Below are 57,671 nucleotides of genomic sequence, written 5' to 3'. Positions count from 1 at the left end.
TTCTGCATGCGAAGATCCGCTTCGAACTTCTCAAGCCGTGCCGTGTGCAGCATCATGTCGAGACCTTGACGCAGCTTCTCGTTTTCTTCCTGAATGCTCTCCAGTACTGCTCCAACCGGACGTTGGGGTGCTTCCGTCGGCGCGGCGTGCGGCTGCTCGGTCAGCAGTCCGATGACGGACACCGGCGTTTTCATTTGATGCACCCATAACCGAACGAATGTTTGGTGATGATCTTGGGAAATCCGGTGCTTCTCGAGCCGGTCGGTATAAGCACCGTATAATTCCAACAGCAGCTCTACGGTCATACGCTGCTCCCGGGTGACGCCCGTAGGCAGGCTTATAACGCCCTCCATCGCCTCAGGCTTGCGGCCGTTGAGCCCGCTTTGCTTCAGACTCCGAAGTCCTGTGAAATACCCGCGCTGCCGGATATAGTCCAAGATCAAGAAAGCGATAAGCCCCGCTGCCGATAATAAGGCCATGTAGGCGATATTGCTTTCGTCGAGTGATACGTTTTTGCCCAGCAGGTCCAGCTGCACAACTGCCGCGATTAAGATCACATTGATCCAATAGATGACGATAAATCCGATGCGGTCGGCCAAAAAGTCGCGAAAGCTCATCCTTCGCCCTCCCAGGAAGATTGAAGCCGGTAGCCTTGGCCGCGGACCGTTTCGATGGCGCGCATGATGCCGAGCTCCTCCAATTTTTTGCGCACTCTCGTGACATTCACCGTAAGCGTATTGTCATCGACGAAATCGATGTCGTCCCACAGCGCTTCAAGCAGCCGTTCGCGGGAAACGACTTCTCCCGCCTGCTTCAGCAGAAGATCCAGCAGCAGCAGCTCGTTGCGGCTGAGGTCCACCTTGCGTCCCTGCCATTCGGCCGAGCTCCGTGTCCGGTCAACGAACAGGCCGTTCAGCTCCGTCAGCTCGCGTCCGGACTGCACCTGCGCATATTCCCCATAGGCGCGGCGCAGAGCGCTTTTGATCTTCGCCATGACGACTTCCGAATGAAACGGCTTCGTTATGTAATCGTCGCCGCCGTTCTCAATGGCCATGATCTGGTCCATTTCCCCGACCCGCGCGGACATGAACAAGATCGGCACGCTGGAGACGGTGCGAATCTGGCGGCACCAATAGAATCCGTCGTAACTAGGCAAATTGATATCGAGCAGCACAAGCTCGGGCTTATGATGAAGAAACGCATCTTTTATATGTTTATAGTCGGTCGTCCGAACAGCTTCGTACCCGTACTTGTCCAAGTATTCCTGAAGGATACCAGCAATCTTATCGTCATCCTCCACGATCAGAATACGATACATCCTCCCAAGTCCCCTCTCCGTGTCGCTACGGAAATATTATACCCTTTTTTGGCAAGACTCGGTTAGTCGTGCTCGACGCGGCACTATTTACATGAATATCAGAATCATATACGATATATTTGTACCATTAAATGAAATATAGTTTCATTTGCTGAAATAAAGTTTTGAAGGAGGCATCAATCATGGAAGCTCACGAATATGCAGGGATCGACCATATCCAGCTTGCCGCGCCGACGGGATGCGAAGAAGAGGCGCGGGCTTTTTACGGAGAACTGCTGGGAATGCGGGAAATTCCGAAGCCCGAGCCGCTCCAGGCGCGCGGCGGCGTATGGTTCGCCTGTGGCCCCCATGAGGTGCATATCGGCGTACAGACCGATTTCGTTCCTGCGTCAAAAGCGCATCCGGCTTTCCAGGTCAAGGATCTCGGAAAGCTTAAGCAAGCGTTAGCGGAAAAGGGAATCGTCGTCCGGGAGGACGTGCCGCTGGATGGCATGCTCCGCTTTCACTGTTTGGACCCGTTCGGCAACCGGCTTGAGTTCGTTCAGCGCCTGACATGAAATGCGGCCCGGGCGGCCGTTTCCGGAAATAAAACCGTGCGCAGAAAAAAGCCCGGCGGAACCTGGAAGGTCCAGTCCGGGCCGGGCTACAGCGCCTTACATCATATATTTGCTGCTATGGGTCGTGCCATGCTGGGAATGCGACTGCGTTTTATTGCGATATGAGCCGGATGCGGAAGCTTGACCCGACGTTGCCGCTTCGGCTCCCGAGGAGACGCTCCCGAAGCTGGAGCTGCTGCCGGCAGGGTGGACGGAAGACGACGGGGCATAGCTTGTATTGTGCGAGGACGTGGTTCCGGCGTAAGTCTCATGCCCGCTGCTGTATTTGTTATTGTTGAAATCTTGGACCGACCGGGCCGAGAAATAGTCTTGGTTGTCCGTCCCGGTGACAGAGGATTTCACGCCATATTCGTTGTTATGCGCCCCGGCAGAGGAAGAAAGCGAGCTCCCGAAGCTGGAACCGACCGCTTGACTGAGGCCCGGATTATAGGCGCTTGCTCCGCTCGTTTGACCCGCCCCCGTGCCGGTTAAACTCGAACCGGCCGTTGTGCCGGTGCTTGAACCGTAAGAGCTCGAACCGGTTGTCGTATGACTGTAGCCGGAGCCGGTCGTCTGGCCGTAAGTGCCGCTCGGAAATGCAGTGAAGCTGCTGCCGCCGTAAGGCGATGCGGTCGAGGAAGTCGTTGTCGCGCCGCCGGACGGATAGCCCGTCTGATGCACCGGCGCTTGGTAGACCGGCTGGGCTTGCGGGTAAGCCTGCGTCTGATGATGTGCGCTTTGTGCATACAGGTTTCCGCCTGCATAAGCGGTCTGCACCGCCTGTTGAACGACCGAATGGAGCTGTTCGGTCTTGCGCAGCTGCTGCTGAAGCTCCTGCTGCACTTCTTGTTGGGAAGCCATGCTGATCGAGCCGTATCCGCCCGATTGAGACAACACGTTGTACAGCTCGGCCTGATCCTGCAGCGTCTTTTGCGTTAACGATACAAAAGTCTGACGAACCGCCGGATGCGTCGCCTCCAATGCGGCGGTCGTATACTCGCGGGCCGTGCGCTTAAGCTCAGACAAGACGAGGTTCGCGACATCTTGTTCGTTCAAATGAAAGTGAACCGGCTGGGTTTGCGTTGGTTGGAGATTGGAGAAGTTTTGCTGATACATGTTTACCGCACCTCCTTATGGTTGCCCTAGTGGGTGGTTTGCGTTTGCTGCTGCAGCGTACGGAGCAGGTGGTCCGTATTTTGCAGACGATCCTGCGCGATTTGCGCCAGCTTCTGCTTTAGCTGCGGATTCTGGCTTTCGGCTACGCCTTGAGCTGCAATTTTGGCGAGCAGTTCCTCGTTTTTGAGGCAGTCCGTAATATACGCGAGCTCCTTCGTGCTGACCGTTCCTTGCTGTTGACCTGTAATCATCCAAATCCTCCTTCCTTCTTGGCCTTAGATTTCCCGTACGGTGGGAAAATATGTATGACGGTCTAATATATTTTTCAGTTCTCCGCAAAACAAAAAAAGGACGCCATGCCGGGACCGAGTCCCCGACAGACGTCCTATTGCTTTATTTCTGCTCCTTCGGCGCTTCTTGCTTCGGCGCCTCTCCTTGGGGAGTCCCCGGCTTGGCCGGCTCCTTCTTGCTCAAATCGGCCAGCTCCTGAATGCTCGCGGACGGAACGGCGAAGGCCCATTCCCCGCCCTGCTTCGCGATCCAGACGTTATCGCCCTCGACGGCTCCGACGTAGACGGAGGAACTTTCCTTGCCTCCGGCGGTCACATCGGCCTCCTTGATCTCCATGCGAAGCCCCGGCTTATCCAATCCCTTGATCTCGGTCGTCCGCTTGGCCGGCTGATCCGAAGTCAGGAAAGCTGTTTTATCCAAAAACTGGCTCGCATCGACACCCTTAAACTCCTTGTCGCCGAGCTTCCAGGCCGCCTCGTACGATTTCTTGTCCGGCTCCGTTTTGGTGATCGTCCAGGCCTGGCCTTTCCAATCGACCGTCAGCGAGCGGACCTGCTCGTAGTTCAGCTTAACCGGACTTTTTTCCATAAAATCGGTCTGCTGCTTCGCCAGCGCATTCACCGTAGATTCGCTAAGCTGGAACACTTCCGGCGAAGAATTAAACTTCGCGTAATAAAATCCTTGAACGGCGGTCTTGTCCCCTACGGACAGCGTGTTCGCCGTACCGCCGGTAAGGTTCACCGTAAACTCCTGCTTCGGCTTATCGAGCCCGAATTGAGCCAGATCGGTCGGGTTAGCGTCGACGGTTTTTTCTTTCTTGGCCCCGTTGAACGAATCGACCCAAGCTCCGGGAGCGTTGTCGTTCAGCGGAAGCGGGGACGGCTTGGTCATCGCCCATTTGCCGTCCTTTTGCTGCATTTCGATGACGGTATCGCCGTTTTTGATCGTGTAGCTCGCCACATCTTCCTTTTTTACCGTGACAAGCGCCGGTGCTTCCGGCTTCTTCTCCTTGAAGAAATCCTGACTGGACGCGTACCAGAAGCCTCCGATGCAGACAAGAACCAGAACGAGCGTCGGGATTAACCGCTTCATCCTTTTCTCCTCCTCCACCAAATCACGCCGCCCGCGACCAGGAAGAGGAATGGGAAGACCAGCACCGTGCCGTAGAAAATCATATTCCCCTGCCCTGCGGTCAGCATCGCCGTCTGGATGGCGTCGCCTTCGCGCGGACGAATCGTTACTTGATTTTGCTGCTCCTGCAGCCAACCGACCGTATTCAGCGCAAAGTCACGGTTACCCTGCTGCGCGATGACGCGGTCGTCGAACAACGTCGATCCGCCGAGCACGACGGCCTTCGGCTTCTTGTCTTTATCCTCCACGACATAGCCAAGGTTCAGCGGACCTTTCACGTCATTCGCGTCTTTGGTGCTGCGGCTGCTGTTGGCGAGTGTCTTCAGGTCAGTCTCGCCGTAGGCTTGAGCGGTCGTTTTAAGAATCGACGTTACCGGGAAGTCCGCTACAGGCTGATCCGCATTCAGCGAGACGGCCAAAGTCATCATCGTCAGCAGGTTGTACTGCTGCAGTTTGCTCGTAATGTTATGGTTACCGTATTCCGGAATGATTGTGAGCGGATCGTACAGCATGCTCTGCTTCGGCTCGATGGCCACCGCATGCTGATCTTTGATGCCGTAAGCCGCCATGATCGCATCGATATTTTTCCAATTGGTTGCCATATCTTTATTGAAGCCCAGCGCCAGATACAGCTTGCCCTTGCCGTTCAAATACGTCTTGATCAGCTCGGCTTCCTTGTCGCTGACATCGCTCTCCGGTCCGATGATGAACAGCATGCTGGCGTCATCCGGGATTTTGCCCTCGCGCAGCAGGTTGAGGTCCTTCACCTCGTAGTTCTCGCCTTCGAGGCCGCTCTTCCACATGTTCATCGAGCTAAGCGGAATTTCGTTATGCCCGGAGAGGAAGTAAACCTTGCTCTTCTCCTTGCTGTTCAGATTGACCAGCGCTTGCGTCAGCTTCTCTTCACCGCTGAACTTGTATTGGCCCTGCTGCTGGCCAGGCAAAAACATATCGTAATAATAAATCGTTTTCTTCTGCGTGCCGCTCTCGACCACAAGCGTTCCCGAAGGATCGGTCTCGTATTGCTTGGCGATGGCCGGCTGTTTGATCATATCGTATTCGTCGAACGCAATCTTGCCGTTTCGCTTCTTGTACTCCTGTACCAGATCGACGACCTGGCGCTTGATGTACGGATCGGTTTGATCGCTTGTCAGCGATATGATGTGCACGTCTTTATCCAGCGCCTGGAGTGTCTGGGTCGTCTGATCGGACAGCGTAAATTTTTTATTTTGCGTAAGGTCGACCTGCAGGCCCTTGACCGAACTCAGAAAAATGGTCAGCACGATGAAAATGCCGATGACCGCCAGCGACAGCACGGTCGCATTCGTGCCGCGAATCCACTTGTTCACTTTGCCTTTCCCCCTTCTGCTTGGACTTCTTCCGCAGGTATGCGGAATCTCGAACTTGCGCTTATCTCCACCGTTTTCTTTCGAGCACTTGAATACTGAGCACGACGAACACCGCAACGAACGTCACATAGAACAGGACGTCGGCGAAATCGAGCACGCCTTTCTGGAAATTCGCGGCCCGGCCGACAATCGAGAAGGTGCCAAGGTAATCCTTGACTTTGCCGCCGATGGTGTCGCCCAGCCATTCGATCGTCCAAAACACGAACAGAAGCGCAAAGCACGCGATCCCCGAAACCATCTGGTGTGCGGACAGCGAAGAAGCGAACAGGCCGACGGCCATCATCGCCGCTCCAAGCAGGAACATCGCAAGATAAGACATCCACAGCACAGGCTGGTCCAAGGTTCCGTAAGCGCTCAAAATCAGCGGATAGATCAAGCTTCCGACGACCAGCAGCAGTTGAACGACGAGCGCCGCCAAATATTTGCCGATCACGATTTCCGAGATGCTTGCAGGCGACGTTAACAACAGCTCGTCGGTGCCCATCCGCAGCTCGTCGGATACAAGACGCATCGTAAGCAGTGGAATAATAAACAGGAAAATGAACGTAATCGTACCGAAAATCGGCCGCACGTCGACAACATAGGGCGGGTATAGAAAATTCGCGCTGAAGAAGTACCCGGCAATGACGAAAAAGAACGCAAACGCCGCGTAAGCGATCGGCGAGTAGAAATACATCTGCAGCTCTTTCTTGGCTAAAGCCAGCGTTCTACGCATGAGGAACCGCCTCCTCTTCTTCCGGTGTCGGGCTGGCGTCCGCGGCCGCCGAATCCAGCGCCTCGTTCGTCGTCAGCTTCAGGAAGATGTCCTCCAGGCTGAGGCTTTCCTTCTTCATCGACACAATCGGATAGCGCTTATCGGCCATCCGGTAAAACAGCGCTTCGCGAATGTCCGTCTTGTCCGCTGCGGCGACAACGACTTTGACCGTTTCGCCTTCGGCCGGGACGGCTGTAGCCGACTCCGCTGCTTCGCCGTCGGCCGACGCGGTCGGCTCGGCCGCAAGAGCGGGCGCTCCTGTCGGTTCGCCCGCAAGCTCCCGGACGCTGCCGACGCCGGGGGTGCCGCGCAGCTCCGCCAGCACCGCTTCGCGCGGGCCTTTCACTTCAAGCGAGACCTCGAACGTCTCGCCCATCGTGTTCGCCAGCTGATCGGGCTGGCCGTCCAGCACGATGCTGCCCTGGTTGATGATCAGCACCCGGTTGCACAGCGTGTTGATCTCCGGCAAAATGTGCGTGCTCAGCAGCACGGTATGATTCTCGCCCAGCTCGCGAATGAGCTGGCGGATCTCGATAATTTGCTTCGGGTCTAGGCCGGATGTCGGCTCGTCGAGCACGAGCAGATCCGGGTTATGCAGAATCGCTTGGGCAAGACCGATCCGCTGCTTGTAGCCCTTGGACAGGCTGCGGATAATTTGCCGCTCGCGTCCTTCCAGACCAAGCCGCTCGATCACCCCGCCGATGCGCTGCTTCTGCTCCCTCACCGGAATGCCGCGCAGATCCGCAATAAACTGCAAGTACGCCCTAACGCTCATTTCGGGGTACAGCGGCGGCGTCTCGGGCAAATACCCGATCTTCTGCCGCGCTTTCTTCGGATGGTCCGCCATGGACAATCCGTCAATCGTGATCGTGCCGTGCGTCGGATTCAAGTAGCCTGTGATCATCCGCATCGTCGTCGTTTTCCCGGCGCCGTTCGGCCCGAGGAAACCGACGATTTCTCCGCGGCTCATCGAGAAGTCGATGTGCCGGACCCCTCTTTGGTTCTCGTATAATTTACTGACTTGTTTCACCTCAAGCACGTCATACCCTCCCATCTGACAAATGATTTCCTTACTATCATCCATATCCATCTTTCGTGCCGCTTAACCTACCAACAGACCAACAACAATATACAAACGAAACAATAATGAGAGCTTAATCGAAGCTGAAAATTGGATTAAAAATTTGTGTCTAAACTGTGAACTCGCTTTTCTCGCCCCTAAACTTAAACGAAAAGCCCCGCTGCGATCCCGGAATGTTTGGACTTCCGAGATTACGACGAGGCTTATTTTGCGATGATGCTATATCCAATTCATATAAGAAAAGCTTACTTCACGAGCTGACCGCGGGTAACGCCAAGCTGATTGGTCGCTTTCAGCGTCTTCCATACCTGCGTGCCGCCGATCTCCCCGCGCAAGGCGCGGTCATAGAGGCCAAGCACCTCTCGCACCTTCTCCGCCGTCTCCTCGAGAAATTCGACGCGGTAGGAGGATACGCCAAGCTCCATAAAGTTGGCGAGATACTCCGCGCCCGATTGATCGATGGCGTTGTACACCGTGTTGCGGCAGCCTTCGTCGACCCGCACCGGATGCGAGAAGCCGACGCGGTCGCGCAGCGACGCCCGCTGCTCCTCACACGGACGGCCGCAGTTCGTGTAGTTCGTACCCGGACTCATGAACGTGCAGTAAACGCAGTGCTCGGTGTGGAACATCGGCAGATGCTGGTGGATGACAATCTCCAGCTTCGACGTATCGGTCCGGCGCAGCAGATCGATCATCTGCTGAATGTTCAGGTCGTAGGACGGCGTCACGCGCTGAAGTCCCGCTTCCAGGAATAGCGCCGCCGCCTTGTGGTTGGCGATATTCAACGAGAAATCGCCGATCAGTTCGGGGCGTGCTTCTGCCGAATGCTCTGCGAAGTACCGCATGAACCAATAAACGGCGCCCGTATTGCGCACAAGCACGGCATCCGGACCGAGATTCAAGATGTTTTTGAAATAACCGGTTTCGCCAGGCATGTGAATCCGCGGCGTCGCCAGCGCGATGCGTTTCCCTGCGGAGCGGGCGGCTTCCACGGCGGCCGGAAACTGCTTGATGAACTCGAAATCGGCATAGACGAAATCGACGTTCTGCTTACAGGCCTCCTGCACCTGCTCAAGGCTCCGGCACAGCGCGGTCAGCGACGGCCGCGCCTGTGAAGCGGCTGCCGACGCCGCAGGCGTGTCGCCGTAGACATCCGCGCGCCGCTTAATGTAAGCGCGCGGGCGCTCCCGCTCCGCAAGCAGCAGTTCCGCCGCTTGACGGCGCATTTGGTTCAGCTCGCGCATCGGCACGATCAAGTCGCCGCTCAAATGCACGTCAACAGCCTCCAGCGCAAAAATCGTTCCGCCGAGCCGCCCGAACTGCTCCTCGAACAGAGCCGCATCCATCGGACGCTTTTCCGCGGGCACCAGCGGCAGCTCCGATTCGACCGTCACGGTATGCCCGGCCGTCACGTCGGTCCAGACACTCTTCAGCGGCTGACCGGCCGCTCCCGTCACCTTAACCTTTACCGGAAAGACGCGGTACGGCTTGTCCGTCTCGAACGTCTGGCGCAGCCGCTTGTCCAAGTGCGGATCGTTCGTTTTCCAGATCCGGTCGCCGACATGCACCCGGCTCAGATCGACGTCGCTGCGCCCGGGCACGATTTCGATCAGCCCGCCCGGCGCTTCGCCTTCCAGCTTCACGCCTTTGCGGCGCAGATCGTAGACGCGGCCCCCTTCTTCCTTCTTCGTCGGGTCGCCCGCATCGAAGCAAATGCCGTCGCCGCGTTTCAGTGGCGCCTCAAGCTCGCACAACACACCGTCGAGGAGCACCTGCTTCACGCGCCCCACGTACACGCCGCGGCTCTTCGGGTACGTGCCTTCCACAAGCTGCTTGTTGTTCGTGCCCTTCAAGAATCCGTGCGTAAAGCCGCGCGAAAAGCTCTGCTCCAGCTCCCGCAGTTCTTCCTTCGTCGGCTTCGGATTGTCGCCGTCAAAATAACGGTCGATCGCGCGCCGGTACTTCGCCACGACATTCGCCACGTACTCCGGGCTTTTCAGCCGGCCTTCGATCTTGAAGGAGGTGACGCCCGCTTCGATCAGCTCCGGGACAAGCTCCAGCGCCGCCAAATCTTTGGGTGACAGCAGGTAGGCCACATCGCCCATCGGCTTCTGCTCCCCGTCGACCATCAGATCGTACGGCAGCCGGCATGCCTGCGCGCACTCGCCGCGGTTCGCCGAACGGCCGCCCCACATCTCGGAGGTCAGACACTGCCCGGAATACGAAACACACAGCGCCCCGTGCACGAACACCTCCATCGGCAGCTTCGCCTGATCGCCGATTTGCTTGATTTGCTTCAGATTGTTCTCGCGCCCAAGCACGACCCGCTCCATATCGAACGGCTTTGTGAATTCGACGGCTTCGGGCGACGTAATCGTCATCTGTGTCGAACCGTGGATCGGGAAATCCGGCGAAAGCTCGCGGATCATTTTCACCAGACCCAGGTCCTGCACGATCACCGCATCGACGCCCGCATCGATACAGGCCTCGATCAAGGATTTCGCATCCTCCAGCTCTTCTTCAAATACTAAAATATTAAACGTCAAAAATCCCTTCACCCCATAGCGGTGCAGGAACGACATAATATCCGGCAGCTCGTCCGTGTGAAAATTGTTGGCCCGGGCCCGCGCATTGAATTTTTCGACCCCGAAAAAGACCGCGTCCGCCCCGTTCGCCACGGCGGCCCGCAAGCAATCCCAATCCCCCGCAGGCGCCAGCAGCTCGATATCTGATTTGCGAAGTTCACGCATGTTGAATTCATTCCTCCGAAAAAAAACGCTTTTCCTTCTAGTGTACCAGAAACGGAAGCGACAAACCATGGCAAGCCCTTGCCAAACGCCCGTGAAACATCAAAAAATGGAAATGACGAATAAAGAGGAAATTTGTCATATTATGACGAATATTGAAAGTACTTTACTTAGCTCGAAACGATCCGATTCGGAGGACTCGATGTTCAAAGATTTCATAACGAATGCGTCGCTGCTGGTGACCTCGTTTTTTATCATCGGCCAACTGTTCAAGGACTACCGGCTGAGGCCGTCTTCTTCATGGAAAATGAGGGCGGCGGCAGGGGTTTGCTTCGGCCTGCAGGGTATTCTGCTTATGATTTACAGCGTGCGCTTGAACGAGTCCGTCATCGTCGATCTGCGCCATATCCCAATCGTAGTCGCCGCAATGCAGGGCGGGCCGGTATCCGCCATCGTCAGCGCTTTGATCATCGTGGCCGGACGAATCGGTTTGTTCGGCCCGTCTTATTCTTCCATAATCCCCTCTATCCTCATACTTCTAATCGGCATCACCTGCGGATGGTTGGCGGGGCGCAAGGGCTTGTCCTTGGGGCTGTTTCTCCTGCTCAATACCGTCTCGATGATCTACGTGTCTGCAGCGGTTTTTCTAAATTTAGGTCTTAGTGATTTGCAGCACCGTGTCGCAAGCGTTCTCACTTATCATTGGGTCATATCCACCACCGTCGGGCTGCTGTCCGTTTATGCGTTTCTTTCCATCGTCCGGGCCCATGAATCGACCAAGAAATTGCAGGAAAGCGAGGCGCGCTACAAGCGGCTCATTACGGCTTCGCCGGACGCCACCCTTGTACTGAGCCGGGAGCGGATTGTTTTTATCAATGAAAAAGGGATCCGGCTGCTGCGGGCCGCCACAAGAAAAGAATTGCTCGGCCGGTCGATTTACGATTTCTTTCATCCGGACAATCGCAATACGGCGTGGACACACTGTCAGGACATCCGGCATGGCAAAGCGCAGCCCGAGCTAATCGAGCAAAAGCTCGTATGCCTGGACGGCACCGAAATTACGGTGGAGCTGTCCGTGTCGCCTACGGTGTATAAAGGCAGCGCCGCCCTGCTCGTTACGCTAAGGGATATTACGGGCCGCAAAACGACCGAGCGCCAGCTGCAGGAAGCGCTGAGCCTTCTGCAAAAGCTGTCGAACCTCGACGGTCTGACGGGGATCGCCAATCGCCGAAAGCTGGACGAGCATTTGGCCAAAGCCTGGTCTGACGCCGCGGCGAACCGATCTCCGTTGTCGATCATTATGTTCGATGTGGATCATTTTAAAGCCTACAACGATTCGCACGGGCATTTGGGCGGGGATGAGGTGCTGCGCACGATTGCCTTGACGGCCAACGCCGTGCTGCTGCAAAAATCTCATTTTATCGCGAGGTACGGAGGCGAAGAATTTGCCTGTGTTCTAAGTGAGGTCGGGGCGGAAGAAGCTTACGAATGGGCGGAGGCGATCCGGATAGCCGTAGAGCGGCTCGCCTTGCCGTCCAACCCGTCCGGCGCACACCCCTATGTTACGGTCAGTCTGGGGCTCGCTTCCCTCGTGCCAGACGCATCGGCTCCCCCCGAGCAATTGATCGATCTGGCGGACAAGGCGTTGTATCAAGCCAAGGCCGAAGGCCGCAACCGGACGGTATGCTATGGCAGCACCGACGAGGCGGCCGGTTAACAAAAAAACAGGGCGTATGCCCTGTTAGTGCGTTATCGCTTGGAAGCCGCCCGGTAGGCCTCGGCAAAACGCGCCGCTCCGATAACCAGGTCCTTCTTGGAAGGACGCGCGAACGTTAGCCGCACATGGGCGCTATCCGGCCCAAATACGTTTCCCGGCACGAACAGCACGCCGCGTTTGATTCCCTCGTCCAGCAGCCTCGCCGCCGAAACTCCCCCTGCGAGCTTGCCCCACAAGTAAAGTCCGCCGTCCGGCCGCTCAAACGTCATTTCCCCTTGCAGATGTACATCCAGTTCCTTCATCAGCAGCTCGCTCTTCAGCCTCAGCGCTCGCCGAACCCGAAGCAGGTGCCTGTGAAAAAAGTCGGAAGCCAAAAACCGCGCGGACAGCCATTCCGGAAGAACGCTTGGTCCCATATCCATCTGCTGTCTGGCTGCCGTCAGCTGACGAATGACGGCGTCGGGGCCGACCAGCCACCCGGTTCTTAGTCCGGGCGCTGCAATTTTGGACAGCGAGCCGACATACAGCACGACGCCTCTCGTATCCATCGCTTTCAGCGGCACCGGGGGCTCGTCCCGAAACGCGGATAAGCCGTACGGGTCGTCTTCGACAATCGGGACGCCCAGCTCCGCTGCGATTTCAAGCAGCCGTTTTCGGCGATCCGGACGAAGGGTGCGGCCCGTCGGATTTTGAAACGTGGGATTCAAAACGAGCATGCGCAGCTTGTCCTTGCGGATGAGCCCCGCCAGCTCTTCAGGTCGTATCCCCGCCTCATCCGCAGGCAGCGCAACCGTCCGCAGTCCGGCGCTGGGGAAGACATGGGACGAGTAATGATACGACGGAACCTCGATGCCCACCGCATCCCCCGGACGCAGCAGACAGCGCGCAATGAGATACAGCGCCTGCTGAATGCCTGACGTGACGAAGATGGACGAAGCGGTCGACTCCACCTGGCGGTAGGTGCGCAAATAGACAGCAAGCGCTTCCCGAAGCGGGTAAAACCCTTGCGGGTCCGTATACCCCAGCGGCTCCGTAAGCGGCTGCTCCCGCATCAGCTGCCGGAAGGCCTCCATCGGGATCAGGTCCTCCGACAGCTCGCTGCCGGCCATATCGACGACCTCTGCGTCTTTCCGGGCTTCCTCCCGGACTTTGCGAAGCAGAGGAGAGCCCGGCGGAGGACTTTGCTCGGCGTAAGCCTGCCAATCGACGGCCGCCTTCGGCGCTTTCTCCCACTTTCGCAGGCTGACCCGGGTCCCGCTCCCTTTCCTGCGGTCGATCAACCCCCGGGAACGCAGCTCTTCGTAGGCTTGAATAATCGTGCTGCGGTTGAGCTGCCACTGCCCGGCCAGCTTGCGCTCCGGCGGCAGGATCGAGCCCGGCGGCAGCTCCCCGAGAACGATGCGCCGTTCGAAATAATCGGCGATTTGTCGGTACATGGGCACGGGGCCCAGGCGGTCCGGTTTCCACATGATCGGTCCCTTTCTTCAGCCGCGGCCTGGATTACATGTAGTACATATATAATGCGAAGACCAGATAACCGCCGAATAGAACGACGGCATAGATCCATGTCAGCCGCAGCAGATTTTTTCCCGTCCGCTGGTCGTACGTCGGGTTGCCTTCTTTATTTTTGGCCGATACGCCCACCACAATGGTAGCGATCAGCGCAAACAGGACGATAACGAAAATAAGCAAATACAGCATCCATTCGTTCATAAGAGCTTCCGTCCTTTCTTCTATAATAAAGGATAATCTTCTCGAAAAGTATGCTTCCTACCCTTACTTTACAGGAGAACGAATGCGGCGTAACCCCCCAATCGGCCGCTTTTATACCCATCCAATTTGTCATTCCCCAGGCTATTGGATGGGTCGATTTACGGGGGCACGCCGGTCCCCGCCGGACCGCGCAAAAGTTAACAAAGCCCGCCATCCGTGCTATAATGGCAAGGTAATCTAGCCTAACGAGCAATGAGGAGATTTTTTTGATTCGACAACGAGCTTATCGCAAGGCGGCGGCGATTGCGATTGTTGCAATTGCTGCCGTCGTTCTCGTCTTCCTGCTGACAGCGAACAAAGAGCTGAAGGTGCGCCTGCTGTACGCCACCTCTGGCGGCGCTTCCGATCCGACCGCCTACGCGCAGCTCCGGCAATCGCCGGTCGTCGGTCTGGAGCTGGAGCGGCAGGAGCTGAGCCGTCTAAGCGCGCGCGAGCTCCGGTCTTACGATTCGGTTTATTTGGACCCGTCGCTGCACGGGAGCATGACAGACTCCGAGCGGGAGCTGCTTCAAGCTTACGTCCGGGAAGGCGGGCATTTATTTCTTGAGAACCCGTTTGCGGACGATTTTGATCCCGGCTTTCTCGGAGCCGGACAAGTCGTCGACGTCCCCGCGCCGGCCAGCAGTGCGCTCGGAGCCGGAGCCGGAGGCGGAAGTCCGTCCCTCTGGTCTTATCCGGAAGTAGATGCCGACCTGCAGAGCGTTCAACAGCTGCTTCGGTCGTTCGCAGACAGCTTCTTCCGGCACGATACCGAAGGAAGCTTGAGCCGGTTCTCCTGGGGAAAAGGGCTCGTCCCTGCCACGGCGCAGACGCTCGCTTCGATGAACGGCATCTCGCTTTATACGTTGAACCGGTACGGGGAAGGCACGGTGTTTTTTAGCGGCACGCTGCTGCCGAACCGGTATTTTGTGACGGGGTATGATCTAAACAGCGGCATGGACCCGAAGCTCGGCTTCGAGAAGCTGGCTGCGGACACGAACGCGGCCAAGAAGCCGACCCCGGACGCGCTGTATTTCGACCGCAGCCAGCTGCCGCTGGCGCCGTACTTCCATTTTACGTTCGCAGCCGGGAACGCCTTGCTGCGCAGCGAATACGCCGCATTCGTCTCCAAGACGAAGCTCGGCTACAGCGTCAAAAAGTCGTACGGGCCTTACGGCCGTCCGGCGATGGCGTATCAGAACCATTTCGAGGCGCTTGAAGCGATCCGCGACGGCGAAGGCATCCAGTGGGCGGAGCTGCTTAAGAAGTACAAGCAGATCCCTTCGTTCTCGCTGGTCCGCTCGTCGTTCACGTGGGGGCGTTGGCAGGAATCGGTCGTCGTTCATTTGAACACCGGAACGAACGACAAGCCCGCCTTCGCCGGCGAGACGCCGAATTCGTTCTATTCGAGCGGCACGCGGCTGTCCGCCGATGGAGAGGCGATCCGGCTGGCCAATTATCCGGATTACCGCTCGCTCGGCGATCCGATCACACTGCCCTACCGCGCGTACCCCGCGCTGGCCGACCTTACCGGCGACGGCCGGCCCGACCTGATCGTCGGGTCGGCCGACGGCGGATTATACGTTTACCGGAACGCCGGTGAAACGGAAGGAGCCTACGCCGGGCAGCAGCTCCCGGCGGAACTGAAAGCGCCGGCGGCGTTCGCGCGGCGCGAGCCCTTGCGGCTCCCAAGCGGGGAGCCGCTGAAGACCGGATCATACGCCAGCGTGGCGGCGGTTGATCTGAACGGCGACGGCCGGCCGGATCTGCTGATCGGCCAGCCGGACGGCACGCTCGCGGTCGCCTATGGCGAAGCCGGCGGCGCGTTCAAGGCGCCCGTCCCGCTGCTGGCGGACGGGAAGCCGATCCGCGGCGCGGCACCGATCGCGCCGGCCGTGGGCGACGTCACCGGAGACGGCGTCCCCGATCTCGTGATCGGGGATGCCGACGGGCAGGTGACGCTGTACCGCGGCACGCGCGGGGCGAACGGCGCGGTAGCCTGGCACGCGGGCGAAGCGCTGTTCAAGCTGGCCGCGCGGTTTGCGGCGCCGTCCGTCTGCGACATGAACGGGGACGGCAAAGCCGACCTTGTCGTCGGCACCGGAGAAGGCGACCTGCGCGTATTCGTTCAGGAGGACTCGGGCGCCGGGCGTACCGCTTGGGTGAACAAAGGCGTCATCGAAGCGACGACCGTCAACCAGCTCGGCAACCATGCACTCGTCGGCGGGCACAACGCCGTCCCGCTCTGGTACGACCTGAACGGGGACGGCAAGGACGATCTGATCGTCGGACAGCTCGAATTCGGCATCCCGTCGACCGTCGACGATCCGAAGTTCCCATATGCGGACCAACTGAACGAATTTATCCGGTACACAAAAGACAACCGTCTGGAGCTGTACCCGCACATTTTTGTCCATAACTTTACGAGCGACGCGCAGGAGAAGCAGGAAATCGCACTGCATCAGAAAGCGTTCGAGAAGCTCGGCATTCCGTGGAATATGCCCGGCACGAACCAGCATACATGGCGGATCAACAATCCGGACCGCAGCCAGACGCTGCGCAACGAACGGGAATCCGGCATCTGGTTCAACTTCGGCTTCAAGCCGTCGCATATCAAAGCCGACCCGCGCCTCGGAGTCGAGTATAACTGGGGCCTGCCGTTTCTTATGACCGATGCGTCGGGCGAGCCCGACTTGAGCAAGCCGATGATGCTGAATACCCCGGCGCCGGTGCTGCGCACAGACAAGCATTATTCGACGAAAGATATTTTTGAAGCGTACGCGGCGCTCGACCTGCCGATCGATTATTTCGAACATATCGAGTACCATTTCCCGACCCGCGTGCCGGAGCTGCTGGAATTCGTCCGGTATTTGGACAAGCTTCGGGACAATTACAGCTATAACTTCATGACCGAGCCCCAAATGGCGCGCTCGTTCCTGAATGCGATGACGACCCGCGTCGAGCTGTACCGGCCATGGCGCGAGGTCGCCATGGACCGCATCAAGAAAATGCTCGGCATGACCGTCGAGCCCGGCTTCCGCGTCAAAGCGATCACCGACGGTGTTCCGGCGCAGGCCGCCGAATACCGCGGCACGCTCGGCCTTGTTGTCGACCGCGGGCAGCCTTACGCGGCCAAACAGGCCGTTACCGATGCCGAGGTGCGCGATACGCGCGGCGGCAAGCTGTACCTCGGCGTCCCGCAAACGGCCGCCATCCGGTTCACCTTGCCCGAACGGGCGGAAACGCTCGGCAGCGAGCCACATCTGATGCGCTCGAACGTGCCGTACGAGCTGCAAAAATCGGCGGACCGCTGGACGCTGAAGCTAAACGCGCCCGGCATGCAGCAAGTGCAGATTTACAGCGCCGAACCGCTGACCATCGAAGGAGCGGAACTGACCATCGACCGGGACGAAGCGAAAGCGACTTATACGGTCACGCATTACGGCGATCCGGTGACGCTAACCGTCGCCAAAGCGGCGCATTAGCTTACATTCACTTTTTACGCGGACGGTTGTTGTGGCGGGGCCCTTGGGTCCCGCAATCGCCGTCCCGCTTTTATGCCGGCGCTCGCTGCGAGCCCGGCGTATATCGCTTGATTTTAATTTATCCGAGGAGGCTTCCCCATGCAGGAATTGCTGGAACAGCTTGAGGCGCACATCAAAAGCCGTTACGAAATCGAAGACGATGACGACGATTTTTCCGTAGACGTACACTTGTTCGATTATGGATATATTGATTCGATCGGAGCGACGGCGCTGATCGCGCATATCGAGAAAACATACGGCATCCAAGTGACGAATCAGGATTTAATGCTGTACCCGCTTAACACCGTCCGCGAAATCGCAACGTTCATCCACAACAAGAAAGAGAGGTAAGCCCATGGAATGCGTCGTTTCTTTGGAGGGACTTGTCTCCAGTCAGCACGGGCAGCTCAAATACGCCGCGTCGTTTATTGACGAAACCATCCGCGACATCCGGCTTGAATCCGGGCACATTCATATTGTTCACGACTCCCCGAAAGGCAACGCCGCCATCGAAGAGCAGGTACGCAAGCTGATCGACCGCTTCTCGCAAGGGGATTTCGGTTTCAAGGAGAACATCCTGTTTGAACATAAAGTTGACACTCCTTACGAAGGCGATATCATCGCCGATCTCGTCGAGCGCAAAATCATCAAAGTGCTGGAGCCGGGCCTCTTTATTTTCCGCGAGCCGTTCTCCAGTCTGATGCGTTTTCTCGACTACAGCTTCGTGACGAAAATCGCGAACCGTTTTGCAGGAATTACGGAGGAACAATACCCGGCCGTCATTCATTGCGACACGCTGAACAAGACGAATCACTTTACCTCGTTTCCGGAGCACATTCACTTCCTGTCGCACCTGCGCGAGGACCTCGAAATCATCGAAGCGTTCTCCCAATCGATCCGCGACGCCGGGGGCTGGAAGCAGGAGCAGCCGCTCGATCTAAACGCCAACCTGGCGAAGCCGAAATTCACCATGAACCCTTCGACCTGCTACCACTGCTACGAAGGGCTGCAGAATGAAACGCTCGAAGGCGACGGCGTGACCGTAACGGCCATCTCCAAGTGCCACCGCTTCGAATCACGCAATCATACGGACTTCGGACGCCTGCTCGATTTCAGCATGCGGGAGATCATCTTCGTCGGCAAGCCGGATTACGTGAAGGAGAACCGACTGCAGGCCATCGAATATTTGAAGGAGCTGGCCGTCGAATGGAACGTGGACAGCGTGCTGGAAATCGCGAACGATCCGTTTTTCACGAATGACTTCCAAGTCAAAGCATCCTTCCAGCGGAATCAAGAAATGAAGTACGAGCTCCGGCTGACGATTCCGAACATCAACAAGTCGATTGCCTGCAGCTCCATCAATTTCCACAGCAATACGTTCGGCAATGCATTCAATATTAAAATGGGCAAGCGCAATGCGGTTACCGGCTGCGTCGGGTTCGGCATCGAGCGCTGGGCGTTCGCCTTCTTCGCGCAATACGGCTTGGATGAAGCGAACTGGCCTGCAGCGTTCCGCGAGCAGTACCACGCGTGGCAGCAAAAATCGCTCTAGCATCGTAACCCGTGTTTCTGTGATTGATAACTAATGATCGCCTTCATTGGAAAGTGTGGGTTTTCCCGTTATGATCGCTTTTCTTCGCAAAAACAGCTTCGTGCTGCTGCTGTTGGCCGCTTTCGTGCTGTCGGACGTCCTCATCTCCTGGTGGGACCCGATGGTAACGTCGCGGCGTTTTTATAAGAACGATTTTACGAAGACGCTCTTCCATCACGATTGGCAAAATCGGGGACCGGCCTTCTACGGTAACTCCGCAGTGACGGGGGCGTATATTGAGGCGGATTCGACCGCCAAGCTGGTGGAGCTGGGGCTTTCCTACGGGAAGCTGACCGATCTGAAAGCGATTTTGGAGCAGCAGCGTTTCCATGTAGAGGGACAGCTTGTCGTAGGCATCGACGTGCATACGATGATCGACAGCCTGGACACGGACCCGACCTACCAGTGGTTCAAGCCTTGGTACCAGCCTTACGTTTACGCGTACCGCGACTATTTCCGTGATACCGGGACGGAGCTTGCCTGTGGCTTGTACCAAGGGCTACTGAAGCAGGATGCCGCCCGGTTCGAAGCATGCGCCCGGTTCCCGGAGACGCTGAAGCTGAGCGAATCCGATCCGCTGGCTTACCAGCCGCGTTGGATCGACAAGGAGCTCTATTTCGGCCGAAAATCCGATGAGGATCTCCGCAAAAAGTGGGACGAGTACGAGCAGCGGTTCGGCTGGATGACCAACCGGGACTTCAAGAACAATCTGGACGCACTGGACTTCATCATCGCTTACAGCAAGCAGCAAGGCTTGCCGCTGCGCGTCGTCTGGATGCCTTGGAACCGCGGCTACAAGCTGCCGCGCTACATGCCCGCTTTGCAGGAAGAAGTCAACCGGCGCCTTCAGGCGGCCGAGGTTCCGACGCTGGATCTGCTGACGGCCTACGATCCTAAATATTTTCACGATCTCGTCCATCTGAGCCGTCAGGAAGGCGCTCTGGTGTTTACGAAGGAGGTGGACGCATGGCTCGCTTCGCTCGCAAAATCGTCGAAGTGATCGTTTATCTTGCCATGCTCATCATGGTGCTGATCTATTTTACCGGCAAAGGATTGTTCATCTACGAAGGGTTCTGATCTTGTCTTGATCGGCGCGGGCCCCGATCGGTCCTTCCGTCCCGCTCCGGGCCGGTTTCCGACCCGCACGGCGGATGCATATGTTGGAGGAATCTTCGATGTGGTATTTAAATATGAACGCGGTTATGGCCATGACCGGCATGGTGCTCGTGCTTGCCCTGACCCGGCGGTGGGCGGATAACAAACGGCTGCTGCTGCTCGCGTTCAATCTATGCTTTTTGCTGCTGTTCAGTAAAAAGCTGCTCGCTTTTTACTTGGCCTATACGGCGCTGAACTATTTGGCCTTTCTATTTCTCAGCCACACGTCGCGCTTTCGCAAGGGCTGGTTTATTCTGCTGATCGCCGCCAATGTGGCCGCGGTCTGCTCGCTGCGGCTGTTCGGCATGGAAGTGTTCACACACCCGCTGTTCGACGTTGTGATTGTACTCGGCTTGATCTACAACGTGCTTAAGGTGATTGACGCGCTGTATTTCGCCTACTTCTTCGGCAAAGATGCCCGCGCGAAGGTTGTCGACTATTTCAACTATATTTTGTTCATCCCGACGTTTACGTCCGGCCCGATTCTCAAATTTCGCGATTTCATGGCGGATACGAAGCAGCCGTATCGGGTGGATGCCGCACTGACGGAAAGCAGCATCAAACGGATCATTCTCGGTATGTTCAAAAAGATCGTACTTGTCACCTGGATGACCGACGTGTTCAATGCCATGTCCGGGCAAGAGCTTTACACGCATCAATCGCTATTTTTGATGGTCTGGTTCTATGCTTTAATCTACTTCGATTTCTCCGGCTACTCCGATATTGCGATCGGCTTCGGACGGCTGATGGGGTACAACATTCCGGAAAACTTCAAGAAACCGTTCCAATCCCCGACGCTGACGCAGTACTGGCGCAATTGGCACGCCACGCTCGGCGACTGGTTCCGCGATCATATTTTTATATTTTTCTCGCGCCAAACGCCGACCAAATGGACTGCTGCCGGCCTATCCATCCTCATTATGGTGCTGATCGGGCTATGGCATGGCTTTAGCTGGCTGTACCTGCTGTGGGGCGTCTACCACGGCGTGATGATCGCGCTGGAGAACCTGCTCGGGAAGACGACGGTCAACAAGAAAAAAGTATCCCGGACGTACTTCTACGCCCGCTGCGCTTTAACCCAGCTGATCGTGACAGCGGCGGTTATCGTTTACAGCGGCAAAAGCGAAACGGTACTCCACATTTACCGCGGTCTCCTGAACTGGCCGTTCTAAGTATGATAAAAGCAGCGTCCCTTTGCGGGCGCTGCTTGTTTTTTTCACGCGAACTCACGAATATACTTCAACTGGCATCGGATTGCTTCCCGGGCGCGGGCGTCTCCATCACTTCTTCTTTGGCCGGAGCAGCTTGAACGGTGCATTGCAGCTGATTGCCGTTCGCTGTTATATACAATTTTCCCACATATTGAAACACATCATCGCAGTCCTTCTTATGTACATGCACGCAGCCCGATTTCGTATTAATGTTGAGCGAGAGCTGATCGGGCAGCTCCACCAAGCAATGAAACTTTTTAAAGTTGTTTGGGAAACGCAGCCAGGTGCCTGATACCGTTTCAACAATTTGCGTATCTTTGCTCATCTTACGATCCGCCCTTTCTTTAAAAAGTTGCCCCTTCCCTCCCCGGTCCGAAGAATTATTTCCATTGTAAACCATTCAAAAGGAAAAGAAACGGGAATGTTGTCGCGGACTTTTGTCGAAAATCACCAGAAATAAAGATAACCCTTGGAAGGAGAACGTGATTTCGAATGCTGACCATTTATATTCAGACGATGAACGGTTTAGACTGAGTAATGAACTTTTTACGAAAAAGCGACATCCCGATGCATGATGTCCGAAACTCCTACTTTGAGCTGGGACCAAATAATGATATAATTTGGTTGAGCGTTCTATTGTACGCGCGTTCATTTTGATTATTTTCGGAGGTGTCCCATGAAATTAGGTGTTTTCACGGTATTATTCCAGCAGAAGCCTTTCGAAGAAGCGCTTGACTACATTGCATCCAAAGGTCTGGACGCTGTTGAAATCGGCACCGGCGGCTACCCGGGCAAAGCACACTGCGACCCGGACGTGCTGCTCAGCGATAACGGCAAGCTGAAAGCATTCAAGCAAGCGATCGAATCCCGCGGACTGACGATCAGCGCGCTCAGCTGCCACGGCAACCCGCTCCATCCGCAGAAAGCGCTCGCCCAAGCCGATCACGAAGCGCTGCTTAAGACGGTGGACCTTGCCCAGAAGCTTGAGGTGCCTGTCGTCAATGCGTTCTCCGGCTGCCCGGGAGACTCTGATAATGCGAAATATCCGAACTGGCCGGTGGCTCCTTGGCCACCCGATTTCCAAGAGATTCTCGACTGGCAGTGGACCAACAAAGTCATTCCGTACTGGACGGAAACCGGTAAATACGCTTCCGAGCGCGGCGTGAAATTCGGTCTCGAGCTGCACGGCGGCTTCTCCGTCCATACTCCGGCTACGCTGCTGCGTCTGCGCGAAGCGGCCGGCAATGTTATCGGCGCGAACCTGGACCCGAGCCATATGTGGTGGCAGGGCATCGATCCGGTGCAGGCGGTGAACATTCTTGGCCGCGCAGGCGCCATTCACCACTTCCATGCTAAAGATACGTCGATCGATCCGATCAACGTCAACCGTTACGGCGTCACGGACATGCAGTCCTACGCGAACATGCTGGACCGCGCTTGGCAGTTCCGCACCGTCGGTTATGGGCACGATCTCAAGACTTGGGCGGACATCATCAGCGCACTTCGCTTGGTTGGCTACGACTATGTCGTCAGCATCGAGCATGAAGACGGCTTGATGTCGGTGGACGAAGGCTTTACGAAAGCGGTGCAAAACCTGCAGCAAATCCTCATCAAAGAGCCGCTTGGCGAAATGTGGTGGGTGTAATTCAATGGAGCGTCCCTCTGCTTAAGGCGGGCGCTCCTTTTTATATGCTTAGGAGGAATAGTCCCTCTTAAAACGCCAAAAGGACAGCGTCCCGGGAGACCTGTCCTTGTCCGTGCATGTATAGTCTTATTCGCGTCTCTGCAGCAGCTTACAGCTTGCCCATCCAGCCCATAACCATAACTGCGCTCAAGGTTACGAATACGGCCAAGCTAACCAGACCAAAGCCAATGGCGAACGGATTTTTCTTTTTAGCGCCGAGCAACCGGATCACGCCGATGGCAATAACTAGCGTGAACAAGATCACGAAGATATCGAAACCGGAAAAGGTGCTCGTCGTGGCTTTTGCCGCTTCTTCAGCCAAAAACATGGAGGGACCTCCTTCAATATGCGAAAATACTTTAATTTCTATCTTATCTTGACTAGCTTGGAAGTGCAAGCGATTTATCCAAGTGTAACAAGTTTGTCAACATTTACCCCGGGAAGCGGCAGGGCATGACTTCTTCGCCGCTGCCTTCCTTTGTGGGGCACTTCACTCAAGGCGCTTGTTTCACATCTAGCTGATGGATACGACCGCGCTGGTCGATCAATCGGGTGAACGATTTCTTCCTGATGAGCCGCGATTTCTCGAATCTTTCGCGCAAATATAAAATGTCCATTTTTTCTAACATTTATAACTCCGGTCATGGGGAGATTCAGTGTCTAGCCTGCAAGGCACAATCGTGAAAACACCGGATGGGATGGACGACGCCTTCGATATCACCGTGGGCGGCATTCGGGCCAGGGGCCCTCAATTGAACCAAGCGCTGAAATGCCGCACTAAAGGCGATTAGATCGGCCCGGCACTGGAGCAGCTGATCCTGTATTACAAGGATAACCGCGGTACGGGACCGCCCGCTAGCCGGCTTTTGCTGTCGAACCATTTCGCTACCGCAAAAAACGCCGCTCCTAAGCCAGTTCACTTCCCAGCTTGGAGCAGCGTTTTTTCTATTCTTGTGACCCTCAAGATTAAACGGCCGCGTCTTCCATCTCTTTCAGCCGTTTATAGTAATCCTCGGAGCGCACTTTGTCGCGTTCCAGGATCGGCTTCAGGTATTTGCCGGTGTATGAACCATCTACCTTCACGACTTCCTCCGGCGTACCGGAAGCAACGATGGTACCGCCCCTGCTGCCGCCTTCCGGCCCAAGATCGATGATATAATCGGCCGTCTTGATCACATCGAGGTTGTGCTCGATGACGAGGACGGAATCGCCGTTCTCGACCAAGCGGTGCAGCACCTTAAGCAGCCGGTCGATATCATGGATATGCAATCCGGTCGTCGGCTCGTCCAGAATGTAGATCGTCTTGCCCGTGCTACGGCGATAGAGCTCGGCCGCGAGCTTCACGCGCTGCGCTTCTCCCCCGGAGAGTGTTGTCGCCGGCTGACCCAGGTTCATGTACCCAAGCCCGACGTCCATCAACGTCTGCATTTTCCGGTGAATACGCGGAATGTTTTTGAAAAATTCGCACGCATCCTCAATCGTCATTTCCAATACCTCGGAAATGTTCTTGCCTTTATATTTCACTTCCAACGTTTCACGGTTGTACCGTTTGCCTTTGCATACCTCACACGGCACGTAAACGTCCGGCAGGAAGTGCATCTCGATCTTGATGATGCCGTCTCCCTTGCACGCCTCGCAGCGTCCGCCCTTCACGTTAAAGCTGAACCGGCCTTTCTTGTAGCCGCGCACCTTCGCTTCGTTGGTCGCCGAGAAGACGTCGCGAATATCGTCAAATACGCCGGTGTACGTAGCCGGGTTCGAGCGGGGCGTCCGCCCGATCGGCGACTGATCGATGTCGATCACTTTGTCGACATGCTCCAGTCCTTTGAACTCCTTGTACTCGCCCGGGCGAACCTTGGCGCCGTTCAACTCTTTCGCCAACGTTTTGTACAAAAGTTCGTTAATCAGCGTACTCTTGCCTGAGCCGGACACGCCAGTTACACAGCCGAATACTCCCAAAGGAATCTTCACATTGACGCCGCGCAGATTATTTTCTTTGGCCCCGCGGATTTCCAGCCATTTGCCGTTCGGCTTCCGCCGCTCGGCAGGGACAGGAATAAACTTGCGGCCGCTGAGATATTGCCCGGTCAACGATTGCTCGTCCTGCATAATCTCCTCAGGTGTACCTTGGGCAATCACCTGGCCGCCGTGAATGCCCGCGCCCGGTCCGATATCGATGATGTAATCAGCAGCCAGCATCGTATCTTCGTCGTGCTCAACCACAATCAGCGTATTGCCCAGATTCCGCATGTGCTCCAGCGTCTGGATCAGCCGGTCGTTGTCCCGCTGATGCAGTCCGATACTCGGCTCGTCCAAGATGTATAGAACGCCCATCAGGCTCGACCCGATTTGTGTCGCCAGACGAATCCGCTGCGCCTCACCGCCGGAAAGCGTGCCCGCCGCGCGGTGCATCGTCAAATAGTCGAGCCCGACATTGACGAGGAAGCCCAGACGCTCTTTGATCTCCTTCAAGATCAGATGCGCGATCTGCGTCTCACGGTCGGTCAGCTTCAGCCAGTCGAACCATTGCTGCGCTTCCCCGATGGACAGCGAGGTGACATGCGCGATATTTTTATCTCCTACGGTTACCGCCAGCGTTTCCGGCTTCAGGCGGGCGCCCTTGCACTTGCCGCAAGGCTTGGCGCTCATGTATGACTCGATATGCTCACGGATGCCGTCGGAAAACGTCTCCCGGTAACGGCGCTCCAGATTGTTCACGATGCCTTCGAAAGGAACCATCGCTTCCTTCTTATGTCCGAAGTCGTTCTCGTAGCGAAAGCGCACCTTCTCCCCGCCGGTACCGTTCAGCAGCTTTTGCATTTGCTCTTTCGTCAGCTCGCTGACAGGCACATTTTTCGGGATACCGTAGTGCTCGCACACCGCCGCAAGGAACTGCGGATAGTAGTTCGACGTGCTGCCGGCCCATGCCTCGAACGCTCCCTCTTCGATGGAAAGCTTCGGATTCGGAACGAGCAGATCCGGGTCGACGATCATCTTTTGCCCTAAGCCGTCGCAATCCGGACATGCACCGAACGGGCTGTTGAACGAGAACATCCGCGGTGCCAGCTCTTCGATGCTGAAGCCGCACTCGGGACAAGCCAGATTTTGGCTGAACAGCAGCTCTTCCTGATCGATCACGTCCACGATGACGCGCCCCTCAGCCAGCTTCAAAGCCGTCTCCAGCGAATCAGCCAGACGCGTTTGGACGTCGTCCTTCACGACAATCCGGTCCACGACCACTTCGATCGTATGCTTTTTGTTTTTTTCCAGCTCGATCGTTTCCGACAGCTCGCGCAGCTCGCCGTTGACGCGCACGCGGACGAAGCCTTGCTTCTGGATATCCGCCAGCAGCTTCGAATGCTCGCCTTTGCGTCCCGAGACGATCGGCGCCAAAATTTGCAGCTTGGTACGTTCCGGATACTCCATGATCCGGTCGACCATCTGCTCGACGGTTTGCGAGGTAATCTCGATTTTATGCTCCGGACAGTGCGGACGCCCGATCCGGGCGAATAGCAGACGCAGATAGTCGTAAATTTCCGTCACCGTACCCACGGTGGAACGCGGGTTGCGGCTCGTCGTCTTCTGGTCGATGGAGATGGCCGGAGACAATCCGTCGATCGAGTCGACGTCCGGTTTGTCCATCTGGCCGAGAAACTGCCGCGCATAAGCGGACAGCGACTCGACATATCTTCTTTGCCCTTCGGCATAGATCGTATCGAACGCCAAGGACGACTTACCGGAGCCGCTCAGGCCGGTCAGGACGACAAATTTATCCCGTGGAATGACGACGTCGATATTTTTCAGGTTGTGCGCCCTGGCGCCTTTAATTACAATGTTGTCTCTGGCCACGTTTCGAAAGCCTCCCTTGACTACAGCTCGGCCTTCAATTCGAGCACGGCATCGCGGAGCTCCGCGGCACGCTCAAACTGCAGGTTTTTGGCTGCTTCCTTCATTTCCTGCTCCAACCGTTCGATCAGCGAGATGCGGTCTTTCTTGGACATCTTCGCCTGCTTCACTTCCGACAGGTAGTCGGCCTTCTGCTCGGCCACCTTGGTGGCTTCAATTACATCGCGCACTTTCTTCTGTATCGTTTGCGGCGTAATGCCGTGTTTCTCATTATAAGCGATCTGAATCGTCCGGCGGCGGCTCGTTTCCTGAATCGCCTTGTCCATCGAATCGGTCACTTTATCCCCATACATGATAACATGCCCGTTCGCATTGCGCGCCGCCCGCCCGATCGTCTGGATCAAGGAGCGCTCCGCACGCAGGAAGCCTTCCTTGTCGGCGTCGAGAATGGCCACAAGCGACACCTCGGGCAAGTCCAGCCCTTCCCGCAGCAGGTTGATACCGACGAGAACGTGGAACGTGCCAAGCCGCAAGTCGCGCAAAATCTGCATCCGCTCGAGCGTCTTGATGTCCGAATGCAAATACCGGACTTTGATGCCGATTTCCTTGAAGTAATCGGTCAAATCCTCGGCCATCTTCTTCGTTAGCGTCGTGACGAGTACCCGTTCGTCCTTCTTGATCCGGTCTTGAATTTCTTCCAGCAGATCGTCGATTTGACCTTTAGTCGGACGAACCTCGATCACCGGATCCACGAGTCCGGTTGGACGAATGATCTGCTGCACCATCTCCGGACAATGCTCCAGCTCATATGGTCCCGGCGTTGCTGAAACGTAGATGATCTGGTTCACTTTCTCTTCGAACTCCTCAAAACGGAGCGGCCGGTTATCCAGCGCCGAAGGCAGCCGGAAGCCGTGATCGACGAGCACTTCCTTGCGCGCCCGGTCGCCGTTGTACATCGCGCGGACCTGTGGCAGCGTCACATGCGATTCATCCACGATCACGAGCATGTCGTCCGGGAAATAATCGAACAGCGTGTACGGCGTCGCTCCGCGCTCGCGGAACGTCAGCGGCCCCGAATAGTTCTCGATCCCGGAGCAGAAACCCATCTCCTGCATCATCTCGATGTCGTAGCGCGTCCGCTGCTCAAGCCGCTGCGCCTCCAGCAGCTTGCCCTCTCCGCGCAGCTGCTCAAGCCGTTCCTCCAACTCCCGCTCGATGTTCACGAGTGCCCGCTTCATCGTTTCCTCGTGCGTCACGAAGTGGGACGCCGGGAAGATGGCGATATGATCGCGTTCGCCGACAATCTCGCCGGTAAGCACGTTAATCTCTGTGATCCGCTCGATTTCATCGCCAAACAGCTCCACACGGACCGCTTGCTCGCCGCGTGAAGCCGGGAAAATCTCGATAACGTCGCCGCGCACGCGGAACGTGCCCCGTACGAAGTTCATATCGTTGCGCTGATACTGAATGTCGATGAGCCGATGCAAAATGTCGTTGCGGGAACGCTCCATGCCGACCCGCAGCGACAGCACGAGATCCCGGTACTCCATCGGAGAACCGAGGCCGTAGATGCACGATACGCTCGCCACGATAATGACGTCACGGCGCTCGAAGAGCGAGCTGGTCGCCGAGTGCCGGAGCTTGTCGATTTCTTCGTTAATGCTGGAATCCTTCTCAATATACGTATCCGACGACGGAATGTACGCCTCCGGCTGATAGTAATCGTAATAGCTAACGAAATAGGAAACGGCGTTGTTCGGGAAAAACTCCTGCAGCTCGCTGCACAACTGCGCGGCTAGCGTCTTGTTATGCGCAATCAGCAGCGTCGGCCGGTTCAGCTGTGCGATCACATGGGCCGCCGTAAACGTCTTCCCCGTTCCCGTTGCGCCAAGCAGCGTCTGATGTCTTTTCCCTTCACGCACGCCGTTCACCAGCTGCTCGATTGCGGCCGGCTGATCCCCTTGCGGCTGAAACTCCGCTACGAGCTGGAATTTCTTGTCGCTGTAGACGACTTCGTTCATTTTGCTCATCTGATCACCCGTTCATTAAAAAGACTTTGTTTTCCTTCTAAACTTTTATCTACCATATTCCGATAAATAACTAAGCATCGGTTGACGCGCGTTCGACTCCGTTCGACGATTTCCTTTGATAGGAATATTTGTTCCCATATATTATACCCTTTTTCTCTTTCTGTTGCAAACGAATCCCATTTCCTGTTTTTCCAAGGCTTTGCTTGCGCAGAAAAAAGAAAAAGGAACGCAGCACAACATTAATTTTAGAAATCTAGGGGTGGAACGACAGTGGACTTGACTACATTAATAGGTATTATCGTAGGCCTGGGCGGTCTGATCGGCGGCTATCTGATGGACGGCGGTCACCTTTCCGCGCTGGTGGTTCCCAGTGCCATGCTCATTATTTTCGGCGGAACATTCGGAGCGGTCATGATCAGCTTCCCAATGTCCCAGCTTAAGCAAATCGGCAAAGCTTTGGGAATGGCATTCAAAGAGCCGAAGCGCGACCACGCCGCGATCATCGACGAGCTGGTCGACATGGCCACGATCGCCAGACGCGAAGGCGTGCTTGCCTTGGAGCAGCGTGCGCAAGAGCACAGCAACCCGTTCCTGCGGGACGGCCTCATGATGGTCGTCGACGGCACCGATCCGGAGCTGACCCGGCAAATTCTGGAGCTGGAGATGGACGCTATCGAGCACCATCACGAAGGCTACGCCAAAATGTTCGATTCTGCCGGCGCCTATGCTCCGACGATGGGGATCATCGGTACCGTTATGGGCTTGATCCACGTGCTCGGCAACTTGTCCGATCCGGGAAGTCTGGGGCCGGCCATTGCGGTTGCGTTTACTGCAACGCTGTACGGCGTATCGTCCGCGAACGTTCTTTATCTGCCAATCGCAAACAAAATCAAGATCCGCAGCAAAGAGCAAATTTCCGAGATGGAATTGATGCTGGAAGGCATCCTCGCGCTTCAAGCCGGGGAAAATCCGCAGCTTATCAAAAAGAAACTGAACTCGTTCCTCCATCAGGAACATAAAAAAGTCGAAGGCGCAGGTGAGGCCGGTGGCGAGGAAGAATAAAAAGCAGGAAGCCCCCGAAAACCACGAGCGATGGATGGTTACCTATGCGGACCTGATTACGCTGCTGCTCATCTTTTTTGTCATCATGTATGCGATGAGCAAGGTGGACGTGCAAAAATATGAGGTACTGTCGCAAGCGCTGAAGTTTGAATTCATGAAGGCCGATACCATTATGCCGAAGGGCATGGGCATCTCCGGTTCCGCCAACCCGGCGAAGGGCGGAGACGACAGCACGAAAACCGAGCAGCAGCTCAGAGAAATGAAAGAAAGAGAAGAGCAGGAGAAAAAGGAACGCCAGCTCGAAGATCTGCTCAAAAAAGTGCAGGTCTATATTGAAGAAAACAATTTGCAATCCCAAGTGTCTGCAGCCAATACGCCGCGAGGGGTGGCCGTCACGCTGAACGATCTGTTCCTGTTCGATCTCGGCAAAGCGGATCTGAAGCCGCCCGCGGTTCCGGTCTTAACCAAGCTGGCAAGCTTATTCCCGACGCTCGACGCGACGGTCAGCATCGAAGGGCATACGGACGACCTGCCGCTGGTAACAGGCTCCTTCTACAAAGACAACTGGGGGCTGTCGCAGGCTCGTTCGCTTTCGGTACTGCGGTATTTCCTTTATGAAACACAGCTCGATCCGAAAAAGCTCGTTTCGACGGCCTACGCGGATACGAGGCCTGTAGCGGAAAACAACAGCGCAGAGAACCGCGCCAAAAACCGCCGGGTCGAAATTGTCGTGCTGCGGGAGAAGCCCGCGTCCGCTCTTCAACCATCCGGCAATTAAAGCCCGTTCCATGGCTTATTACCGCAGTTTACACTTATTTGAAACAAGCCGCTTGGCGTGATCATGTCTCTCACGCCAGCGGCTTGTTTTTGTGCTTATACCGATTTGGAGCCCGAACGATTGTTGAGCAGTCCGACCGGCTTTCGGCTGAAGTACGCCCAGATCGGCCGCTGCCTTACCTCCGCATAGTGGAGCGCCTCTTGATCGGGCGCAAGCACGATGCCTAGCTGATGGTGCTCTCCCGAAAAAATTGCGCGCTTCAAAAACTTGCTTTCGCCCGCCAAATTCAAAATTTCCAGCTTGCAGAACGCCGAGTTCTGCTGCATCGCTTGGTGCAGATCCTGCTTCGTACGAACCGGGACCCCGTTCACTTTGTGAACGATCTCGCCGACGGCAAGACCAAGTTCGTCTGCCGGACTGCCGGGCAGAATGCCCAAAATTTTCAGCCCGCGGCTCCCGTGTACATACAATGGACTACGCCTCGCTTCATCCCACCTGCTGTAGGCGATCATCGCTTCGTGCATCAGGATGCACAGCACGGATGCCACGGCCATAAACGGTGGCCACCAGGCGGCAACGGCGGCGAACAGCAGCAGGGCTGCCGAATAGAGCAGCAGCAGGTTCGAGCTCAGCTTCACTTTCTCCTGAGGCAGCCGCGACATTGTCATCTCGGTAAAGCCGATCATCACGGGGAAGCCGACGATCGTCCAGCCGTGCTGCCACAAATCGCCGCCAAGCAGCGGCGTCCAAGGCAGTGCCGTCCCCCCAGCCATCGGCACCAGAAGAAACAGCGTCATCGGCCAGTAGCCTTGCAACTGATATCCGCCGACAATTTTGCCCCGCTTGCTCTCGTAAAACATCGGCGTGCCAAGCCGCGTGCCTTGGAAGCGTACGAACAGCGCTTCCGCCAGATGCAAAACCGCCACAAGTACCAGCATAGACGGCATATTCAACGACAGCAGCGGTCCCGTCACCCAACTCCAGGAAGCCGCAGCCTCCCCATCGTATAAGACGGGAAATGCCCGCATGACCGCCTGCACCACACCGATGACACCGACGGCATAAGCCCAGCACAAAAAGCGCATCCGAGCGAAAATAAGCAGCAGAGAAATAAGCCACAGCAGAACAACCGCCTCCGGCTGAACGGACGCACCGATTCCCGCCATCAGGACGGAAGCGGCAAGACCGCCCACCCAGCCCCACAGCACGGTACGCCACGTTTCTGACAGCAGCGAATGCAGCTTGGTCGCGAATAGCTTCCGCTCGAATGCAATCTGCCGGCGGTACTGCAGCACGATGAATAAAATGCCTACATAGTAAAAAGGATGCGTCAACAGCTGCAACAGCGCCCGGAGCCCCCGGTACGCCAGTTCCAAACCAAAGTCCATGGCCGGCTCCTTTTTGAAGTCCGGTGAATAACAAACCGCTACGCCGCCAAAGCGTTCTTCCGTTTGCTGTTGTTCCCGGACTTCTGGATTATCTATACCTTATTATAGGTTGAAGTCCGGAAACAAAGGCGAACACTTCGTTTCTACAGAACGCTTTCGGCTGCTCCGCTCGTTATTCACCAGACTTCAATGTTTATAAGTTAAAAAGAAAACCTCTATCAAGGCCGTTAAGTCGGGCGGCCCCGATAGAGGTTGTTATTTCGACGCAAATGCTTCGTTTTCCTGCCTTCGGCCGAATTTCCCTAAATCCCGGAAGCCGTTACTTCTTAACGGCACCTTGCATATACTCGACAGCCGCCTTAAGCTGCATGTCGTTCTTCGGATCGCGAATCTCGGTCAAGATCGCCTTCTCTAGCTTGTTCGCCGTCTCGGTATCCACCTCGCCGGTGATCGGCAAGCCGTTCAAACGCTGGAACGCCTTAACAGCCAGCGCAGTTTTTTCGCTGAAGTAGCCGTCCTGCCGGTCCGGACCAAGGCCGAGGCCCTGCAGCATGATCTGCAGATTTTTGACGTCCTCGTTGTTCATATCCGGTTTAAGCGTCGCTTTTTTGCTCAGAGGCGCCACTTTGAAGTAAGCCGGTTGCTCGACGGGCATCGTCGGCGCAATGCCTTTCTTGTGAATCCAAGTGCCGTTCGGCGTGAGCCACTTGTAAACGGTCATCTTGATGTTGCTGCCGTCGCCCATTTCTTTCTCGAACGTCACCTGAACCGTGCCCTTGCCAAACGTATTCTCTCCGATCAGTTGGCTGCCTGCGGAGTCGTGCATCGCGCCGGCCAGTATCTCCGATGCGCTTGCGCTGCCCTTATTGATGAGCACCGACACCGGGTACGGCTTGCCGGTTCCCTGCGACGCCGTCTCCTCGCGCTTGCCTTTGCGGTCCTCGATCTGGACGATTCCTTTGCCTTTCGGTATGAACGGCTCGACAATTTCCACAACCGCGGTAAGCAGACCGCCCGGATCGTTGCGCACGTCGATGATGAGTCCCTTCATCCCTTTGTCCTCCAACGCTTTCAGTTCTTCCTTGAACCGTTTGGAGGTGTTACTGGCGAACTGCCGGATTTCGATCTTGCCGATCTGTCCGGGCAGCATCTCGCTGTATACGGTCTCGACATCGATGTCATCGCGGACGACGATCATCTGGATCGGCTCCGGCGCCCCGGCCCGCAGCACTTCGATCTTGGCCTGCGTGCCCTTGGGACCGCGGATCTTCATAATCGCCTGGTTGAGCGACAGCCCTTCCAGCTTCTCTCCGTTGATCGAGACGATGATGTCGTGCGCGTGCAGTCCGGCCTTCTCAGCCGGCGACCCTTTGATCGGAGAGACGATGGTCACTTTGCCGTCTTCGGAGGTCACCTCCGCGCCGATGCCTTGGAATGACGAGGAAATGTTCTCGTCGAACTGCTGCGCCTCCTTCTGATCCATATACACCGTAAACGGATCTTCGAGCGTGGACAGCATCCCGTTGACCGCGCCGTTCACGATCTTGTCGTGATCGACCTCGTTTAAAAACTTGCCTTCGATCAATTGGTATGTCGTTGCCAGTTTTTTGTAGTCCTTGCTGGTCAGCCCCGATTTCACGTCGGCGGATGCCGAGCCCTCCAAGCCGACAGCGGCGAAAATCGACGGATGTACGATCGTCAGCGTCATAATGCTGCTTGCAAACATGGACAACAGGACAAACGCCAATACGGTACGTCCTTTAAATGTCATTTTATAGTCCCACACCGCCTTTGCTGTTCCCGCTACTTGACTAACTTGTCTTTCTAGTTTATGACAAGCCAAGAAAAAATATGAACAGCAGCATTATCTCAAATACGGCTTCGGATCAACCGGATCTCCGTCGATGCGGACTTCAAAATGCAGATGGTTTCCGGTCGAACGGCCGGTGGAACCGACTTCTGCAATCTTTTGGCCGCGCTTGACGGTATCCCCTTTCTCGACAACGATGCCATCGTTGCGGATATGCCCGTACAGCGTCCACACGCCTTTGCCGTGATCGATGACTACGCAGTTGCCGTACCCGCTCCACCAGGACGCGACGATGACGACGCCGTCCTCCGCCGCAAAAATGTCCGTTCCGTTCGGGGAAGGCAGATCGAGTCCGGTGTGCGTTGATTTCCGTCCGTTAATCGGGTCGGTCCGGGTGCCGAAGTCCGAAGACATCTGCACGACACGCGGCAGCGGATAGCCAAACTTGCCGCCACCATAAGTATAGGCAGGAGTTGCAGGGGTTCCAGGCGTTGCAGAAGCCTTAGTCTTCTTTGCGTTCTCCGCCGCTTTAGCCTGCTGAAGCGCGCGCTGTTTATCCGCTTCCTGCTTCGCGACTTGAACGAGCTGCTTCTGCACTTCCTCGCTGATATCTTCCAATTCCTTTTCCTTTTGGGAAAGGCTTGCGATTTTGACTTCCTTTTCTTTTTCCTTCACGACAAGATCGGCTTTGATGGCCGCCGCTTGGGCGTATAAAGTTTTTACCTCCGCCAGCTGCTTTTCAATCACCACGCGCTTGTCGGCGATCACGGCCTTGTCCCGCTTGTTCGCTTCCAAAATTTCTTTGTCCTGCCCGACAATCGATTTAAGCGCCTGCAGCCGGTCCAGGAAATCGCTGAAGCTGGTGGAGCTGAGCAGCACGTCGGCGTAGGAAACGACGCCGTTCATATACATCAGACGCAGCCTGGATCTAAGCATCTGGTCGCGGGAGACGATTCTCGCTTCCGCTTCCTCCAGTTGCTGAGCGTTCTCCTTCAAAGAGGTCGTGACGCTCGACACTTGGTCGTTCAGCACGTTGAGCTTCTTGTTCGTCGCGTCAATTTGGCCGAGGATGGCGGTAATATCGTTCGACGTCTGCTGCTTTTCCTGCTGCACCTGATTGATTTGTTTCTCCGTCTCGTTCACTTTTTGCTGCGTTGCGGATTTCATTTTTTTAATCTCATTGATTTCCTGCTGAATCCGCTGCGACTCCGACAGCGCAAAGCCGTATTGCGGAGCGATAAGCGTCCCTACCAAACCGGCCGTGACCACAAGAGGCACCCAAGACTTCTTCAATATCCGTTCCTCCCCCGACTATTCATCCGAGATTGATCGTTGGTTATTAAACTTTCAAAAATTTGCGGACCGACAGCGTGCTTCCCCAAATGCCGATCAGAATGCCGATGCCGAGCAGAAGCCCTGCCGTCTTAAGGCTGATCGCTTCAAAGGGCAGCAGCTGAACGAGCAGCAGGTTCAGGTCGAGCTGGATCGCCCGCATCATTTCCCAATACCCGTACAGCAGCAGGCCGACGGGAATTGCCGAACCGATAATGCCGAGCAACGCCCCTTCGATAAAGAACGGCCAGCGGATAAACGAGTTGGTCGCCCCCACGAGCTTCATGATCGAAATCTCGCGGCGGCGCGCCACGATCGTAATTTTAATCGTATTGGAAATCAGGAACATGGCGGTTAGCGCCAAACCGGCTACGATAACCAGCCCGACATTGCGGACGATCGACGTCACTTTGAACATCGTCTCTACCGTCCCTTGCCCGTAGCTGACCCGGTAAATCGGCTTTGTCGGCTTGCCGTTGTTCAAGCTCTCGATCTGCTTGGCGACTGCCGCAACCTCGCGAGGCTCGGTCACTTCGACGGTGAAGGAATCGTTCAGCGGATTGTTCTCGCCCTCGAACCCTTCGAGCAGCTGCTTCCCGTCTCCCAGCTTTCCGCGCAAGTATTCAAGCCCTTCCTCTTTGGAAACAAACTTGACCTTCGAAACGTTAGAGATGGCCGTAATTTCGTTTTGCAATGAAGTTACCTGATCCTCCGGCGTCTTCACCTCAAGATACACCCGGATCTCGACCTGCTGTTCGATCTGCTGGGTCAAATAATTGACATTCAGCGTCAGAAGCAAAAAAACACCCAAAATAAACAAAGAAATCGCAATCGCACTAATGGAGGCAAAGGACATCCAGCCGTTTCGAACGACGTTTTTACCGCCTTCGCGAAGATGCCTCACGGCCGTGTTAATCCTCATAGCCGTAGTCACCCCTTACCTCATCCCGGACAAGCTTGCCCGATTCGATAGCCAGTACCCGCTTGCGCATCGTGTTGACGATTTCTTTATTGTGCGTTGCCATAATGATGGTCGTGCCGCGGAAGTTGATTTCTTCCATCAGCTTCATAATGCCCCAAGACGTGTCGGGATCGAGATTCCCCGTCGGCTCGTCCGCGACGATGACGGAAGGGCTGTTCACGATCGCCCGGGCAATGGCGACCCGCTGCTGCTCGCCCCCGGAAAGCTGGGTCGGCAGGGAATTGATTTTGTCCTTGAGCCGCACAAGCTCCAGCACTTCGAGCGTGCGCTTCTTGATGAGCTTCTTCGGCGCCTCGATCACTTCCATGGCGAAGGCGACGTTCTCATATACGGTAAGCTTCGGGAGCAGCCGGAAGTCTTGGAAAATGACCCCGATATTGCGCCGGACAAACGGAATTTTGCGCTGTTTGAGCTTTTCCAGATTGAAGCCGTTGACGAATATCGTGCCTTTGGTCGGTCGCTCTTCTCTGTAAATCAATTTCATAAAGGTCGATTTGCCGGCGCCGGAAGGGCCAACGACATAAAGGAAATCGCTTTGGTCGACCTTGACGCTGATGCCTTTCAAGGCATGGCTGCCGTCAGGATACGTTTTCCAAACGTCCTGCATTTCGATCACGATATCACATCCTGAAAAATTTGCGAGTCTGTAGACCGCCTCGAGAAGCGGACTTGATGCCAGCCTTTACAAGTTCGACATAAAAGCGCAAAATCCTTTATCCGACAGTGAATTTCTACAGTTTCTTCATATTCGGAACACCGGTTCGGGTTAGAGCATAGGGCCGTAAGGCTCGCCGCTTCGCTCTTCTTCGACCGGATCGTACAGCCCGCGCGGCCTTACGCGGACGATTGACGAATGACGGCGAATGGAAAGTTTCGGGGCTTGGCCGCATATAGATGGAGAGGTACGAGTGTACCGAGGAACAAAAGGAGAGCCCGTCATGCCACGATGGAATCTGCGTTTTCACTGGATCTGGATCGGCACGCTGATACTGATGCTGGCCATTTTCCTGTCTGTTACCGCCTACGGATCGCTCGCCAGGGTTCCTGCAGGCGTTCGTGTCGCGGGTTGGCCGATCGGAGGCCTGTCCTGGCCCGCGCTTGAGCATCAGCTTGCTTCGAAAACGTCGGCGCTGCTGGAGCAAAAGGTCCGGCTGACCGTGCCGGGAGTCGGCAGCGCCGAGCGGACGCTCCGGCAGCTCGGGCTTGAGATCAACGGTCAGGAGCTGCTGGCGCAGCTTCAGCCCGTTCGGGAAGGGCCGCCGTACCGGCGGGCGGCGGCCCGCTGGCGGCTTCGCGGAGCCTCGCTTGCGCTGACGCCCGCGCTGTCGGCAGACAAGCTGCGGGCCGCGATGGGCGAAGCGTTCCCGCAAGTGTACGCCCGCAAGCCTACCGATGCGAAGCGGCTGATCGATGCGACCGATGCCATCAGCTACGTGCCCGAGGCCCATGTGGAACGGGTCGACGAAGCGAAGCTGCTCAGCCGGCTCCAAGCGGCGCTGCCGAACTGGGGAGCCGTGGCCGCAGTGCCCGAATCCGCGGGGGAAAGCCGCCAGCAGGTGCCTGCCGCCATCCCGCTGGACGTTCCGATGCTGTCGCAAGAGCCGGCCATTACGGAGCAAGCGCTGCGCGCGCAGGGCATTATACGCAAAATCGGCGAGTTCACGACCGTATCGCCGCCGGCCCCAGCTGCCGTCAGCATCGAAGGACGCGTACACAACGTCCGTTCGACGGCCGCTTCCTTACAGGATGTGCTGCTGAAGCCGGGTGAAGTGTTCGATTATGCGCCGGTCATCGAGCGGACGGAGAAGCGCTTCGGCTTCAAAGAAGCGCCGGTCATCGTGAACGGCAAGCTCGTTCCCGGCATCGGCGGCGGCATCTGCCAGGTGTCGTCGACGCTGTACAACGCCGTCCTGCGGGCCGGTCTGGCCGTCGTCGAGCGGCGGAATCATTCGCTCCCCGTGAGCTATGTCGCGCTAGGACAGGACGCCACGTTCGCCACCGGCCACATCAATTTCAAATTCCGCAACTCGACGGACCATTATTTGTTGATCCGTACTTCCTCGGACGAGCGCAGCGTCACCGTGAAGCTGTTCGGCCAGACGCCACCGGACATCACTTACGAAATCGAGTCGAAAACGCTCGAAACGTTGGCGCCGCCGGTCAAGTACGTGCTGAATCCTTCACTGCCGAGCGGCAAACAGGAAATCGTCATGCAAGGAAAGCCCGGGTATGTCGTCGAAACGTTCCGGTATAAGAAGCAGAACGGCGGCGTCATCTCGCAGGAAAAAGTATCGCGTGACACCTACCATGCCCAGCCGACCGTGATCGCTTCCGGCGGCGGCTCGGGAACGCTTGACCGTACGGCGCCTCCACCCGGAGAGTCGCCTGCGCCGCTGATCGAGGACGGCGTCCGCGGGCCGACCTTCCGATGACCGTGCGCAGACGTGAGAAACCCCCAGCCCGTCTGAAGGCATGCGGCTGATCTAGCCGCCCTTCTGTGGGTGGGGGTTTCGGACTTACCTTACTTACCTGCTTTTTGCGAAAAATTCCTCAAACCAAGCCGACGAGCCGGCCAGAACGGCTTCCGCCCGTTCGATCGCTTGACTTACCTGCGCCGCGGCGGTGCCACCGTAAACGTTGCGGGCGTTCACGACACTTTCCGGCTGCAGCACGTCGTAGATGTCCTGATCGAACTGTTTGGAAAATTGGTGGAACTCCTCCAACTTCAGGTCGAGCAAATACTTTTGATTTTGAATACAGTAAAGTACGGTTTTGCCGATGACTTCGTGCGCTTGGCGGAACGGCATTCCCTTGTTCACCAAGTAATCAGCGATATCCGTCGCATTGGAGAAGTCCTGGTTGACGGCTTGGCGCATCCGGTCCTTGTTCACCTTCATCGTGCTGATCATCGGGGCGAACAATTGCAGCGCGCCCTGCAGCGTGCGGACCGTATCGAACATGCCTTCTTTGTCTTCCTGCATATCCTTGTTGTAGGCGAGCGGCAGCGACTTCAGCACGGTCAGGAGGCCGAACAGATTGCCGTAGACGCGGCCTGTTTTGCCCCGCACGAGTTCGGCGACATCGGGATTTTTCTTCTGCGGCATAATGCTGCTGCCGGTACAGAAGGCGTCATCCAGCTCGATGAACCGGAACTCTGTGCTGGACCACAGCACGAACTCCTCGCTGAGGCGCGACAGGTGCATCATAATGGTCGCCGCGTTCGACAGGAACTCCAGAATAAAGTCTCGGTCGCTCACCGCGTCGAGCGAATTCTCGTACACGCCGTCGAAGCCAAGCTGCTCCGCTACGAAGTGACGGTCGATCGGGAACGTCGTCCCGGCCAGCGCCCCGGCGCCCAGCGGCAGCACGTTCACGCGCTTGTAGCTGTCCTGCAGACGCTCGATGTCGCGCTGGAACATCGATACGTACGCCATGAGATGATGGGCGAACAAAATCGGCTGCGCCCGCTGCAAATGCGTGTAGCCCGGCACGATCGTATCGAGATTGGCTTTCGCTTGTCCGATCAGCGCCTCCTGCACCTTGTTCAGCAGACCGACAAATTCGACGACCCGCTTGCGAAGCCACAAATGCATATCCGTGGCTACCTGATCGTTGCGGCTGCGGCCGGTGTGCAGCTTGCCTCCAACCGGGCCCACCTCGTCGATCAGTGCCTTCTCGATGTTCATGTGAATGTCTTCGTCGCTAATGGAAAATTCCATTTCGCCCCGGCGAATGACGTTCTGCACCTTCAGCAAGCCGTCCTTGATTTTCTCCACATCGTCTGCCGGAAGGATGCCGCATTTGCCCAGCATGGTCACATGCGCCAGACTGCCCTGGATGTCCTCCTCGGCCAGCTCCTTGTCGAACAAGATCGACGCCGTATATTCTTCGACCAGTTGGTCCGTCTTTTTCGTAAATCGTCCGCCCCACAGCTTGGACATATCAGCGTCCCCCTTTTCCTATATCGTATGCATCGAATGAGTATTGCTTGTTATACACAGCCTTAGGGCTTCCCGCTGACGGAAAACCCTAAGGTTCGAAGTGTTACAGGCTGATGGATGGCCGGCTTCTCGCCTGCCGCATTTATTTCGCTGCGTTCTGCTCAACGCCGGAAGCGACGCGCAAACGCAACGCGTTCAAACGGATGAAGCCTGTCGCATCGCCTTGGTTATACGCTTGCGTCGGATCGGCTTCCATCGTCGCAATGTGCGGGTTGTACAAGCTGACCGGGCTTTTCACGCCGGCGGCGATCACATTGCCTTTGTACAGCTTGAGGCGCACCGTGCCGCTCACGTTTTTCTGGCTCTCGGATACGAGCGCCTGCAGCGCAAGCCGCTCCGGAGCGAACCAGAAGCCGTTGTATACAAGCGAGCTGTAACGCGAGATGAGCGAGTCGCGCAGATGCATGACTTCACGGTCCATCGTCAGCGATTCCATCTTGCGGTGAGCGGAGAACAGAATGGCGCCGCCCGGGGTTTCGTACACGCCGCGGCTCTTCATGCCGACGAAGCGGTTCTCCACCATGTCGACACGGCCGATCCCGTGCTTGCCGCCCAACTCGTTCAACTTCTCCATCACCTGCAGCGGAATCATACGCTCGCCGTTCACGGCCACGCAGTTCCCCTGCTCGAATTCAAGATCGACATATTCCGCTTGGTCCGGGGCATCCTCCGGGTCCACGCTCAGCAGATACATGTCTTTGTTCTCTGGTGCGCTCGCGTCAAACCACGGATCTTCAAGCACGCCGCTCTCATAGCTGATGTGCAGCAGATTGCGGTCCATCGAGTACGGTTTGGCCGCCGAAGCGGTGACCGGAATGCCGTGCTTCTCGGCATAAGCAATCATCTCGGCCCGACCCGGGAACTGCTCGCGGAACTGCTCCAGACGCCAAGGCGCGATGACCTCGATCTCCGGCGTCAGCGCCGCAGCCGTCAGCTCGAAGCGGATCTGGTCGTTGCCCTTGCCCGTCGCGCCATGAGCGATCGCCGTAGCGCCTTCCGCGCGCGCGATTTCGACCATGCGCTTCGCGATCAGCGGCCGCGCGATGCTAGTGCCGAGCAGATACTGCCCTTCATAGAGCGCACCCGACTGGAACATCGGATAAATGAAATCGCGGGCGAATTCTTCACGCAGGTCGTCGATGTATACTTTGGAGGCGCCGGTGCTCAGCGCTTTTTCCTCCAAGCCGTCCAGCTCTTCCTTTTGTCCGATATCCGCGGTAAAAGCGATGATCTCGGCATCGTACGTTTCTTTCAGCCATTTCAGAATGATCGACGTATCGAGGCCGCCCGAGTAGGCCAATACGATTTTTTGCTTTGCCATGTAGTTCCCGCTCTCCTTTAATTGTAAGCTTTCCGAATATTACAAGATCGCTGCCATGACTGCCTTTTGCGCATGCAGCCGGTTTTCCGCCTGGTCGAAGATGACGGAGTTGGGTCCGTCGATGACCCCTTCGGACACTTCTTCCCCGCGGTGTGCCGGCAAGCAGTGCATGAACAAGAAATCTTTTTTCGCATATTTCACGAGCTCGTCGTTGACCTGATAGTTTTTGAACGCGATCTCCCGTTCCCTCTGCTCCGCCTCGAAGCCCATGCTGGCCCACACGTCCGTATAAATGACGTCCGCGTCCGCCACCGCTTCTTTCGGGTCGGCTCCCACGTAAATGGTTGCCCCTGCTTTAGCGGCACTTTCCTTGCATTGACGCAGCACTTCTTCGTCCGGCTCGTAGCCTTCCGGCGTCGCGACGGCGAAATTGACGCCAAGCTTGGCCGCGCCCATCAATAAGGAGTGTACCATATTATTCCCGTCGCCGATATAGGCCACTTTGAGCCCTTGCAGACGGCCTTTTTTCTCATAAATCGTCTGGTAATCCGCCAGCGCCTGGCACGGATGGGACAAATCCGTCAAGCCGTTGATTACCGGCACCGTTGCCGCCCGCGCCAGCTCGATGACCGTGCGGTGCGCGAAGGTGCGGATCATGATGCCGTCCAAATAACGCGACAGCGTCTGCGCCGTATCGTGAATCGATTCGCCGCGCCCGATTTGCAGGTCGTTCTTGCTGAGGAACAGCGCATGCCCCCCAAGCTGATACATCCCTACCTCAAACGATACCCGCGTCCGCGTGGACGATTTTTCGAAAATCATGCCGAGCGTTTTGCCTTTGAGCGGCTGGTACGCTTCCCCCGCTTTATGCTTTCTCTTGAGCTCGACCGCGAGCTCGATCAAATATTGAATCTCTTCCGGCGCATAATCGACCAAACCGATAAAATCGCGCCCTCTGAGCTGAACTGCCAAATCTTGTTGTACCGTTCCAGCCATGGATGTCTCTCCTTTCGGTATGCCTATTCTTTGTCAGCCTATACAGCGGCTGCGGCTTTCTTCGCCAATACGCTGCAGATCGTCTCCAGCCCGCGATCCAAATCTTCCTTCGAGATCAACAAGCTCGGTGCCAAACGGATCACGTTCGGTCCTGCCGATACGACGAGCACGCCCTGCCCGTGAATTTCCGAGATCAGCTCCGCCGCCGGCATAGTCAAACCGATGCCGATCAGCAGCCCGAGCCCGCGGATCTGCCCTACCAGCGGATTGTCCGCCAGCTTCGTTTGCAGCTCGCTCAGGATATACGCACCCAGCTCCGCCGCCCGTTCCGGCAGCTTCTCCGCCAGCATCGTCTCGACGGTCGCAATACCCGCTGCGGTGGACAAGTAGTTTCCGCCGAACGTGGAGCCGTGGCTGCCGGCCGTGAACGCTTCGCGCAGCTTCGCTTTGCCGAGCAGCGCGCCGATTGGCATGCCGCTGCCCAGCCCTTTCGCCAGTGTAAACAAATCCGGCTCGATGCCGTAATGCTCATAGGCAAACAGCTTGCCCGTCCGTCCCATACCGGTTTGGATCTCATCCAGGATGAGCAGCAGCCCGTGCTGCTTGCACAGCTCCGCCACCTGTTCCACGAACGCAGGGTCCGCCGGATTGACGCCGCCTTCGCCCTGCACCAGCTCAAGCATAATCGCGCACGTCCGGTCGCCGATCAGCTTCTCCAAAGCGTCCGCATCGTTATACGGCGCGTACACGAAGCCTTCCGGCAGCGGCGCGAAGCCTTCTTTCACTTTATCCTGTCCCGTCGCCGTCAGCGTAGCCAGCGTCCGGCCGTGGAACGACATGTCGAAGGTAATGATCTCGTAGCGCTGCGGCTGGCCGAGCACCTTGTTGAAATAGCGCCGCGCCAGCTTGATTGCCGCTTCGTTCGCCTCCGCTCCGCTGTTGCAGAAAAATACCGCATCGGCGCAGCTGTTGTCCACGAGAAGCTGAGCCAGCTTCTCCTGGTTCGGAATGTGGAACAAGTTGCTCGTATGCCAGAGCGTATCGACCTGCTCCTTCAGCCGCTGAGTCACCTGTTTCGGCGCATGCCCGAGGTTCGTCACCGCCAGCCCGCACATCAAATCCAGATACTCCTTGCCATGCTCATCCCACAGACGGCTGCCGTCCCCCTTCACAAACGTAAAAGGATACCGTGCGTAGTTCGGAAACAATGCGCTTTGAGCCTCTCCCATGTCGTTCACTCCTTTTTCTCGGATCATTTTAGAATTTAGTGCGATTTATTCCTTCACAATGCGGGTACCGATTCCGCCGTCCTTCAGCGCCCGGCTGAGCACTTCCGGCTCGGCGCCGTTAACGATGACGACTTCGCGTACTTTGCCTTGAATACACTGTACCGCCGCGCGCACTTTCGGAATCATCCCGCCGTAAATTTCACCGCTGGCGATCATTTCGTCGATCTCGCGAACGGTGACCGAGGGCAGAACCCGCTTCTCGCCGTCCACCGTCTTCATAATGCCGGGTACGTCCGTCACGACGATCATCCGCTCCACGCCCAAGTGCGATGCGACGGCACCGGCCGCCGTATCGGCGTTAATGTTGTAGCGTTGGCCGCCGTCGGCTCCGATGCCAACCGGCGCGATGACGGGAATGTAGCCCATCGCCACGATGCCCTGCACAAGCTCCGCATTCACCTGGGTCACGTCGCCGACAAGCCCGATCTCGTGCGCGTTCGCCACCGGCGCCGCCTCGATCAGGTGTCCGTCGACGCCGGACAAGCCGAGTGCTTTCGCCCCGGAAAGCTGGATTTTACGGACGATTTCTTTGTTAATTTGTCCAGCCAGCACCATTTCGACCACATCGAGGACGGCTTCGTTCGTTTTGCGAAGGCCGTTCACGAACTCGGACTCAATGCCCAGCTTGCCGAGCGTATCCGAGATCGCCGGACCGCCGCCGTGCACGATGACGGGGATGATGCCTTCCGCCTGCAGCCGCTTCAAATCGTCGAAAAAAAGCTTCGGCAGCGCCGCAAGCGTACTGCCGCCGCATTTCATTACAAAACAATTGCTCATCCGAACCGTTCCCCTTATCGTTTCACCGGTCTGCAACACGAGGGTGGCAGGTGGTTTGTTTTCGCTTTAGTTGCCGCGCTTCAAGCTACGTCCGGTACGCCGCGTTGATTCGCACGTAATCATAGGTCAAATCGCAGCCCCACGCCGTCGCCGACGCTTCGCCCATATGCAGGTCGACATGGATGAGCACGAAATCGCCCTTCAAGTATTCCGCAGCCCGCTCCTCGTCGAACTTCACCGGACGCGATTGCTCCAGCACGACAATATCGCCGAGGCGGATGTCGACGGTTTCCGTCTTCACCGGATACCCCGCGCGGCCGACCGCCGCAATGATGCGTCCCCAGTTGGCATCGGCGCCGAAGCAAGCGGATTTCACCAAGCTCGATCCTATGACCGTTTTCGCAATCGCACGTGCCGCTTCACGCGAATCCGCATTTGCCACTGTGACCTCGATCAGCTTCGTCGCGCCTTCACCGTCCCGCGCAATCGCCTTGGCCAAGTACTCGCCGACATGGTTGAACGCAGCCTTGAATGCCGCCCAGTCCGCATGCTCCGGCGTTAAGCGCTCGTTCTCTGCCAGTCCGCTTGCCATGACAACGACCATGTCGTTCGTGCTCGTGTCGCCGTCAACCGTAATCATGTTAAACGTCGAATCGGTCACGTCGTTTAGCAGCTTTTGCAGCTCGGCGCTTTCGATGTTCGCGTCGGTCGTCATAAATCCGAGCATCGTCGCCATGTTCGGATGGATCATGCCCGATCCTTTCGCCGCTCCGGCAATGTGCACGGTACGTCCGCCCACCGTTACGCGGACGCAAATTTCTTTTTTTACCAGATCGGTCGTTAAAATCGCCTGGCAGAAATCGTCCCCGCCATCCGCGCCTACCGCCGCCGGAAGCTTCTCGATGCCCCCGAGCACCTTCGGCATCGGCAGCAGCTCACCGATCACGCCCGTAGACGTCACGCCGACCAGATGCTCGGCTACGCCGAACGCTTGGGCACCCGCCGCACGCATCGCGCGCGCATCATCTTCACCTTGCTGGCCCGTGCAGGCATTGGCGTTGCCGCTGTTCACCAGCATCGCCTGCAGCTTGCCGCCCTGCGCAATACTCTCTTGCGTCACCTTCAGGGGAGCCGCCTGAAACTGGTTCAGCGTATAGACGCCTGCCGCTTCTGCGGGTACCTCGCACACAATGGCGCCGAGATCGTGACGCTCCGTTTTTTTCAATCCGCAGTGCAGCCCACCCGCACGAAATCCTTTGGGCGTCGTCACGGAGCCGTCCGGCACTATCGTAAACGCATCGTTAACTTTTGTCGCCATCGCTTTCCTCACCTGTTCCCTTACGTTATGGATATACCGGAGTGAAAGCGAGACCCGTCGCTTCATCCCAGCCCATCATCAAATTCAAGTTTTGAACGGCTTGCCCGGCCGCCCCTTTGACTACATTATCGATAACCGACACGATCGTCAGGCGCCCCGTGCGCGAATCGAGCGACAGTCCGATATCGCAGTAGTTCGAGCCCCAAACTTCCTTCGTCGCCGGGTATTTCCCCTTGTCCCGGATGCGCACGAACTTGCGTCCTTCATAATATTGACGGTACAGCTCGCGAATATCGTCCTCGCTCCGCGGGCTTGTGAGATTCACATAAATCGTAGATAAAATACCGCGCGTCATCGGCACCAAATGCGTCGTGAACGTCATCACAACTTCTTCCCCCGCAAGCCGGCTCAGCGCCTGCTCGATCTCCGGCGTATGCTGGTGCTTGTTCACTTTATAAGCCAGGAAGTTCTCGTTAATCTCCGAATAGTGCACGAGCAGGCTGAGACCGCGTCCCGCACCCGATACGCCCGACTTGGCGTCCGCGATGATCGACTTCGGGTCGATCCAACCGCTTGCGGCAAGTGGCGCCAGACCAAGCAGCGTTGCCGTCGGATAGCAGCCCGGGTTGGAAATGAAATCTTTCCCCCGCACCTCTTCGCCGAACACCTCACACAGCCCGTAAACAGCTCGCTTCAAATATTCCGGATCGGCTGGCTTATGCTTATACCACGTCTCGTATACGTCGCCCGATTGCAGGCGGAAATCACCCGAAATATCGATGACCTTCAGCCCGGCATCCAGCAGCTTCGGCGACAGCTCGATGCTGACCCCATGCGGCGTTGCCAGGAAGACGACGTCCGCTTTGCTTCGGATCAACTCGACATCGACCGCATCCAGCCGGTCCGTCAAAATTTGATTCAAATGCGGGTAGCCGTCCGCAATCGGCGCTCCGGCGCTCGAGGAGGAAATTACCGAGGTAATCTCAACATTCGGATGCGTCAGCAGCAGCCGGATCAGTTCCACTCCGCCATAGCCGGTTGACCCGACGATCGCCGCTCTTAATTTTGTAGTCATGTTCCGTCCCTCCACTTGCAAACTATGTATTATTATACATTCGTAAGCATAATAATTCAACGAAATTTTTACCCTGTGCGGCGTCCGGTCCCGCTGTCCGCCCGGGTGAAAGCTCGCTGCCGCCAAGCGTTTTTCATTGCATCGGAGGCAAGCAAATGTCCTGCCCCGAATCATCTTGAACTGAAGCTTACCCCATGATAAAATTTATGAAGCAAAAACGTCGCCGTAAACGGAGTTGTTCCGCATGAACAAGGTAGAGGCCGAATTCGGCAATTTGGTGAAAGCGTTCCGCAAACGACATATGGGCAAAGGCCCCCGGGAGATTCGCACGACGTTCTGCAAGCATTGGGCCATCTGTGAGATGGAGGGCAACCTGTCCCCCGTCGAAAAATTCATCGCTTCCGCCGCCGACGGCAAGCAGGCGCTGCGTTCGGCACGCACCGAAATGGTCAAGGAAATGTACCGCTTGCACCGGCCGGTAGAAATGGAAAAGCTGCTCGGCGCAAATTTCGTCGATCTGTTCGTAGACATCGACCTCGACAAAGATATCGGCATGAGTATTTTCGTATTTGACGAAGATATTGAAAAGAAATTCAGCACTTAGCGCATTTGCGCTGCAAGCGTATGATTTCCTCCCGCACTACCAATTGTATATGTGCCGTTGGCACTTGGCAGCGAACCTGCTCAAGACTAACCGCCGCAACAGATCCGCCTCTCGTCTTCCGCAACCGTTCGGAAATCGGGAGTTGTATCTTTGCGGCTTTTTTTATCCTATTTTCACGAAAAGGTGGTCTTCTTTCTATGGGTTCTACAAAGCATACCGGGCGCATCTCGCTCCCTTCCCGCCCTGATCCGTCGCTGTGGGTCAGCAAGGTGCCGTTCGGCCTGAACCGGATTAAGCCGCGGCATATCCGCGATACGTTCAAAGCATTCTGGGACAACCGCGACCAACTCCCCTACGCTGCCCGTATCTTGACTCAGGGCGTCTGCGACGGCTGCGCGCTCGGCGTCTCCGGGCTGTACGATCAGACGCTGAACGGACCGCACCTGTGTACGACCCGGCTCAATGTGCTGCGGCTGAACACGATGCCGGCAATCCGGGAAGAAGTGCTGCATGCGGATATCGATGAGCTGCGTCGGCTGGACAGCACCGCGCTGCGCAAGCTCGGACGGCTGCCATATCCGCTTATCCGCCGCAAAGGCGAACGCCGGTTCAGCCGGATCACGTGGGATGAGGCTCTCAACGAGATTGCCGCCAAAATCCGCAGTATCGATCCCAAGCAGCTCGCCTTCTATTTGACGGCGCGCGGCATTACGAACGAATCGTATTACACCGCGGCTAAGGTAGCGCGGTTTCTTGGGACGAATCATATCGACAACGCATCGCGCATCTGCCATTCTCCGTCCAAAACGGCGCTGAAAAGGTCCGTCGGGATCGGAGCTTCGAGCTGCAGCTACAAAGACTGGATCGGTACCGACGTGCTCGTCTTCTGGGGCAGCGTGGCAGCGAACAATCAGCCGGTGTCGACGAAGTACATGTACGCGGCCAAGCGGAAGGGGACGAAAATCATCGTCATCAACCCGTACTATGAGCCGTCGATGAACCAATACTGGATTCCGTCCATTGCGGAATCGGCTTTGTTCGGCACAAAGCTGACCGACGACTTGTACCAAGTTAATATCGGCGGAGACATCGCTTTTATGAACGGCGTCATGAAGCATTGGTTCGAGATGGAGGATGCCGATCCAGGCTCGGCCGTCGACCACGAGTTCATCCGGGCGCATACGAACGGGTATGAAGAGCTGCGGGCCCACGTGATGCGCCAGGACTGGACGCTCCTGGAATCGTCGTCGGGCCTGTCCCGCGAGCGTATGGGAGAATTCGCCCGAATGCTCGCTGCCGCGAAGTCGGCCGTGTTCGTGTGGAGCATGGGGCTGACGCAGCACCGCTTCGGCACGGACAATATTTCGCAGGTGGCCAATCTGGCCTTGCTGCGCGGTTTTCTGGGCCGCGAGCATTGCGGCCTGATGCCGATTCGCGGCCACAGCGGCGTACAAGGCTCGGGCGAGATGGGCGCCGATCCGTTCAGCCTGCCGGGCGGCGAGTTCAAAGGCGGCGACATCGAACGGATCGAGCGGCTGTGGAACTTCCCCCTACCGAAATGGCAGGGCGACATCGTCGGCGTATCGCTGGAAAATGCGCTGCTGCCGGAAGAGCACGAGCTCAAGCTGAAGGTATTCTATACGTCCGGCGGCAACTTTCTCGAAACAATGCCGGACCCGGAATTTGTGGAGCGCTGCCTCGCCGATGTCGAGCTCCGCGTCCATCAGGATATTATTCTGAACACGTCGACTCTGGTCGATGCGAAAGAAACGGTCATCGTCCTCCCCGCCATGACCCGCTATGAGCAGCCTGGCGGAGGGACGTCCACTTCAACGGAGCGAATGGTGTACTTTTCGCCGGAGATCGAAGGGCCCCGGATGCCGGAAGCACGCCCGGAATGGGCCATTTACGTTGATCTCGCCGCCCGAGTCAAACCGGAAGCGAAGCACTTGATCGGCTGCGAAGACGCCTTCGCGATCCGGGAGGAAATCGCTCTGGCCGCGCCCAACTACGATGGCATTCAGCATTTACGCCATCGTGGCGACGTGTTTCAATGGGGTGGCGCCTGGCTATGCGAGGGCGGCATTTGCCCGACACCGGATGGCCGAGGGACGCTGCTGCCAATCGAGCTGCCTGAGCTGCGTAAGCCTGAGGGGCATTTTTACGTGACAACTCGCCGAGGCAAACAGTTCAATTCCATGGTCTACAGCAAAACCGATCCGTTCAACGGCGCAGACCGGTACGATGTGCTGATGAACGAGCTGGATGGACGGACGCTGCAGCTTCGGGAAGGCGACGCCATTGTCGTCTATAATCGGTATGGATCGTTTCACGGCCGGGTAAAATGGGACCGCATGAAAGAAGGTAATATCGAAGTCCATTGGCCGGAGGGGAACGTGCTGATCCCGAAAGGGGTATATGAGCCGTTCGCAGGCATTCCGGAGTACAATACGACGGTTATCGTGGAAAAAGCGGAGACCTACCACGCCTTCAAGGATACGAAGTACGTGGAACGTCGCATTGAAGAGCTGGAAACGGAAAGTGGGTGAAGTCCATGGATAAGGAGCGTCCGGTGGCGAGCCGGACCGTCTGGAATTATGACGGGGAGAAGCTTCAAGCCCGGAACGATCGGATCGCTTCGGAGAGGCCTTTCACTTTGGAGCTCGATGGAGAGGAGTTTGCTACCATCGTCTGCACTCCGACCGATCTGGAAGATTTGACGTTCGGCTTTCTCGCCTCCGAAGGCGTCATCCGAACGGCGGATGAGGTGATCGGGCTTGCCCTCGATCCTGACCGGGGCTTGGCCCAAGTCCGCCTGCTCCACCCGGAGCGCGGCCGCAGCCTGGACCATTCCAAGCGGTTCATCGGCTCATGCTGCGGCAAAGGCCGCCAGTTTTATTTTCGCAGCGATGTCCGCACGGCCAAGACCATCATATCACGGCGGACGATTACTCCGGCTCAATGTATCGGCTTGATCCGGCAGCTGCAGGACGGCTCGGACCTGTTTCGCGAAACGGGCGGGGTACACAACGCCGCCCTCTGCTCCCCGGATCGCCTGCTCGTCTGCCGGACGGACATCGGCCGCCACAACGCGCTCGACAAGGTGTTCGGCCACTGCTTGCGGGAGCGCTTATCGATGAAGGACAAAGTCGTCGCCTTCAGCGGGCGCGTCAGCTCGGAGGTGCTGCTCAAGACGTCCAAAATGGGCGTCGGTACGCTGCTTTCCAAGTCTGCGCCGACCGACCTCGCACTCGAACTGGCCGACGAGTTGGGCATTACGGTCGTTGGCTTTATCCGCGGCAGCTCATTCAATGTTTATTCGCATCCGGAGAGAATTACAGAGCGGGCCGGCGATTAGCCACTAAGCGATTCTCACCCCGACCGACTATATAGAGTGGCTGCGCGCGGCCAACCCGCCCGCAGCCGTCTTTACCTTCCTCAGGGCCCCGCTCCGGAGCCCATCAGCTTGAACCCTTCCCCCAACACTTCGTTCGTATCGCTTAGAATGACAAAAGCCTCCGGATCCAGCTTCCGGACCAGCGTTTTCAACCGGGTCACTTCCGTTTGCCCCACCACGACCATCAACACCGTGCGGCTTTGACCCGTATACCCGCCTTTGGCCTCCAGCTCCGTCAGCCCCCGGTCCAGCTCATGCAAAATTGCTTCCCGAATTTTGTCCGAAGCCGACGAGACGATAAAAGCTACTTTAGAGTAATCCAATCCGATTTGCACGACACCGATCGTTTTGCTTGTCACAAACAGCCCGATGAGTGCGTACATTGCTTTTTCCGGGGACAGCACGATACCCGCCGATAAAATAACTAGCCCGTCCAACATCGCAACACACAGTCCGAGGCTAATGCCGGTGTATCGGTGGATAAGCTGCGCGGCCAAATCCAAGCCCCCTGTCGACCCCCGGCCGCGAAACACAAGCCCCAGTCCCATCCCGATGAGAATGCCGCCGTAAATGCTGACGAGCAATAAATTGTGCGTCAAAGAAGGAAGCCCGCGCGTCAGCAGAACCATCAAGGGGAGCACTACTGATCCAACCGCCGTCTTAACGCCGAATTGCCTTCCCAGCAGCATAGTCCCGGCAATAAACAACGGAATGTTCAGGGCCCATTGAGTGTAAGCCGGCTCAAAGCCGAACAGCGTCTGAACGATGATACTGATGCCCGTGACCCCGCCCGATGCAACCTGGTTCGGGCTCAAGAAAACGTTAAAGCTGACTGCAATCAAGAGCGAACCGAGGAGCAGGAGGCCATATTCCTTAAGTAAGCCCTGCCAGCGGGGCCAAGCATCAGCCTCCCGCCCCTTCCATCCCATCCGTCTGCCCGATCTTCCGGTGCCCTCCATTACCGACATCCGCTCTCCCCCTGCATATAAAAAACTACACGCCAGTTTCGGCTTCTTCCCTGGCCGAGCCAAAACTCCTTCGGGAGTTGGCGATGCCAGCGGAATACGAAACCGCTACTAACGTGTAGGATGAGCTTGCCTGATTATTTTTATGATGCGCCGTTTTCTTTGTCCGGCTTATTGATTTGCTGGCGCAAATAGGCGTCGATAAATGCGTCCAAATCGCCGTCCATCACCGCGCCGACATTGCCGGTTTCCTCTTGAGTCCGGTGATCCTTGACCATGCTGTACGGATGGAATACGTACGAGCGGATCTGGCTGCCCCATGCGATGTCGGAGACTTCGCCGCGGATTTCCGCGAGCTGCTTTTGCTGTTCCTCGATTTTTTTCTCGTACAGCTTGGAACGGAGCATTTTCATCGCGCGCTCGCGGTTCTTAATCTGCGAACGTTCCGTCTGGCAGCTGACGACGACGCCCGTCGGAAGGTGGGTAATCCGTACCGCTGAGTCCGTCGTATTGATGTGCTGGCCGCCCGCTCCGCTGGAACGGTACGTATCGACCTTCAGATCCTCCGTGCGGATCTCGATTTCCACGTCATCATCAATTTCGGGCATTACATCGCACGATACGAATGACGTATGGCGGCGCCCCGACGCGTCGAACGGCGAGATGCGCACCAAGCGGTGCACCCCTTTTTCCGCCTTCAAATAGCCGTAAGCGTTGTACCCTTTAATAAGCAGCGTCACGCTTTTCACACCGGCCTCATCGCCCGGCAGATAGTCGAGCACCTCGACCTTGAAGTCGCGCTTCTCGGCCCAGCGACGGTACATGCGCAGCAGCATCTCCGCCCAGTCCTGCGATTCCGTTCCGCCTGCCCCTGGGTGAAGCTCCAGAATCGCATTCAGACGGTCGTACGGCTGGCTGAGCAGCAGCTGCAGCTCGAAGTTCACCAGCTTCTTAATGAGCGCGGCGATCCCCGCCTCAATCTCGGCCACCATGCTGTCGTCCTGCTCCTCCTGCATGAGCTGCGCCATAACCTCAAGGTCTTCATATTCCGACGCTAACGTTTGGAATTCGTCGACTACGCTTTTGACCCCGTTCGCTTCTCCAATCAGCTTCTGCGCCCGTTCGTTGTCGTCCCAAAAATCCGGCGCCGACATCTTCTCTTCATAATCCGCGATCTGCTCAAGCTTCAGATCTAAGTCAAAGAGACCCCCTGAGCTCAGCCAATCGCTTGGCCGTTTCTTGCAAATCCCGCTTTACATCCGCTTCTAACATAATTCAGCACCTCTATCCGTTAATTTTGCACCCTGTTACCGAAAAGGGAGACCGGAGCGACGCCCCGACCTCCCGCTTCCTATAAATTTGCAGTAACTTTTACCATCAGACATTTTATTAATTTACGCGCCGTGGCACTGCTTGTATTTCTTCCCGCTGCCGCAAGGACAGAGATCGTTGCGGCCTATCCGATCTTCGCTTACCGCAGGCTGCTTCGGTGCCGGCTCGCCGTTCGTGGCCATCTCGTGCTCATCGACCACCGCTTCGCGCACCAGGTTCGTTTCCACATGAGCTTTCATGATATAGGTCGAAACTTCTTCCTGGATGCTTTGAATCATCTCATTGAACATCTCGAAGCCTTCGAACTGGTATTCGCGCAGCGGGTCCGTACCGCCGTACGCCCGGAGATGAATCCCTTGACGCAGCTGATCCATCGCATCGATGTGGTCCATCCATTTGCTGTCTACGGCGCGAAGCACGACGACCTTCTCGAACTCGCGCATGAACTCCGGACCGATCTGCTCCTCGCGCTCTTCGTAGAGACGTTTCAAGAGATCTTTCATATATTCGACGATCTCTTCTTTTTCTTTGCCCCACAGCTCGTCTTTACTCAGCTGGCCTTCATGCAGGAACGTACCGTTCGCGTAGTCGACGATCGCCTGCAAATCCCATTCTTCCGGAACGAGATCTGCCGGACAATGCGCTTCGACGACCCGATCGATCACCGGCATCATCATGCCAAGCACGATGTCACGAATGTTCTCGGACTCGATCACCTCGCGGCGCTGCTTGTAAATGATTTCCCGCTGCTGGTTCATGACGTCGTCGTATTGGAGGACGACTTTCCGCACGTCGAAGTTGTTGCCTTCGACCCGCTTCTGAGCCGACTCGATCGCTCTAGAGATCAGCTTGCTCTCGATCGGTTGGTCTTCCTCGAACCCAAGGCGGTCCATCATGCCCATGATGTTCTCCGCTCCGAAACGGCGCATGAGCTCATCTTCCAGCGACAAGTAAAACTGGGACGAACCCGGGTCGCCCTGACGGCCTGCACGGCCGCGGAGCTGGTTGTCGATCCGGCGGCTTTCGTGCCGCTCCGTACCTATAATATGCAGCCCGCCGACTTCGGCTACTCCGTCCCCAAGCGTAATGTCCGTACCGCGTCCCGCCATGTTGGTCGCGATCGTCACGCTGCCCGGTTGACCTGCGCGCGCAACGATTTCCGCTTCCTCTGCATGGTATTTCGCGTTCAAGACTTTATGCGGAATGCCTTTCTTCTTCAGCATCTCGGATAGCCGCTCGGAGTTCTCGATCGATACGGTACCGACGAGCACCGGCTGGTTGTTCTTATGCTTCTCCACGATCTCGTTTACGACCGCGCGGAATTTGCTGGCCACCGACTTGTACACGACATCCGGCATGTCTTTCCGGACCATCGGTTTGTTGGTCGGAACGACAATAACGTCCAGGTTGTAGATCTTCTTCAATTCTTCTTCTTCCGTCTTCGCCGTACCGGTCATCCCGGACAGCTTGCGGTACATCCGGAAATAGTTCTGCAGCGTGATCGTCGCGAGCGTCATCGACTCGTTCTGCACCTGCAGCTTCTCCTTGGCTTCAATCGCCTGATGAAGCCCTTCGCTGTAACGACGGCCCGTCATCAAACGGCCGGTAAATTCATCTACGATTACGATCTCGCCATCGTGTACGACATAGTCGACGTCGAGGCGCATGATAATGTGGGCCTTCAACGCTTGCTGAATATGGTGGTTGATCTGCACGTGGTCGTGATCGAACAGGTTTTCGATACCGAAGGCGCGTTCCACCTTGGCTACTCCCGGTTCGGTCAAAGCAACGGACCGGAGCTTCTCGTCCACTGTGAAGTCTTCGTCTTCCAACCGGCTGACGACCTGATCGGCAATATAATACAGATCCGTCGACTTGGCGGCTTGCCCGGAAATAATCAACGGCGTACGGGCTTCGTCGACCAAGATCGAGTCCACTTCGTCAATGACCGCATAATAAAGCGGACGCTGTACCATTTGTTCCTTGTACACGACCATGTTGTCGCGCAAATAGTCGAAACCGAACTCGTTGTTCGTTCCGTAGGTAATGTCGCAAGCATAAGCCTGCTGCTTCGCATCGTGCGACAGGTTCGGCAGGTTAACCCCGACGGTCATCCCCAGGAATTCATAGATTTTACCCATCTCGCCGCTGTCCCGTTGGGCCAAATAATCGTTGACCGTAACAACGTGTACGCCCTTGCCGAGGAGCGCGTTCAAATACACCGGAAGCGTACCAACCAGCGTCTTACCTTCCCCTGTACGCATCTCCGCGATTTTGCCTTCATGCAGCGTCATACCGCCAATCAACTGCACGTCATAGTGACGCTTGCCCAAAACGCGCTTGGACGCTTCGCGCACAACGGCGAACGCTTCCGGCAGCAGATCGTCCAGATCCTCACCTTTTTCCAAACGTTCACGGAACTCAACAGTTTTACCTCGCAGCTGCTCATCGGAAAGCGGTTCGATTGAAGGTTCGAGAGAATTAATGTATTCCACGGCTTTCCACATGCGCTTCAATTCGCGCTCATTCGAATCGCCAAATATTTTTTTAACGAGTCCTAGCATGTTGCTAATCCCCTTCCTTATTAAAAACAATAGCCTATCCTAAATTGTAACAGTTTGCGCCTTTCACCGCAACAAACCTGCCCCGATTTCCCGAATCTACTAAAAAAGAGCCTGCCCGAACGCGCAGGCATCGCTAGACGCACCGCTAAATCGTTCGAACAAGCTCGGTTCTTCTTTAAGTAATCCGACGGATTATCTGGCCGGCTCGATAAGGCCGTACTTTCCGTCATTGCGTTTGTAGACCACGTTGACTTGCGCAGTATCGGAATTGGAGAACACGAAGAAATTATGGCCTACCATGTTCATTTGCAAAATCGCCTCTTCCACATCCATCGGCTTCAGCGTAAAACGCTTCGTCCGCACCAATTCGTAATCGTCTTCATCGTCCAGGGAATAGGAAGCGTCCGGCAGTTCCATCCGGAACAGATCTTTAATGCCGCCGTCCAGGCGAATTTTGCGGTTGGCTTTTGTTTTGGCCTTGCGAATTTGACGTTCCAACTTGTCCACAACCAGATCGGCGGCTGCGTACATATCGGCGTGCTTCTCCTCCGCTCGCAGCATAAGGCCCGTAAGCGGAATCGTCACCTCAACGGTTTGCATGCCTTTCACAACGCTCAGAGTGACATTGACTTCAGATGTAGGGGGAGCTTCAAAGTAGCGTTCCAGTCTGCCTAATTTTTTCTCGACATGGTCTTTCAACGCTTCCGTTACCTCGATGTTTTCACCGCGAATGTTGAATTTCATGTGCGACTCCTCCTTTCATACTTACATTATACTATATTCACCCCCCGCCTTCAAAAATCCTTCATAAAATTCGAGGAAAATTTACAAAATATTTGGACAATTTATGGCAGCCGTGTAAGCGCTCCCTTCAGGCTTTTTGTGACACGGTTCGGACGCACGAAAAACACCCTTGGATTGCCCAAGGGTGTGATCAAGTTCGCGCTAATTTGTTCAAACAATAACCATCTATTACGAGCGGCCGAAACCGGCCGGATGATTACAACTTGACGACGTTAGCCGCTTGAGGACCGCGTGCGCCCTCTACGATATCGAACTCAACGGATTGGCCTTCTTCCAAAGTTTTGAAGCCATCGGTTTGGATAGCGGAGAAGTGTACGAATACGTCGCCACCGTCTTCACGCTCGATGAAACCGTAACCTTTTTCTGCGTTAAACCATTTAACTTTACCTTGCATGTAAAACATTCCCTTCGTTATCAAATAACTGCAAGCATCGCTCACAATTCGAATATATCATCCCCCGCTCCCCGCTGTCAATCGAACTTGGCCGTGTTGGTGAAATATTTCGAAAATTCGAGTATTAACATGGCGTTAATAAAATACTCACAGCCGAAAAGCCCGTCGTGTCGCGGTTTATCGACATTTTTCGCAAAGTTATCAACAGAGTTATGCACATTGTCCACAGGGTGGTTAATAAATCAATAAGGCCTGTTGATTATACAATTATGTAATCTTACGATCCCCAAAGGTTATGAGTTTACAAATATGTGTTGCAACAAGCTGTTTGCCCCTATCGTCGAAGTAACGGTCTACCTTTTCTATAAAAACCGGGTTTTTCTTGGCCGTTTCAAAAATTGAATGGTTAGCAAATAAAACCATATACTTTCGTCTCGAAATATCAACCACTTCACCTTGAGTTAAAGCTTATACGAGCACATCTTGAGTGAAAGAAGAGATTCTAATCTTACAAGGGGGTATTTATTCC

The 57,671-nt window shown here is 56.3% G+C and carries 47 protein-coding genes (1 of these 47 running past the window's edge); 15 read left to right on the top strand and 32 right to left on the bottom strand.

What is annotated here, in order from left to right; all coding sequences use genetic code 11:
• Both QMG93_RS30960 and QMG93_RS30955 read right to left on the bottom strand, forming a co-directional pair.
• Positions 1–617, bottom strand: the 5' portion of a protein-coding gene (locus QMG93_RS30960) for a sensor histidine kinase (protein ID WP_281943426.1). Its footprint begins 493 nt before the window's first position; 617 of the gene's 1,110 nt are visible here — the first part of the coding sequence; the start codon lies at positions 615–617; the stop codon falls past the left edge of the window.
• The gene (locus tag QMG93_RS30955; RefSeq protein ID WP_281943424.1) at positions 614–1,318 is read right to left on the bottom strand and encodes a response regulator transcription factor; all 705 of its coding nucleotides are present in this window, start codon (positions 1,316–1,318) and stop codon (positions 614–616) included. Before QMG93_RS30955 ends, QMG93_RS30960 begins: the two co-directional genes overlap by 4 nt.
• A 182-nt stretch (positions 1,319–1,500) precedes the next feature.
• Here QMG93_RS30955 and QMG93_RS30950 point away from each other — a divergent pair, with 182 nt between their 5' ends.
• Positions 1,501–1,875: a VOC family protein gene (locus QMG93_RS30950; RefSeq protein ID WP_281943422.1), complete on the top strand. Its 375-nt coding sequence runs from the start codon at positions 1,501–1,503 to the stop codon at positions 1,873–1,875.
• 96 nt (positions 1,876–1,971) lie between these two features.
• On the opposite strand, the gene QMG93_RS30945 is transcribed toward QMG93_RS30950, so the two are convergent.
• The 7 genes from QMG93_RS30945 to QMG93_RS30915 form a co-directional block, all read right to left on the bottom strand.
• Entirely contained in the window at positions 1,972–3,030 is a 1,059-nt protein-coding gene (locus tag QMG93_RS30945) for a spore coat protein (protein WP_281943420.1), read from the bottom strand.
• Positions 3,031–3,056: 26 nt separating this feature from the next.
• Positions 3,057–3,281 (bottom strand): hypothetical protein, encoded by a 225-nt coding sequence (locus QMG93_RS30940; protein ID WP_281943418.1) that lies wholly within the window; start codon positions 3,279–3,281, stop codon positions 3,057–3,059.
• A 142-nt stretch (positions 3,282–3,423) separates the two neighbouring features.
• Complete coding sequence (locus QMG93_RS30935; protein ID WP_281943416.1) at positions 3,424–4,413, bottom strand: DUF4340 domain-containing protein; 990 nt, start codon at positions 4,411–4,413, stop codon at positions 3,424–3,426.
• Complete coding sequence (locus QMG93_RS30930; RefSeq protein ID WP_281943414.1) at positions 4,410–5,801, bottom strand: GldG family protein; 1,392 nt, start codon at positions 5,799–5,801, stop codon at positions 4,410–4,412. Before QMG93_RS30930 ends, QMG93_RS30935 begins: the two co-directional genes overlap by 4 nt.
• A gap of 61 nt (positions 5,802–5,862) precedes the next feature.
• A complete protein-coding gene (locus QMG93_RS30925; protein WP_281943412.1) occupies positions 5,863–6,576 on the bottom strand; it encodes an ABC transporter permease subunit in 714 nt (237 codons plus the stop codon).
• Positions 6,569–7,654, bottom strand: coding sequence for an ABC transporter ATP-binding protein (locus QMG93_RS30920; RefSeq protein WP_281943410.1), 1,086 nt, complete (start codon positions 7,652–7,654; stop codon positions 6,569–6,571). Before QMG93_RS30920 ends, QMG93_RS30925 begins: the two co-directional genes overlap by 8 nt.
• Before the next feature lie 287 nt (positions 7,655–7,941).
• Complete coding sequence (locus tag QMG93_RS30915; protein ID WP_281943408.1) at positions 7,942–10,446, bottom strand: DUF3656 domain-containing U32 family peptidase; 2,505 nt, start codon at positions 10,444–10,446, stop codon at positions 7,942–7,944.
• Between the two features lie 199 nt (positions 10,447–10,645).
• Here QMG93_RS30915 and QMG93_RS30910 point away from each other — a divergent pair, with 199 nt between their 5' ends.
• The gene (locus QMG93_RS30910; protein ID WP_281943406.1) at positions 10,646–12,160 is read left to right on the top strand and encodes a diguanylate cyclase domain-containing protein; all 1,515 of its coding nucleotides are present in this window, start codon (positions 10,646–10,648) and stop codon (positions 12,158–12,160) included.
• A gap of 32 nt (positions 12,161–12,192) precedes the next feature.
• Here QMG93_RS30910 and QMG93_RS30905 read toward each other — a convergent pair whose 3' ends face one another.
• Positions 12,193–13,629, bottom strand: a complete 1,437-nt coding sequence (locus QMG93_RS30905) for a PLP-dependent aminotransferase family protein (RefSeq protein ID WP_281943404.1) — start codon at positions 13,627–13,629, stop codon at positions 12,193–12,195.
• Positions 13,630–13,660: 31 nt separating this feature from the next.
• On the bottom strand, positions 13,661–13,873 hold the full coding sequence (locus QMG93_RS30900) for a hypothetical protein (RefSeq protein WP_025847835.1): 213 nt from the start codon (positions 13,871–13,873) through the stop codon (positions 13,661–13,663).
• Positions 13,874–14,139: 266 nt separating this feature from the next.
• Between QMG93_RS30900 and QMG93_RS30895 the strand changes: the two genes are divergently transcribed.
• The 5 genes from QMG93_RS30895 to QMG93_RS30875 all read left to right on the top strand — a co-directional run bounded on the left by QMG93_RS30895 (position 14,140) and on the right by QMG93_RS30875 (position 21,354).
• Positions 14,140–17,397, top strand: coding sequence for an FG-GAP repeat domain-containing protein (locus QMG93_RS30895; RefSeq protein ID WP_281943402.1), 3,258 nt, complete (start codon positions 14,140–14,142; stop codon positions 17,395–17,397).
• A gap of 138 nt (positions 17,398–17,535) precedes the next feature.
• Positions 17,536–17,787 (top strand): acyl carrier protein, encoded by a 252-nt coding sequence (locus tag QMG93_RS30890; protein ID WP_025847831.1) that lies wholly within the window; start codon positions 17,536–17,538, stop codon positions 17,785–17,787.
• A 4-nt stretch (positions 17,788–17,791) separates the two neighbouring features.
• Positions 17,792–18,988 (top strand): hypothetical protein, encoded by a 1,197-nt coding sequence (locus QMG93_RS30885; protein WP_127462091.1) that lies wholly within the window; start codon positions 17,792–17,794, stop codon positions 18,986–18,988.
• Between the two features lie 70 nt (positions 18,989–19,058).
• Positions 19,059–20,027, top strand: coding sequence for a hypothetical protein (locus QMG93_RS30880; protein ID WP_281943398.1), 969 nt, complete (start codon positions 19,059–19,061; stop codon positions 20,025–20,027).
• Positions 20,028–20,202: 175 nt separating this feature from the next.
• Positions 20,203–21,354 carry an MBOAT family O-acyltransferase gene (locus QMG93_RS30875; protein ID WP_281943396.1) on the top strand — a complete coding sequence of 384 codons (1,152 nt, stop codon included), beginning with the start codon at positions 20,203–20,205 and terminating at the stop codon, positions 21,352–21,354.
• Positions 21,355–21,421: 67 nt separating this feature from the next.
• On the opposite strand, the gene QMG93_RS30870 is transcribed toward QMG93_RS30875, so the two are convergent.
• Positions 21,422–21,718 carry a hypothetical protein gene (locus QMG93_RS30870; protein ID WP_281943394.1) on the bottom strand — a complete coding sequence of 99 codons (297 nt, stop codon included), beginning with the start codon at positions 21,716–21,718 and terminating at the stop codon, positions 21,422–21,424.
• Positions 21,719–22,069: 351 nt separating this feature from the next.
• On the opposite strand from QMG93_RS30870, the gene QMG93_RS30865 reads away from it, so the two are divergent.
• Positions 22,070–23,038: a sugar phosphate isomerase/epimerase family protein gene (locus QMG93_RS30865; protein ID WP_281943392.1), complete on the top strand. Its 969-nt coding sequence runs from the start codon at positions 22,070–22,072 to the stop codon at positions 23,036–23,038.
• 148 nt (positions 23,039–23,186) lie between these two features.
• On the opposite strand, the gene QMG93_RS30860 is transcribed toward QMG93_RS30865, so the two are convergent.
• Positions 23,187–23,405, bottom strand: a complete 219-nt coding sequence (locus QMG93_RS30860; protein WP_281943390.1) for a hypothetical protein — start codon at positions 23,403–23,405, stop codon at positions 23,187–23,189.
• Between the two features lie 328 nt (positions 23,406–23,733).
• On the opposite strand from QMG93_RS30860, the gene QMG93_RS30855 reads away from it, so the two are divergent.
• Positions 23,734–23,868, top strand: a complete 135-nt coding sequence (locus QMG93_RS30855) for a hypothetical protein (protein ID WP_281943444.1) — start codon at positions 23,734–23,736, stop codon at positions 23,866–23,868.
• Between the two features lie 175 nt (positions 23,869–24,043).
• Here QMG93_RS30855 and uvrA read toward each other — a convergent pair whose 3' ends face one another.
• Positions 24,044–26,926 carry an excinuclease ABC subunit UvrA gene (gene uvrA, locus QMG93_RS30850; protein WP_281943388.1) on the bottom strand — a complete coding sequence of 961 codons (2,883 nt, stop codon included), beginning with the start codon at positions 26,924–26,926 and terminating at the stop codon, positions 24,044–24,046.
• 20 nt (positions 26,927–26,946) lie between these two features.
• Positions 26,947–28,944, bottom strand: coding sequence for an excinuclease ABC subunit UvrB (uvrB, locus tag QMG93_RS30845; RefSeq protein WP_281943441.1), 1,998 nt, complete (start codon positions 28,942–28,944; stop codon positions 26,947–26,949).
• A 279-nt stretch (positions 28,945–29,223) separates the two neighbouring features.
• Between uvrB and QMG93_RS30840 the strand changes: the two genes are divergently transcribed.
• Positions 29,224–30,015 (top strand): flagellar motor protein, encoded by a 792-nt coding sequence (locus tag QMG93_RS30840; protein WP_281943385.1) that lies wholly within the window; start codon positions 29,224–29,226, stop codon positions 30,013–30,015.
• On the top strand, positions 29,999–30,793 hold the full coding sequence (locus QMG93_RS30835) for a flagellar motor protein MotB (protein ID WP_163852974.1): 795 nt from the start codon (positions 29,999–30,001) through the stop codon (positions 30,791–30,793). Before QMG93_RS30840 ends, QMG93_RS30835 begins: the two co-directional genes overlap by 17 nt.
• 95 nt (positions 30,794–30,888) lie before the next feature.
• On the opposite strand, the gene QMG93_RS30830 is transcribed toward QMG93_RS30835, so the two are convergent.
• From QMG93_RS30830 to ftsE, 5 genes are all read right to left on the bottom strand, one after another.
• Positions 30,889–32,181: a PDZ domain-containing protein gene (locus QMG93_RS30830; protein WP_281943382.1), complete on the bottom strand. Its 1,293-nt coding sequence runs from the start codon at positions 32,179–32,181 to the stop codon at positions 30,889–30,891.
• Positions 32,182–32,500: 319 nt separating this feature from the next.
• On the bottom strand, positions 32,501–33,952 hold the full coding sequence (locus tag QMG93_RS30825) for a S41 family peptidase (protein WP_281943380.1): 1,452 nt from the start codon (positions 33,950–33,952) through the stop codon (positions 32,501–32,503).
• A gap of 93 nt (positions 33,953–34,045) precedes the next feature.
• The gene (locus QMG93_RS30820; protein WP_309299700.1) at positions 34,046–35,284 is read right to left on the bottom strand and encodes a murein hydrolase activator EnvC family protein; all 1,239 of its coding nucleotides are present in this window, start codon (positions 35,282–35,284) and stop codon (positions 34,046–34,048) included.
• A 46-nt stretch (positions 35,285–35,330) separates the two neighbouring features.
• Positions 35,331–36,245: a permease-like cell division protein FtsX gene (gene ftsX, locus QMG93_RS30815; RefSeq protein ID WP_281943378.1), complete on the bottom strand. Its 915-nt coding sequence runs from the start codon at positions 36,243–36,245 to the stop codon at positions 35,331–35,333.
• Positions 36,235–36,921 (bottom strand): cell division ATP-binding protein FtsE, encoded by a 687-nt coding sequence (gene ftsE / locus QMG93_RS30810; RefSeq protein ID WP_108535262.1) that lies wholly within the window; start codon positions 36,919–36,921, stop codon positions 36,235–36,237. The genes ftsX and ftsE overlap by 11 nt, the downstream gene beginning before the upstream one ends.
• Positions 36,922–37,243: 322 nt before the next feature.
• On the opposite strand from ftsE, the gene QMG93_RS30805 reads away from it, so the two are divergent.
• Entirely contained in the window at positions 37,244–38,737 is a 1,494-nt protein-coding gene (locus QMG93_RS30805) for a VanW family protein (RefSeq protein WP_281943374.1), read from the top strand.
• A 93-nt stretch (positions 38,738–38,830) separates the two neighbouring features.
• On the opposite strand, the gene argH is transcribed toward QMG93_RS30805, so the two are convergent.
• From argH to argC, 7 genes are all read right to left on the bottom strand, one after another.
• The gene (argH, locus tag QMG93_RS30800; protein ID WP_253414042.1) at positions 38,831–40,246 is read right to left on the bottom strand and encodes an argininosuccinate lyase; all 1,416 of its coding nucleotides are present in this window, start codon (positions 40,244–40,246) and stop codon (positions 38,831–38,833) included.
• Positions 40,247–40,388: 142 nt separating this feature from the next.
• Positions 40,389–41,627, bottom strand: coding sequence for an argininosuccinate synthase (locus QMG93_RS30795; protein WP_281943371.1), 1,239 nt, complete (start codon positions 41,625–41,627; stop codon positions 40,389–40,391).
• A gap of 39 nt (positions 41,628–41,666) precedes the next feature.
• The gene (gene argF / locus QMG93_RS30790) at positions 41,667–42,623 is read right to left on the bottom strand and encodes an ornithine carbamoyltransferase (RefSeq protein ID WP_281943369.1); all 957 of its coding nucleotides are present in this window, start codon (positions 42,621–42,623) and stop codon (positions 41,667–41,669) included.
• 38 nt (positions 42,624–42,661) lie between these two features.
• Entirely contained in the window at positions 42,662–43,852 is a 1,191-nt protein-coding gene (locus tag QMG93_RS30785) for an acetylornithine transaminase (protein WP_281943367.1), read from the bottom strand.
• 45 nt (positions 43,853–43,897) lie between these two features.
• Positions 43,898–44,689, bottom strand: coding sequence for an acetylglutamate kinase (argB, locus tag QMG93_RS30780; RefSeq protein WP_010496831.1), 792 nt, complete (start codon positions 44,687–44,689; stop codon positions 43,898–43,900).
• 85 nt (positions 44,690–44,774) lie between these two features.
• The gene (argJ, locus tag QMG93_RS30775; protein ID WP_281943365.1) at positions 44,775–46,007 is read right to left on the bottom strand and encodes a bifunctional glutamate N-acetyltransferase/amino-acid acetyltransferase ArgJ; all 1,233 of its coding nucleotides are present in this window, start codon (positions 46,005–46,007) and stop codon (positions 44,775–44,777) included.
• Between the two features lie 25 nt (positions 46,008–46,032).
• On the bottom strand, positions 46,033–47,082 hold the full coding sequence (argC, locus tag QMG93_RS30770) for an N-acetyl-gamma-glutamyl-phosphate reductase (protein ID WP_281943363.1): 1,050 nt from the start codon (positions 47,080–47,082) through the stop codon (positions 46,033–46,035).
• Positions 47,083–47,326: 244 nt separating this feature from the next.
• On the opposite strand from argC, the gene QMG93_RS30765 reads away from it, so the two are divergent.
• The 3 genes from QMG93_RS30765 (at position 47,327) to fdhD (ending at position 51,044) form a co-directional block, all read left to right on the top strand.
• Positions 47,327–47,686 carry a DUF2294 domain-containing protein gene (locus tag QMG93_RS30765; protein ID WP_063183261.1) on the top strand — a complete coding sequence of 120 codons (360 nt, stop codon included), beginning with the start codon at positions 47,327–47,329 and terminating at the stop codon, positions 47,684–47,686.
• A 197-nt stretch (positions 47,687–47,883) separates the two neighbouring features.
• Complete coding sequence (locus QMG93_RS30760) at positions 47,884–50,235, top strand: FdhF/YdeP family oxidoreductase (RefSeq protein WP_281943360.1); 2,352 nt, start codon at positions 47,884–47,886, stop codon at positions 50,233–50,235.
• A gap of 5 nt (positions 50,236–50,240) precedes the next feature.
• Positions 50,241–51,044 carry a formate dehydrogenase accessory sulfurtransferase FdhD gene (gene fdhD / locus QMG93_RS30755; protein WP_281943358.1) on the top strand — a complete coding sequence of 268 codons (804 nt, stop codon included), beginning with the start codon at positions 50,241–50,243 and terminating at the stop codon, positions 51,042–51,044.
• Positions 51,045–51,124: 80 nt separating this feature from the next.
• Here fdhD and QMG93_RS30750 read toward each other — a convergent pair whose 3' ends face one another.
• From QMG93_RS30750 to QMG93_RS30730, 5 genes are all read right to left on the bottom strand, one after another.
• Positions 51,125–52,012 (bottom strand): YitT family protein, encoded by an 888-nt coding sequence (locus QMG93_RS30750; RefSeq protein WP_281943437.1) that lies wholly within the window; start codon positions 52,010–52,012, stop codon positions 51,125–51,127.
• Positions 52,013–52,191: 179 nt separating this feature from the next.
• A protein-coding gene (gene prfB / locus QMG93_RS30745) for a peptide chain release factor 2 (RefSeq protein ID WP_281943356.1) occupies positions 52,192–53,320 on the bottom strand; the annotation gives its coding sequence in 2 pieces (ribosomal slippage) (positions 52,192–53,247 and positions 53,249–53,320; 1,128 coding nt in all).
• Positions 53,321–53,442: 122 nt separating this feature from the next.
• The gene (gene secA, locus QMG93_RS30740) at positions 53,443–55,944 is read right to left on the bottom strand and encodes a preprotein translocase subunit SecA (protein WP_216794232.1); all 2,502 of its coding nucleotides are present in this window, start codon (positions 55,942–55,944) and stop codon (positions 53,443–53,445) included.
• A 192-nt stretch (positions 55,945–56,136) separates the two neighbouring features.
• The gene (gene hpf, locus QMG93_RS30735) at positions 56,137–56,688 is read right to left on the bottom strand and encodes a ribosome hibernation-promoting factor, HPF/YfiA family (protein WP_281943354.1); all 552 of its coding nucleotides are present in this window, start codon (positions 56,686–56,688) and stop codon (positions 56,137–56,139) included.
• A 256-nt stretch (positions 56,689–56,944) separates the two neighbouring features.
• Complete coding sequence (locus QMG93_RS30730) at positions 56,945–57,142, bottom strand: cold shock domain-containing protein (protein WP_010496818.1); 198 nt, start codon at positions 57,140–57,142, stop codon at positions 56,945–56,947.
• Between the last annotated feature and the right edge of the window lie 529 nt (positions 57,143–57,671).

The organism is Paenibacillus tyrphae (assembly GCF_027925525.1).
Classification (GTDB): Bacteria; Bacillota; Bacilli; order Paenibacillales; family NBRC-103111; genus Paenibacillus_G; species Paenibacillus_G tyrfis_B.
Note: the sequence above shows the minus strand (reverse complement) of the source record. Positions and strands in the feature narration are given on the sequence as shown.

Coding starts and splice junctions, on each gene's coding strand:
- hpf (WP_281943354.1), bottom strand. CDS start 56,688: ATGAAATTCAACATTCGCGGTGAAAACATCGAGGTAACGGAAGCGTTG.
- QMG93_RS30925 (WP_281943412.1), bottom strand. CDS start 6,576: ATGCGTAGAACGCTGGCTTTAGCCAAGAAAGAGCTGCAGATGTATTTC.
- argH (WP_253414042.1), bottom strand. CDS start 40,246: ATGTCCAAGCTGTGGGGCGGACGATTTACGAAAAAGACGGACCAACTG.
- ftsX (WP_281943378.1), bottom strand. CDS start 36,245: ATGAGGATTAACACGGCCGTGAGGCATCTTCGCGAAGGCGGTAAAAAC.
- QMG93_RS30825 (WP_281943380.1), bottom strand. CDS start 33,952: ATGACATTTAAAGGACGTACCGTATTGGCGTTTGTCCTGTTGTCCATG.
- QMG93_RS30910 (WP_281943406.1), top strand. CDS start 10,646: ATGTTCAAAGATTTCATAACGAATGCGTCGCTGCTGGTGACCTCGTTT.
- uvrB (WP_281943441.1), bottom strand. CDS start 28,944: ATGAACGAAGTCGTCTACAGCGACAAGAAATTCCAGCTCGTAGCGGAG.
- QMG93_RS30865 (WP_281943392.1), top strand. CDS start 22,070: ATGAAATTAGGTGTTTTCACGGTATTATTCCAGCAGAAGCCTTTCGAA.
- QMG93_RS30880 (WP_281943398.1), top strand. CDS start 19,059: ATGATCGCTTTTCTTCGCAAAAACAGCTTCGTGCTGCTGCTGTTGGCC.
- QMG93_RS30890 (WP_025847831.1), top strand. CDS start 17,536: ATGCAGGAATTGCTGGAACAGCTTGAGGCGCACATCAAAAGCCGTTAC.
- argC (WP_281943363.1), bottom strand. CDS start 47,082: ATGACTACAAAATTAAGAGCGGCGATCGTCGGGTCAACCGGCTATGGC.
- QMG93_RS30905 (WP_281943404.1), bottom strand. CDS start 13,629: ATGTGGAAACCGGACCGCCTGGGCCCCGTGCCCATGTACCGACAAATC.
- QMG93_RS30805 (WP_281943374.1), top strand. CDS start 37,244: ATGCCACGATGGAATCTGCGTTTTCACTGGATCTGGATCGGCACGCTG.
- QMG93_RS30940 (WP_281943418.1), bottom strand. CDS start 3,281: ATGATTACAGGTCAACAGCAAGGAACGGTCAGCACGAAGGAGCTCGCG.
- QMG93_RS30955 (WP_281943424.1), bottom strand. CDS start 1,318: ATGTATCGTATTCTGATCGTGGAGGATGACGATAAGATTGCTGGTATC.
- argJ (WP_281943365.1), bottom strand. CDS start 46,007: ATGGCGACAAAAGTTAACGATGCGTTTACGATAGTGCCGGACGGCTCC.
- QMG93_RS30950 (WP_281943422.1), top strand. CDS start 1,501: ATGGAAGCTCACGAATATGCAGGGATCGACCATATCCAGCTTGCCGCG.
- QMG93_RS30795 (WP_281943371.1), bottom strand. CDS start 41,627: ATGGCAAAGCAAAAAATCGTATTGGCCTACTCGGGCGGCCTCGATACG.
- QMG93_RS30860 (WP_281943390.1), bottom strand. CDS start 23,405: ATGTTTTTGGCTGAAGAAGCGGCAAAAGCCACGACGAGCACCTTTTCC.
- QMG93_RS30730 (WP_010496818.1), bottom strand. CDS start 57,142: ATGCAAGGTAAAGTTAAATGGTTTAACGCAGAAAAAGGTTACGGTTTC.
- QMG93_RS30870 (WP_281943394.1), bottom strand. CDS start 21,718: ATGAGCAAAGATACGCAAATTGTTGAAACGGTATCAGGCACCTGGCTG.
- QMG93_RS30765 (WP_063183261.1), top strand. CDS start 47,327: ATGAACAAGGTAGAGGCCGAATTCGGCAATTTGGTGAAAGCGTTCCGC.
- secA (WP_216794232.1), bottom strand. CDS start 55,944: ATGCTAGGACTCGTTAAAAAAATATTTGGCGATTCGAATGAGCGCGAA.
- QMG93_RS30750 (WP_281943437.1), bottom strand. CDS start 52,012: ATGGGATGGAAGGGGCGGGAGGCTGATGCTTGGCCCCGCTGGCAGGGC.
- QMG93_RS30885 (WP_127462091.1), top strand. CDS start 17,792: ATGGAATGCGTCGTTTCTTTGGAGGGACTTGTCTCCAGTCAGCACGGG.
- argB (WP_010496831.1), bottom strand. CDS start 44,689: ATGAGCAATTGTTTTGTAATGAAATGCGGCGGCAGTACGCTTGCGGCG.
- QMG93_RS30760 (WP_281943360.1), top strand. CDS start 47,884: ATGGGTTCTACAAAGCATACCGGGCGCATCTCGCTCCCTTCCCGCCCT.
- QMG93_RS30875 (WP_281943396.1), top strand. CDS start 20,203: ATGTGGTATTTAAATATGAACGCGGTTATGGCCATGACCGGCATGGTG.
- fdhD (WP_281943358.1), top strand. CDS start 50,241: ATGGATAAGGAGCGTCCGGTGGCGAGCCGGACCGTCTGGAATTATGAC.
- argF (WP_281943369.1), bottom strand. CDS start 42,623: ATGGCTGGAACGGTACAACAAGATTTGGCAGTTCAGCTCAGAGGGCGC.
- QMG93_RS30830 (WP_281943382.1), bottom strand. CDS start 32,181: ATGGACTTTGGTTTGGAACTGGCGTACCGGGGGCTCCGGGCGCTGTTG.
- QMG93_RS30900 (WP_025847835.1), bottom strand. CDS start 13,873: ATGAACGAATGGATGCTGTATTTGCTTATTTTCGTTATCGTCCTGTTT.
- QMG93_RS30945 (WP_281943420.1), bottom strand. CDS start 3,030: ATGTATCAGCAAAACTTCTCCAATCTCCAACCAACGCAAACCCAGCCG.
- QMG93_RS30785 (WP_281943367.1), bottom strand. CDS start 43,852: ATGGGAGAGGCTCAAAGCGCATTGTTTCCGAACTACGCACGGTATCCT.
- QMG93_RS30935 (WP_281943416.1), bottom strand. CDS start 4,413: ATGAAGCGGTTAATCCCGACGCTCGTTCTGGTTCTTGTCTGCATCGGA.
- QMG93_RS30915 (WP_281943408.1), bottom strand. CDS start 10,446: ATGCGTGAACTTCGCAAATCAGATATCGAGCTGCTGGCGCCTGCGGGG.